Source organism: Mesorhizobium sp. WSM2561, assembly GCF_000513915.1.
GTDB classification, from domain to species: Bacteria; Pseudomonadota; Alphaproteobacteria; order Rhizobiales; family Rhizobiaceae; genus Mesorhizobium; species Mesorhizobium muleiense.
In genome coordinates, this window is sequence record NZ_AZUX01000027.1 from 1 (window position 1) to 57,671 (window position 57,671).

Genomic DNA, 57,671 nt, shown 5'->3' on the forward strand with positions numbered 1-57,671 from the left:
CCCTACTGCCCTACTGCCCTACTGCCCTACTGCCCTACTGCCCTACTGCCCTACTGCCCTACTGCCCTACTGCCCTACTGCCCTACTGACTACTGCCTTACCCAAACCACGGAGTGCCTTTATGACCACCATCGCCTTCATCGGCCTCGGCAATATGGGCAATCCGATGGCAGCCAACCTCGTCAAGGCTGGATATGCCGTCCACGGCTTCGACCTGATCCCGGAAAATCTCGCCAACGCCAAGGAGCATGGGGTCGTCGTCATGGCCAATGCCGTTGCCGCGGTGAAGGAGGCCGATGTGGTCATCACCATGCTGCCGGCCGGCAAACACGTCCTGTCGGTCTATGAAGACATCGTGCCAAAGGCGAAAAAAGGCGCGCTGTTCATCGATTCCTCGACCATCGACGTCGAATCGGCACGAAAAGCCCACGCCATTGCCGCCAGACACAAGCTGCTGTCGATCGACGCGCCGGTTTCCGGCGGCACCGGCGGCGCCGCCGCCGGCACGCTGACCTTCATGGCCGGCGGCGCGAAGGAAGCTTTTGCCAAGGCCGAACCAATCCTCAAGCCGATGGCCGGCCGTATCGTCCATTGTGGTGATGACGGCGCCGGACAGGCGGCAAAGATCTGCAACAACATGATCTTGGGCATTTCGATGATCGGCGTCGCCGAAGCCTTCGTTCTGGCGGAAAAGCTCGGCCTGTCGCACCAGGCGCTGTTCGACGTCGCCTCGAACTCGTCGGGCCAGTGCTGGTCGCTGACCACCTACTGCCCGGTCCCTGGTCCGGTGCCGACATCGCCGGCCAACAATGGCTACAGGCCGGGGTTTGCCGCGGCACTGATGCTGAAAGACCTGAAACTGTCGCAGGAGGCCGCGCAAAGCGCCGGTGCGGTGACGCCGCTCGGCGCCGAGGCCGCCCAGCTTTATGCGCTGTTCAACGCCCAGGGGCATGCCGCTGCCGACTTCTCCGGCATCATAAATTTCCTGCGCGGCACCCCGGCGTAATGCATGTCGCCCAAAAGCCTGCCCTTCAGACGCGACGCGCTTTCAGCCTCGAACTCGACCGGCTTTCGGTTTCCGGCAAGAAACATCGGAAATTTAGATTTGCTTAAACTATCGATAACCACCCGGTAACGATGTCCCTGTAGAACGGAGTGCGAGGCGGCCTATCGCAACCGCCCGGCGCTCCGGATCAGGTCTCGCGTCCCGGAGCCCGTAAGTTTCGCCAAGTGTTCAGTCAGCGAAGCGCCATGCGTATCTGGCAAAGCCGCGTTCCCGATGGAGCGCGGTTTTTGCATTTCGCATTCTTCAACGACAGTGAGACGATCGCCCTGGCGCATCTCCAGATGGTCGTCGGCCTCGTGCGGCGGTCCTGACCGACGTCGACCCACAGATGGTCGCTGCAATGCTCCCCAGCGCGAGGTTCGGTGAGCGATCTGAGATCTCCTGAAGCTCAACGGTCCCGTCGGCAAGATTGTCGACAGGCTCACGAAGTGGCAGCAGATCAAGGAAGACGCCAAGAAACGAAGCCGACCGCATCCGCGCCGACGTGGAGATCAAGCGGCTTGAGCGGACATCATTGAAACCTTCTGATTTCCAAGCCGTTATCGCCGGTATGTCCGGGGCTAAATCCAAGCCGAAATCGGTCTCCAAATCACGCGATGCCGAGAAGTCGCGCCAGGAGAAGCAGTCGACTGTCGAAGCCGAGTCTGAGATCGTCGGCGCGGCCCCGCCGCCGCTGGATTTCGTCGAACCCGATCCGGAGCTGACCCCTGAGGAGGCCGAGCAGGCGCGCAAGAGATACTTGCTGAGGCGTTTCTGGATCAGCGCGCGCGGTTACTGGGGCCGCGGAGGCGACAGGCGGGCTTGGCCGTACACGATCGGGTTATTGGTCCTGATCGTCATCAATGTCGGCTTCCAGTATGGCATCAATGTCTGGAATCGCGCAATTTTCGATGCCCTTGAGCAACGCAATGCGCGCACCGTCTATGTCCTGAGCGCCGTTTTCGTCCCGCTCGTGCTCGGAAGCGGAAGCCTTGTCGTTGCACAGGTGTTCCTTCGCATGACGATGCAGCGCCGCTGGCGTTCCTGGCTTACCAACGCGGTCATCGCGCGGTGGCTTGCAAGCGGCCGCTACTTTCAGTTGAACCTCGTCGGCGGCGACCACCAGAACCCTGAAGCACGCATCACGGAGGATTTGCGGATTGCCACCGAAGCCCCGGTCGACTTCATCGCCGGTGTCATCAACGCGTTTCTGTCGGCCTCGACCTTCATCGTGGTGCTCTGGACGATCGGCGGGGCCCTGACTCTGACGATCGCAGGTTCGACGGTGACCATTCCCGGCTTTCTCGTCATCACCGCGGTGCTCTATGCCGCGATCACATCCACCTCGATGGCGGTCATTGGCCGCCATTTCGTCCACCTCTCCGAGGAAAAAAATCAGGCTGAAGCCGAATTCCGCTACACGCTGACGCGCGTGCGGGAAAACGGCGAGAGTATCGCATTGCTCGGCGGCGAGGAGGAAGAGCGTAGCGGCATCGACAAGACGTTCGCCTATGTGCTCAGGCAATGGGCGCTCCTTACAGGTCAGCATATGCGCACAGCGCTGGTATCGCAGGGGGCGAGTCTGTTTGCGCCTGTCGTGCCGGTTTTGCTTTGCGCTCCAAAGTTTCTCGAAGGCGGCATGACACTTGGACAGGTCATGCAGGCTGCCTCTGCCTTTGCCATTGTGCAGGGCGCGTTCGGATGGCTGGTCGACAACTACCCCCGTCTCGCCAATTGGAACGCCTGTGCACGGCGCATCGCCTCGCTGATGATGTCGCTCGACGGGCTCGAGCGCGCCGAACAGAGCAACACGTTGGGACGCATAAAGCGCGGCGAAGCTGCAGGCGATGCGATGCTCAGCCTGAACAATCTCTCCGTGTCGCTCGACGACGGCACCGCCGTGGTCAAGGAAACCAAGGTCGTGATCGAATCAGGCGAGCGGGTGCTCGTCGCCGGCGAATCCGGCTCAGGCAAGAGTACGCTGGTGCGGGCCGTCGCAGGTCTGTGGCCGTGGGGCGGCGGCAGCGTCAACATCCACGCCGACAGACGGCTGTTCATGTTGCCGCAACGGCCTTATGTCCCCACCGGGACGCTTCGCCGCGCAGTCGCCTATCCAGGCGCCGCCGATCGCTGGACGCTGGATGAGATCAAGGCTGCCCTCGACAAGGTCGGGCTCGATTATCTGAACGACAAGATCGAGGACGACGCGCCATGGGACCAGACCCTGTCGGGTGGCGAAAAGCAGCGGCTCGCCTTCGCGCGTCTTCTGCTGCACAGCCCCGATATCATCGTGCTGGATGAAGCAACGTCAGCACTCGATGAAAAGAGCCAGGACAAGATGATGGAGATGATCGTTCACGAATTGCCGAAGGTCACCATCATAAGCGTGGCGCATCGCGCCGAGCTGGAAGCCTTTCATAGCCGCAAGATCACCTTGGAGCGGCGCGAGGGCGGCGCGAAGCTCGTCAGCGATATCGATCTTCTCCAGCGCAAGAGAAGACGGAACTTGCTTGAGCGATTTATACGGCGCCGGCGCGCCGTACCGAAGCGCAGCACTGCGTTGAGCAAAGCGGCGCTGCCCGAGACAAAAAAGTGAAATCCGCCGATCGGGCCTCGGCTCTTGGTGAGCGGCTTCTCCGGCTGGCAGAGTCCGATTCAAATGCCGGGCGTCCGGTTGCAGAACGCCCGGCGATCGTTTTATCTCACCGCTTGCGCAAATCCGCCTGCGCCAGGTCAAGCGCCTTGGCGATGCGGCCGCAGGCCATGTCGATCGTCTCGCGCGTCCAGATCAGCGGCGGCGACAGGATCATCGTATCGCCGGTGGCGCGCAGCATCATGCCCTGGGCAACTGCGTGGTCGCGGACGGTCACGGCCGCGCTCCCGGCCGGCAGGAAGCGCTCCTTGGTCGCCTTGTCGCTGACGATCTCGATCGCCGCCATCAGCCCGATCGAGCGCACCTCGCCGACCAGATTGTGCCCGCCGACGTGCTCCTGCAGCGCCTTGGCGAAATAGGGTCCGGTGTCGTTCTTGACCCGATCGACCAAACCTTCCCGCTCGATGATCTCGAGGTTCTTCAGCGCCACGGCGCAGGCCACGGGGTGGCCGGCATAAGTATAGCCGTGATTGAACTCGCCGCCCTTCTCGACCAGCGTCGCGGCGATGCGGTCACCGACCAGCAGTGCCGACAGCGGCTGATAACCGGAGGTCAGCGCCTTGGCGGTGGTGATGGTATCGGGCTCGATGTCGAAGGTCTGAGCTGCGAACCACTCGCCGGTGCGGCCATAGCCGGTGATGACCTCGTCCAGCATCAGCAGGATATCGTATTTGCGGCAGATGCGCTGCACTTCCGGCCAATAGCTCATCGGCGGTATCTTCACGCCGCCTGCTCCCATCACCGGCTCGCCGATGAAGGCGGCGACCTTGTCGGCGCCGGCTTCGAGGATGGCATCCTCGACGGCCTTGGCCGCGCGCAGGCCGAAATCATGGTCGCTTTCGCCGGGCAGAGCCAGCTCATAGGCATAAGGCATCATCACATGGACGATGTTGGGAACCGCGCCGTTGAGCTGCTTGTGCATCGGCTCCATGCCGCCCAGCGAAGTGCCGGCGATGGTCGAGCCGTGATAGGCGCTCTTGCGCGAGATGATGCGGTTCTTCTCCGGCTTGCCTTCCAATACCCAATAGTGGCGCACCAGGCGCAGCGCCGTGTCGTTGGCCTCCGAACCGGACGAGCCGAAGAACACCTGGTTGACATGCTTTGGCGCCAGTTCCGCCAGCTTTTTGGCCAGCAGCACCGGTGTCGGGGTCGAGCATTTGAAGAAGGAATTGTAGTAGGGCAGTTCCTTCATCTGGGCGTAAGCGGCGTCGGCCAGCTCATCGCGCCCGTAACCGATGTTGACACACCACAGCCCGGCCATGCCGTCGAGGATTTCCGTGCCTTCGGAATCGTAGATGAACGGCCCGTTGGCGTGGGTGATGATGCGTGAGCCGGCCTCGCGCATCTCCTTGTGGTCGGTAAACGGATGGAGGTGATGCGCAGCATCGATCTGCTGAAGCTGCTTCAGCGAATAATTCTGATAGGTCATGTCTGATCTTCCTCTTGAACCAATCCGGCAATTGCAGCCGGGGCGGATTCGTCAGAGGAAGGCGGGCGGCGAATAGCCGATGCGGGCGCAAAGCCGCAAAAGCTCGGCGCGAAGCGTGCGCGGCGACGGCGTCACGGCCACCCCAAACGCGCATGATGCCTTCATCCGACCCATGCAGCATCTTAGGCGGTCTGATGCGATCAGTTCAAGCCGTTCCGTTCAAGCCGTTCCGGCCAGCGCCCGTTGCAGGAAGACATACTTCATCGCCGCCTGTGCCGCTTGCGGCCGGCGATCGCCGCGCCCGCCATGGCCGCCCTCGGTCTCCTCGAAAAACAGCGTCTTCGCGTGGCCGGCAGCCTGCAGCCGTGCCGCCATCTTCCGCGCATGGCCGGGATGGACGCGGTCGTCGGCGGTCGATGTCGTCAGCAGCACCGGCGGATAGGCGGCATCGGTCTCGACATGCTGATAAGGCGAGTAAGCCGCCAGCGACGCGGCCTCTTCCGGCTTCGCCGGATCGCCATACTCGGCCATCCAGGATGCGCCGGGCGGCAGTTCGGTGTAGCGCAGCATGTCGAGCAGCGGCACGTCGATGATCACCGCGCCGAAAAGCTCCGGATGCTGGGTCAGCGAAACGCCGGTCAGCAAGCCGCCATTCGAGCCGCCCTGGATGCCAAGCGTCGCCGGCGTGGCGATGCCGCGTTCCACCAGGTCTTGCGCGACCGCGGCGAAATCGTCGAAGGCGTTCTGGCGATTGGCCTTGAGCGCGGCCTGATGCCAGTTCGGACCGAACTCGCCGCCGCCGCGGATATTGGCCTGCACATAGGCATTGCCCTTTTCCAGCCACAGCCGGCCGCGCACGCCGGCATAGCCGGGCAGCAGCGGCACTTCGAAGCCGCCATAGCCGTAAAGCAGCGTCGGCACCGGCCCGTCCTGGTCGCGCCGCCTGACGACGAAATAAGGGATTTTGGTGCCGTCCTTCGAGCGTGCCTCGAACTGTTCCGAGACCAGGGACGATGCATCGAAACGCGCCGGCTGCGATTTCACGGTTGTCAGCATCGCTGCATTGTCGTCCGACCAGATGATCGAGCTCGGCGTCAGGAAATCGGTGAAGGAGAAGGACACGCTGGAGCCGAAACGCTCGGCGTGGCTGATGCCGACACTGCCGTTTTCGGGCAGCGCCACCGGCTGCAGCGACCAGCCGCTGCCGCTGCGATCGCAGGCGACGACCTTGCCGCGCACATTGTCCATCAGATTGATGAACAATCGGTCCCGCGTGCGGGCAATGCCGGCAATCGAGACACGATCCGCCGGTTCGAGCACGGTCTCGACAGGTGCGAGCGCATTGGTCTCGATCCAGCGCGCGAAGTCCAGCGAATAGAGGCCATCAGGCTTGCACAGCGTGCCGTCCGGCGCCGTCCACGGGCTGCGTACTCCAAAGACGAACTGATCCCTGAACAGCACCGCGTCGGTCACGTCGTCCGGCAACGGGATGCGCCTGTTTTCACCGGAGGGCAGACGAAGAAAACTGTGCGAGGCAAAGAAATCGAGCGTCCGGGTCAGCAACAGATGACGCTTGTCGCCGTCGAATTCGAGGGAACCGCCGGCGGCGAGATCCTGCTTCTGCGCCTCGAAAATCGGCGTCGCATCCTCCAGCCTGGTGCCGCGCTGCCAAAGCTTGACCACGCGCGGATAACCGGACTGGGTTTTTTCGTCCTCTTCGAAGGCAGCCGATACGATGACCGTGTCCTTGTCCAGCCAGTTGAAGCCCGACTTCGAGGCAGGAGCACGAAAGCCGCCCTCGACAAAGGACTTGCTGTCGATGTCGAATTCGCGCATTTCGCTGGCGTCGCCGCCATCCGGCGACAGGCTGAGCAGGCAGCGGCTGAAATTGGGGTAAAGCCGGCTAGCGCCGCTGAACACCCATCTCACACCCTCTTTGGCTGACAGACTGTCGAAGTCGATGATCGTCTCCCATTCCGGCTTCTCGGTCTTGTAGGAAGCGACCGGAGTGCGCCGCCAGAGGCCGAGCACGTTGGTCTTGTCCTGCCAGAAATTATAGACGTGGCCGTTGAGCGCAGACCCGACGGCAATGTTGTCTTCGGCCGTCATCAGGTCCAGTGCGGTTTGGAAGCAGGTCTGGTAGGATGGATCGCCCTGCAACTCGGCGACCGTGATCTCGTTCTGACGGTGAACCCAGTCGAGCGTTTCCTTGCCCGTTCTGTCCTCCAGCCAGAGAAAGGGATCCTCAGTCGCCGAATTCGGCCGCGTCTTTGTGTTCGACTTGGTCATGTGGTCTCCGATAAATTCGTCAAGGCTCGGCAACGTCGTCTTGCCACTATCGGTATTCAACCTGGAACGCAAAAGGAGCCATTGCGCTGTTGGCCTCTAAGGTGGGGCCGCCTGCCGCCCGCAGGCCACGAGGGAATCCATGCAACATCTGTACATTGCCAAAGAGAAGTTCGGTCCTTTCAGCGGCACTGCGTGGACCATGTACATAAACTGGTCCGGCCTCACCCAATTAAGCGAGGTCGTCTCACTCGATGGAATGCTCGGGCCGGTCGCGCTGGGAGAGGTAAAGGACAGCTACTGGCCCCATATTGTCAACGAGGACTACATGCTCGATTTCTTTGTGGATCTGGACTTCCTCCTTTCGGAGTTGGCGGATCCGGGCGACTTGAATGTCCTTAATGTGATCCGAAGACCATCGCCTGACGTGCGTTCACTCGACTGGAACGGATTTACCTTCCTGGGCTACGACTTGTTGGATCAAGACGTCTCCATAAGCGCTCTGACCAACTGCGGAGGATTTCCTGACGTGTTTGCGAACACGGAACTGTCCGATGTTGGATTGATACCCGATTTTGATCGTGCCGTTGAAATTCGAGACCTTCTACGCAGGATGCATCCCTCTGAACACCATGCCGAATGTGATTTATGGGCGATTTCCAGATGGCAAGGAAATGAAGGCACCCCGCAATTGTATTAGACCGCTCGCCCCCGCAATACGGTTGTGACCGCCAACGCCAGACAAATGGCGCCAAGCGTGATCGGCAGGCCGTCCGCGCCGAGAATATCCATGGCGCCGCCCGCCAGCGGCGGCACGGCGATGCCCCCGACGCCCCACATTAGCGAGAAGGCGGCGTTGCCGGCGACCAGTGCCGAGCCGGTGAACCGCTCGCCAAGCTCGATGATCGACATCGTGTAGATGCCGTAGGAAACCGCACCCCAGACAAACACGCACGGCCAGATCAGAGGCGTCTCGATGAGAACAGGCAACAGCACGCATCCGAGCACCGTTAGCGATACACAGATAAATCGCACCAGACGCGCCGTCAGCCGTTCCGCCAGCAGGCCGAGCGGCACCTGCATGGCGATGTTGCCGGCGATCATCATCGACAGCAGCGCCGACATGCGCGCCTCCGCGATGCCATAATGCGCTCCGTAGACCGGCAGCAGTGCCAGCACCCCCTGTTCGAAACCGGCGGCCACCACGACCGCCGACAGCAGCAGCCATGCCATCGGCATGAACCCCATCACCGAAACCTGGTGCCCGGCTTCATCGACCTTTGGCAGCCGTCGCAGCACCAGCGCCAGGCAGGCGCCGCAAAAGACGAATGCGGCGATGCCGACGAGAAACGGCGGCCATCCTTCGGTGCCGACCGCAAGCAGGCACAGCGGGCCGGCCGCGAAACCTGCCGAAATGACTGTAGAATAGATTCCCATCACGCGACCGCGGCGCGCCGGAGGCGCCAGCGCGATCACCCAGATCTCGCTCAGCACATAGAGCGGATTGGTCACCACGCCGATCAGGAAGCGCAGTGGAAACCAGAGATAGACATTTTGCGTCCAGCCGATCAGCGCCAGCATGATCGCGGAAAGGGCCGCGCAGGTCAGCGCCGTGCGCCCTGCCCCGAACCGGCGCGCCAGCGCCGGGATAAGCGGCGACGAGACGATAAAGCCGACCGGCGTCATTGCCGCCGACAGGCCGATCATGGCCGGCGAGACGCCCTGGCGCTGCAGGATGAAGCTCAGCAGCGGGTAGCTCAGCCCTTGCGCGATGGCGAACACCGAAACGGTGGCGATCACGCCGGTGATCGCCGCCCACTGCATTTTCTCGTCGCTGTTCTGTTCCGCCCGGTCCATGATCCGCACCAACAGGAACCTGCACGATTAGCGTTTCGGCGGCGCCCCGGGAAGCACCGGCGGCAAGAACCGCTTGCGCCAGCCAGAGCATGGCTTGTTAAGGACTCCGCGGCACCATTCAGGCCACTACGGAAAATACCGGGCAATCGCCCCCTTCCTGCCCTCCGCGTAAGGCTTCAGCCACTTGTCGTCGATGGAGAGCCCGTCATTGTCCGACGGTCCTTCTCCAATCGTTCTGCGCCAGGCGCGGAACTTGTAGTGGTCGAACACGTCGAGCATATGCACCGCAAAGGCCGCAGCGAACGTCTTGTCGCCTTCGACGATCACCATGTTCTCGTCGTTTTCATAGGACGCCTTGTAGCCAAGGTTGTGGCTGCCGGCGATGACGGTCGCATTGTCGGCCATCGGATCGATGATCACGATCTTGTCGTGCACGATCGCATGGCCGACGGTCAGCACTTCCGCCTGGAAATCCCGCGCAACGGAGGCCCCCGTCAGGTTGGCCGCCCTGACGATGGAGACGTTCGGCGCCTCCCAGACCTTCTCCGGAAAGACGAATGGCGATTTGCCGTCCTTGTTTGATTTGTTCGTGACTGGATCCCGGGTCGGAGCAATATAGTTGGGCATGGCGGTGTGATCGCTGATTCCGCCTTGCACGATCAGCTTTGGATTCGCCGTCGCCGCCGCGACCGCCTGATCGATGACCGAATTGTTGCCAAGCCGCGACGGATTGAACACGAGAAAGAGCACCGCCTCCTTCGCCGCCTTGATTCGTGCGAAAACATCTTCGAGATCGACAGGCCGCACCGAGATGTCCTTTTTGCTGCGGTCGGGATCGTTTGGCGAGAACCAGATGGTGGTCCCATCGACATGGTTCGGTGTGCGATTCTTCAGGCGAAACGGCCTGCCTTGCTTCTGCGCCACACGTCCGGCGGCGCTATCGCTCGCCGGCGGCGGGAACACGTCGGCCTTCATCCGTTCCCAATAGGCATCGAACACTTCGGCCATGGCAGGGTCGTCGCGGATGAAGGCGTTGTTGGACTGTCCGCAAATGCCCGTCGACGTCCAATTGGTGCTGCCGGTCATGACCGCTTGCGGATTGCCCTGGGCGTCGCGGTAGACGGCAAACTTGTTGTGGCCGATATGGTTGTTGTTGAACAGACGATCGGTCAGCACGACGCCGGCGTCGCGCAGCCGCTTTCTGAACGGCGCGTTGCCCGCGTCCCACGCCTTGGTTTGTTCATCCCTGCCCGAATTCGAAAGAATGACGTCGACGACATCCTTGGCGTCGATGATCGCGTCGCACAACTCGTCATCGCCAAGCTCGTAGAGGGCAAGCCTGACAGTGCCGCCCTCGGCCTTGGCCCGTTTCATCAGGCTGGTGAGCACATCCGGAACCTCGCCGTGAAGATAGGCGCGGATCTTGCTGCCGGGACGCTGAAGCTCGGCCCTGATCTTATCGCGCTGCCCGACCTTGATGCCGGCATCTTCCAGCGCGCGCGACAGCCATTGCGTCGAGAGCACGCCGTTGGTGAAGGCGAGCCGCGCCTTCCCGAACATCGATCCCAGGAAGATGGTCGGGCTGACGGCACCTTGTCCGAGATAGCCGAGCGGCCGTGCCGCTCCGGTATAGGCTTTCTCGGGGCGCACCGGCACCGGATCGAGGCCGGGCCGCATGTCGCCGACTGGACGCACCCGGTAGGCGACCAATTCGCCATCCGGCCTGATTTCGACGCTGTCGCGGCGCCGCCGCACCGTAAGATCGCGCCAGAATGTCTTCTGCACCGGCCAGACGCCGGTATCCTGCGGAATCCAGTCCTTGTTGCGTTGCCCCCGGAAAGGCACCCAGGACGCCAGACAGCGTTCCTCGCCGGTGCCGGGATAGATGCGGACGATCTCGAAGCCGAGACAGCCGTCGATCATTCCGTCAATATCCCAGGCAATGAAAGCGACTTCGTTGTTGGTCGCTGCACGCACGCTGACAACATCCGACACGGAAATAGTCTCCCTCAGGACGGTTTGTATTCAATGTACTTACTCAATATGACGTGATCGCAACGTGACATGTTTCACAGTTCGGGCACAGATCTGGATTCGCCTTGGTGCGTCCGGCTGGCGAACGTCCATGTCGCTTCCCTCGTCCTAGTGGTCGCCGCCTCCGCAATGGCGGGACGGCGGTCGGTCCATTATGCCGCCGCACCATCGCAGCGTACGAGGACTATCATGACCGCCGCCCTTCATCCCGCCGAACCGGCATTGGCAAACGACCGCGCCCGTCGCGGCGGCCGCGCGGGCAAGCGCGCCGGCGCAGCGGCGGCGTTCGAGCAGCCGCCTTTCCGTCAGCTGAAAATCCCGCTGACGCCGACCAGGCTGGTCTCCGACGACGAGCTGGAATCGATCCACCTCGCCTCGCTGCGCGTTCTCAGGGAAATCGGCGTCGACGTGCTGCACGACGAGGCAAGGCGCATCATGAAGGCGCATGGCGCGGATGTCCGCGAAGGCAGCGAGCGGGTGCGCTTCGACAGCGACATGATCCTCGAGCTGGTTTCGCACTGCCCGTCGGAATTCACCATCCATGCCCGCAATCCGGCGCACAATGTCCGCTTCGGCGGCGACAATCTGATCATCTCGATGATGGCGTCGGCGCCCAATTGTTCCGACATCGACCGCGGCCGCCGGCCCGGCAACCAGCAGGACTACCGCAACTTCCTCAAGCTTGCGCAGATGCACAACATCCTCAACTGCACCGGCGGCTATCCGGTCGAGCCGATCGATATCCATCCGTCCGTCCGCCACCTCGAATGCATCCGCGATCTGAGCGTGCTCACCGACAAGGTGTTCCACATCTATTCGCTCGGCAAGGAACGCAATGTCGACGGCATCGAGATCACCAGGATCGCGCGCGGCATCAGCGACGAACAGCTTCTCGAACAGCCGTCGGTGTTCACCATCATCAACACCAATTCGCCGCTCAAGCTCGACGTGCCGATGATGGAAGGCATCATCCAGATGTCGAGCAAGGGCCAGGTCGTCATCGTGACGCCGTTCACCCTGTCGGGCGCCATGGCGCCGGTGACCATCGCCGGTGCGCTGGTGCAGCAGAATGCCGAGGCACTGTCCGGCATTGCCTTTGCCCAGATGGTGCGCAAGGGCGCGCCCGTCGGCTATGGCGGCTTCACCTCCAACGTCGACATGAAGTCCGGCGCGCCGGCCTTCGGCACGCCGGAATACATGAAGGCGCAATTGGTCGGCGGCCAGCTCGCCCGCCGCTACAACATTCCCTACCGCACTTCCAACACCTGCGCCGCCAACACGGTCGACGCACAGGCCGCCTATGAAAGCGTGTTCTCGCTGTGGGGCGCCATACAGGGCGGCGGCAATCTGATGATGCATGCGGCCGGCTGGCTGGAAGGCGGCCTGCGCTGCTCCTACGAGAAGACCATCCTGGACATCGATCTGCTGCAGATGGTGGCCGAATTTTTGACCCCGCTCGACCTTTCGGAGGAAGCACTGGCTATCGACGCCATCCGCGACGTCGGTCCCGGCGGCCATTTCTTCGGCACCCAGCATACCCAGGACCGCTACAAGACCGCCTTCTATTCGCCTATCATCTCCGACTGGCGCAATTTCGAGACCTGGGCGGAAGCCGGATCGCCGACAGCTATCGAAAAAGCCAATCGGGTATGGAAGGAGCGGCTGGCCTCCTATGAAGAGCCCTACACGGACCCGGCTATCCGCGAGGAGCTCGACGCCTTCGTCGACAAACGTCGGTCCGAAGGCGGCGCGCCGACTGATTTTTGATCATCTGTATTGATTTGATGAACAGGCGACTCCCACTCCGTCGATCTTCGCTCGACACCTCTCCCCCGATCGGCGGGGCAGAAGAAGGGCGTGAGATTATTCCAGCCGGAGCGCTTCTCCATTTTGTTTTCACGCCCCGCTCACCCGATTAAATCTCTTCAAAAACGGAACTATCTTCATGAAATCTCATGCAAAAGCGGTTGTCATCGGTGGCGGTGTCGTCGGCTGCTCGGTGCTTTACCATCTGGCCAAGGCCGGCTGGACCGACATCATGCTGATCGAGCGTTCGGAGCTCACCTCCGGTTCGTCCTGGCATGCGGCGGGCGGCTTCCATACGCTCAACGGCGATCCCAATGTCGCCAAGCTGCAGGCCTACACGGTGCAGCTCTACAGGGAGATCGAAGAGCTTTCCGGCCAGTCCTGCTCGCTGCACCTGACCGGCGGCGTGATGATGGCCGATACGCCGGAGCGCATGGACTTCCTGCGCCTTGCCCACGCCAAAGGCCGCTATCTCGGCATGGACACCGAGCTGATCACGCCGTCAGAGGCCAAGGCGATGTTCCCGCTGATGGACGAGACCAATTTCGTCGGTGCCATGTGGGATCCGGTCGAAGGCCATCTCGATCCTTCCGGCACCACCCACGCCTACGCCAAGGCCGCCAGGAAGCTCGGCGCCGAGATCGTGCTGCGCAACCGCGTCGTCGAGCTGACGCAGGAGGTCGACGGCACCTGGAACGTCGTTACCGAGCAAGGCACGGTCAAGGCCGAGCATGTCGTCAACTGCGGCGGCCTGTGGGCGCGCGAGATCGGCCGCATGGTCGGCGTCGAGCTGCCGCTGCTGGCCATGGAGCATATGTACCTTTTGACCGAGCCGATGCCGGAGGTCGAGGAATTCAACAAGTCGACCGGCCGCGAGATGATCGGCGTTATGGACTTCAAGGGCGAGATCTACACCCGCCAGGAACGCAACGGCATCCTGCTCGGCACCTATGAAAAAGCCTGCAAGCCGTGGTCTCCGGTCAACACGCCGTGGGATTTCGGCCACGAATTGCTGCAGCCCGACATCGACCGCATCGCGCCGTCGCTGGAAATCGGCTTCAAGCATTTTCCCGGCATCGAGAAGGCTGGTATAAAGCAGATCATCAACGGTCCCTTTACCTTCGCGCTCGACGGCAATCCGCTGGTCGGCCCGGTGCAGGGCCTGACCAATTTCTGGTGCGCCTGCGCCGTCATGGCCGGTTTCTCGCAAGGCGGCGGCGTCGGGCTGGCATTGTCGAACTGGATGGTCCATGGCGATCCCGGCTTCGACGTCTGGGGCATGGACGTCGCGCGCTTCGGCGAATGGGCGACGCTGCGCTATACCAATGCCAAGGTGCGCGAAAACTATTCGCGCCGTTTTTCCATCCGCTTTCCCAACGAGGAACTGCCGGCGGCACGCCCGGCCCAGACAACCCCGCTTTACGACACGATGCTGGCCAACAACGCCGTCATGGGCGATAGCTGGGGCCTCGAAACTCCGCTCTGGTTCGCACCGAAGGGCACCGAGCCGAAGGACATCGTTTCCTTCCATCGCTCCAACGATTTCGGACCGATCGGCGAGGAAGTGCGCGCCACCCGCGAGAAGGTCGGCGTCACCGAGATCGCCAACTTCGCCAAATACGAAGTCTCCGGGCTGGGATCGGAAGATTTCCTCAACCGGCTGATGACCAACCGCATGCCGAAGACCGGCCGCATTGTGCTGACCCCGATGCTGAACGAGTTCGGCAGGCTGATCGGCGATTTCACCATCGCCAAAGCGGGCGAAGAGCGCTTCATGATCTGGAGCTCGTCGGCGGCGCAGAAGTATCATATGCGCTGGTTCGAGAAGCACCTGCCGAAGGATGGTCCAACGGCGTCACAGGTCCGCATTCACCGCTTCGACCAGACGCTGGTCGGCTTGTCGATCGCCGGGCCGAAATCACGCGACCTTCTGCAGAAACTGGTTGATGTCGACATCTCGACCAAGGCCTTCCGCTTCATGGACTTCCGCGAGATGGCGGTCGGTGGCGCGCCCTGCATGGTCAATCGCATTACCTATACCGGCGATCTCGGTTACGAGATCTGGATGGCGCCGGCCTACCAGCGTCTCGTCTACAAGGCGATCAAGGATGCCGGCGAAGAGTTTGGCCTGGTCGATTTCGGCATGCGCGCCCTGCTCTCGATGCGCCTGGAGAAGAATTTTCCGACCTGGTTCCGCGAACTGCGCCCGATCTACGGGCCGTTCGAAGGGGCGATGGACCGCTTCGTCAAGCTGGAGAAGAACGACTTCATCGGCCGCGAATCGGCAGCCAGGGAGCAGGCAGAAGGGCCAAAACTGCGCCGTGTCTCCTTCATCGTCGATGCCGCCGACGCCGACGTCATGGGCGACGAACCGATCTGGGCCAAGGTCGGCGGCAAGGATTACGGCACGGTGGAGAAGCCGCATGGTTATGGCGCGCAGCGTTTCGACACGGACGGCAAGGAAGTGCGCGGCTCGAGGGCCGCGGAAGGCGCTTCGGCCGTGCGCGGCATCGTCGACGGCGACTGGCGCGTGGTCGGCTGGGTCACCTCCGGCGGCTATGCCCATTACGTCCAGGAATCGATGGCGCAAGGCTATGTGCCAGCGGCCTTGGCCGGGGACGAGAGCGCCGGACTGTTCGAGATCGAGATCCTCGGAAGCCGACGACCAGCCCGCATCAATGTCGAGCCGCCTTTCGACCCGAGCGGCGAAAAGATGCGAGCCTGAAAGCATTGGACCCAACGGCCCGCCCTTGGGCCTGACCCGCGCGGCCGATTGATATCGGGAGGACAGGAAAATGAGCGATCCGGGCGGCGAGCGACGGTTCGGTCGTCATCGCAGGATCGCGCCGTTCGAGCCGGACGAAGCAGGCTCAATCGATGCGTTGCGCCTGAAGTCGCGGCAGAAGGCCGCTGAACTCAACCAGCATGTGCTTGGCTACGGCGCACTGGCGGAAGCCGAGTGGCACGCCGCCGGCATTGCTGCTCCCGACCTGCCCGCCATGCGCCAATACCGGCTCGACCGCATCCGCGCCGAGCTGAAGCGCCGCGGCTATGGGGGAGCCTTGCTCTACGATCCGATCAACATCCGCTATGCGACCGACTCGACCAACATGCAGCTCTGGGTCGCACACAATCCGACAAGACATTGTTTCGTTGCCACCGAAGGTCCGGTGGTGCTGTTCGACTATTTTTCCTGCGAGCACCTTTCCGACCACTCCGGCGTCGTCGACGAGGTTCGGCCGGCAGTGTCGTGGATCTATCTCTACAGCGGCGACCTCACCGAGCAAAAAGTCCGCCGCTGGGCCGCCGGGATTGCCGATCTGGTTAAGCAGCATGGCGGCGGTGTCGGCCGCATCGCCGTCGATCACATCAATCCCGAGGGCGTCGAAGAACTCGCCCGCCTCGGCATCTCGATCGGCAATGGCGAAGCGCTGATGGAAAACGCACGCCTGATCAAATCGCCCGACGAAATCCTGGCCATGCGCCGGTCGATCGTCGCCTGCGAGGCGGCGATGGGCGAGATGGAAGCAGCATTGAGGCCAGGGATTTCCGAAAACGAATTGTGGGCCGAACTCCACCGCGGCAACATCGCGCGTGGCGGCGAATGGGTCGAAACCCGGCTCTTGACGTCTGGCCCGCGCACCAATCCCTGGTTCCAGGAATGCTCGTCGCGAACGATCGCAGCCGGCGATCTCGTCGCTTTCGATACCGATTTGATCGGCCCTTACGGTTTCTGCGCCGACCTGTCGCGCACCTGGCTCTGCGGCGACACAGAGCCGTCCAACGAGCAACGCGAGCTGTTTCGCATCGCCGCAGACCAGATCGCCCACAACATCGGCCTGATGCAGCCGGGCACATCATTCCGCGATCTTGTCGAACGCTCGGCGGTGCCGCCTGGAGATTGTTTCCCGACGCGTTACGGCGTGCTCTATCACGGCGTCGGCCTGGCAGACGAATACCCGACGCTGCCGCATGCGATCGACTGGACCGAAGACACGTCCGACGGCGTGCTTGTGTCGGGCATGGTGCTTTGCGTCGAGAGCTATATCGGCCGGCTTGGCGGGCGCGAGGGCGTCAAGATCGAGGAGCAGATCCTGATCACCGAAACCGGCAACGAGCAGCTTTCGACCTATCCGCTCGACGAGCGGCTGCTCGGCGACTGATTTTTTATGCGGTCGCCGCGACCGCCTCGCGCAGCGCCTCCACGACCGTTTCCGGTGTCGTTCTGGCAGTGATGAACGGCAGGCCCTTGCGCCGCCTTGTCCAGCCGACGACCGTGACCGCTTCCGCTGCCGGCTCGAAGCGCCGCGCATTGGCCCAGCTCTGGCAGTCGATCGCCGCGACATCGGCCTTGCCCTCGGCAATGGCGACGATCGAGGCGCGGTGGCCACCGCTTTCGCTGCGCTCGGAGAAGATGTCCAGGCTTTCGCCCAGCGCCTCCAGGTCACGCGTCGGCGCGATAATGCCCGACATGGAATCGAGGCTGTTGAAGGTAAAATGCTTGCCACGCAGGACATCGAGCGGGATGAGCGGGCTGCCGTCGGACGGTGAGCCAACCGTTGGCGCTTCACCTGCACGCATCACCAGCGCGCTCGAATAGAGTTCACCCTGCCCGCCCTCGAACGCGTCGTAACGCGGCTGGCCGACCAGTTGAACATGCGTCGCCAGCCCGAGTTCCATCGGACCCCAGCAGGTCTGTGCGAACAGCAGCGCCGGATGCAGCCAGAGGCCGAAAAAATCCAGTTCGTCCGGCGGCAGCGTCGCCGGATCGGGCGCGATGACCTTTCCGGCGGCGTCGCGGATGCCGCCTTCCACAGGCCGCAGATCGGCATTGACGCGAGCGATGGTCTGCGGCGCGTCGATGCCTTTTTGCCGGAAGGCATCACGCAGCCGCGCCCATTGGGCGTCGACCTCGCTCCGCATTTCAGACCAGTCGTACATCGGCAAGCCGGCAACGAAATCGCTCATGCCGGGACTTTGATCGTTACGCTGAGAAAAATTGACGAGGCCATTGACGCGCACCTGGGCATCGCTGCCGGCAATACCCAAAAATTCATTCTTTCGGCGGCTCGGCCGGTACCGGCGCGCTGCCAAGCCCATTGAGGCTGCGCGCCCTGACGCGCGGCTTGAACGCCCGGCCCGGTTCCGGCGTGCGCCGCAGCACCGGGTGGACGATCGGCTCCTTGGCCTTGAAGGCATATGCCCTAAGCAGCGCGAAATAGTTCGGATAGGCATAGCCATTGTTCATCCGCAGCCACTCGTCACGGCGCTCACGAAACAGCTTCGGCAGCCTGTACCAGGCCACCGTCGGGCTCTTGTGATGAACGAAATGCAGATTGTTGTTGAGAAACAGGAACGACAGCGGCGAACGCTCGACGATCACCGTACGGCCTTCCGGATGCTCCGACCACTGATGCTCGGCAAAGGTGCGGATCGAGATCAGCGACTGGCCCAGCCACACCGGCACCAGGATGTAGAGCCATAGCGGGATGCCGAAGCCGAACTGCACGACCGGCAGCACCACGGCGAGGCCGATGGCGTGCAGCAGCCATGCCTTGCGGATCACCTTGTCGCCGGCAAGCATCTGCCTGGCATCGTCGATGAAGAAGCCGGTGCACGACAGCCACGGGCCGAGAATGAGCCGGCCGATCATGGTGTTGTTGATCTTCAGCAGGAACTTCATCGCCGGCGGCAATTCGTCATGGTGCCACAGCGCCTTGTAGTAGCTTTCAGGATCGTCAAGCGGATCGGTCAGCCGTTCGTCGGCATGATGACGCAGATGAATGGTCTTGAACCGCCGGAAAGGCCAGACGAGACCAATCGGCAGGAAGACGAAAGCTTCGTTGATCTGCGCATTGCGGGTCGGATGGCCATGCAGGACTTCGTGCGCCAGCGAGGATTGCAGCGCCGCCATCAAGGCCAGGACGACGAGCGCCAGCAGCGGATAGGACGGCCACAGGAACAGGCCAGCTGCAAGCCAGGTGCCGTAGCAGAAAATCGCGAGGAAAACGGTCGGCCATTCGATGGCCGGTGCCTTGCGTCGTCTGTTATTCCTGCTTGTCATGGATCGACCACTGCCCTTCCAGTCGCCGGAACCGTTTTGATTCCTGACAGCATTGTGTCAGGAGCGTCGTGATGCTGCAACGCGACAAAGCGCACAAAATGTTGCGATTGCGCATTTTCAGCTGCATGTGTTATCTATTGTAAACAGGATTGAGGATTCATTTACGCCCAAAGTGCCAGGTTGGCGGGTTCGGCGAATTTTTTTTCTCCCAATGGCTGGAATGACGATATGGACAAACGCGACCTGTCGACGGTCTTTCGGGAGCGCCTGAAAATGCTCCTGACACGATCCGATCTGAACCAGTCCGCTTTCGCGACTGCGGTGGGCATCGACCGCTCGGCGCTTTCGCAGCTGCTGTCCGGCGCCTCGACACGCCTTCCCCGCGCCGAAACGCTGCTCAACATCGCCGCCGAATTCAAAGTGTCGCTCGACTGGCTGCTCGGCCTCAGCCAGGACGAAGGCCTCACCGGTGAAATCCGCGAGAGCCTGGAGATCGAGGAAGCGCCTGACGGCTTCGACCGCACGCTGCTGGCCAGATGGCATGCCGAGGCCGCGGGCACGAAAATCCGTTACGTGCCGGCCGGCATTCCCGATCTTCTGCGCACCGAAGCGCTCGTCGATTACGAGGCCGGTATCGCCAACAAGAGCCGTGAGGCCCAGGCCGGCGAGACGCAGTACCGCATCGACTACAACCGGCGGCCGGAAACCGACATGGAAGTCTGCATGCCGCGCCACACGCTGGAGATCTTTGCGCGCGGCCTGGGCGTCTGGGACCGTTTCCCTGAGGCCGCCCGCCACCAGCAGCTTCTTCATATGGCGACGCTGCTCGACGACCTTTATCCCACCTTCCGCCTGTTTCTCTATGACGGACGGATGCGTTATTCGATCCCCTACACCATCTTCGGGCCCTATCGCGCCGCCATCTATGTCGGCGACATGTATCTGGTGCTGAACGCGACCCAGCCGGTCCGCAAGCTGACCAGCCATTTCGACAATCTGATCCGCGCCGCCGACATCAATGCGCACGAAGCAGCCAGCTTCACCCAAAGGCTGGCGGAAATGCGATTTTGACGGCTTGCTTCCTGCACCGACATTGACGTCATATAAAGATTTCTTTATATCCCGGCAAAGAATCCCGGAAGGCGTGATTTCCAATGACGAATCCAATTGACGCTTTGCTTGCCGAAAAGGGCGTTCTGCTCGCCGATGGCGCCACCGGCACCAATCTGTTCGCCATGGGGCTGGAGGCCGGCGAGGCTCCAGAGTTGCTGAACGAGACAGCGCCGGACACCATCACCAGTCTGCACCAGAACTTCGTCGATGCCGGCGCCGACATCATCCTGACGAACTCCTTCGGCGGCACCCGCCACCGGCTGAAGCTGCACCATGCGCAGGACCGGGTTTACGCGCTGAACAAGCGCGCCGCCGAGATCGCCCGCGCCGTCGCCGATAAAGCCGGCCGCAAGGTCATCGTCGCCGGCTCGGTCGGCCCGACCGGCGAGTTGCTGGTGCCGCTCGGCGCCATGACCTACGACGAGGCGGTCGAAGCCTTTGCCGAACAGATCGAGGGCCTGAAGGCCGGCGGCGCCGACGTCGCCTGGATCGAGACCATGTCGGCGCCGGACGAAATCCGCGCCGCAGCCGAAGCCGCGATCCGCGTCGGCCTGCCCTATACCTACACCGGTTCCTTCGACACCGCCGGCCGCACCATGATGGGGCTGTTGCCGAAGGACATCCACGGCGTCGCCGATGGCTTGTCGCAGGCGCCGCTCGGTGTCGGCGCCAATTGCGGCGTCGGCGCCTCCGACATCCTCGCCTCGCTGCTCGACATGACCGAGGCGAAGCCGGAGGCGACGGTGATCGTCAAGGGCAATTGCGGCATTCCGGAATTTCGCGGCGCCGAGATCCACTATTCCGGCACGCCCGAATTGATGGCTGACTATGTCAGGCTCGCCGTCGATGCCGGCGCAAAGATCGTCGGCGGTTGCTGCGGCACCTCGTTCGCCCACCTCGCCGCCATGCGCAAGGCGCTCGATTCGCACACAAGGTCGGATCGCCCGACCGTCGAAAAAATCGTCGAGCGCATCGGCCCGATGCGCAACAAGCAGGCGACGGTCAACACCGTCGAGACCAGCGAAGCCCGCCGCGAGCGCCGGCGCAGCCGCGCCTGACGCAATTGCAAAGGCCGGCAAGGTTTCCCTGCCGGCCTGCCTCAGCGCCCATCGGCGGTTTTCCGTATCAGAACGACCCCATCTGAGGAAAACCGGCCGTCATCACCATTACCGGTTACCGCCGAGCGCCGAGGCAAGGCGCACCAGCGAGAGAAACTCGGACCGGTAGCCGAACGGGTCAGCTCCCCGGGCGGCAGTGGCAATCTCGATGATCTTGTCGTAGCCGAACCTCGCGGTCGCATCCTCATCGCGCAGCTTCTGGCCAAAAGCTGCGACGGCAACGGAGAAGCGCTGGTCGATGCTGGCCTGGTCGAAACCAGCAACTTCGTTGGCCGATGTCACCGGCGTGGTGATCAGCTTCGAGGCATCCTCGTTCGGCAGCTTGTAGCGGATCTTGACGAAGGCATATTCGTCGGCATTGGCGACGCCGCCATTGTTCACGGACGCCTGGCCATAGCGCAGCGGATCGATCTTCTCGCCGCCGCTGTCCTTCGGCGTGATCTCGTAGATCGCGGTAACCGAATGCCCCGAACCGATCTCGCCGGCGTCGATGCGGTCGTTGTTGAAATCCTCGCGGTTCAAGGCGCGGGTCTCGTAGCCGATCAGCCGGTATTCCGAGACTTTTTGCGGGTTGAACTCGACCTGGATCTTCACGTCCTTGGCGATTGTGAACAATGTCGAGGACGCATCTTCGACCAGCACCTTCTCGGCCTCGGCCAAAGTGTCGATGTAGGCGGCGGTGCCGTTGCCATTCTGGGCGATGGTCTGCATCATCTGATCGTTCAGGTTGCCGCGGCCGAAACCGAACACCGACAGGAACACCCCGGTCTTGCGCTCCTCTTCGATCAACCGCTTCAGATTGTCGTCGTCGGTCTGGCCGACATTGAAGTCGCCGTCCGTCGCGAGCATCACGCGATTGATGCCGTCGTTGACGAAGGATTTCTGCGCCAGCCGATAAGCTTCCTTGATACCCGCCTCGCCGGCCGTGCTGCCGCCGGGCGCCAACGTGTCGATGGCATTGAGGATCTTGTCCTTCTCCGAAACCTTCGTCGGCTCCAGGACAGTGCCGGCATCGCCCGCATAGGTGACGATCGAGACGGTGTCGTCGGGCTTCAATTTGTTGACCAGAAGCCGGAAGGCGGACTGCAGGAGCGGCAGCTTGTCCTGCTCGTTCATCGAGCCCGACACATCGATCAGGAAGACCAGATTGGCCTTGGGCTGCTCGGCCGGCTTGGCGTCGAAACCCTTGATGGCGACATGCATCAGCCTGGTGTGCTCGTTCCACGGCGTCGGCATGACGCTGACCGTCGAGTTGAACGGCGTCGAGGCAACGCCCGGCCCCTTCCAGTCATAGGGGAAGTAGTTGATCATCTCCTCGACGCGGACCGTGTCGGCCTGCGGCACGACACCTTCCCTGAGCGAACGCCGCACGAAGGAATAGGAGGCCGTGTCGACATCGATCGAAAAGGTCGAGACCGGGTCTTCGAGCGCGGCACGCACCGGATTGCTCTTGAAATCCTCGACGCGGTCGCGGTTTTGCTCCGGCAGCATCTGGTCGGCCGGCATGGCCTGCGGCTGTACCATCAGCTTGGATTCGGCGCCTGGCATGCGGCCAGCCTGCGTGGCTCCGTCGGCTTTCGGAGGAGATATAGACATCATCACTCTGCCAGACGGCGCAGCTCCACCATCCTTTGCGAACTCACCTTTCGGCGCAGGTGCCGGCTCGGGCGCCGCATTGCGGGCCAGAGCGTCCTGCTGCGCCAGGCCGCCGGCAGCCGATTGTGGCTTCGGCGGCGATGCCGGCGCGACAAGCGCCTCGGCTGCGACGCGGTTTTCGGCGTCGGCATCGGCTTTCTTCCGCTTGTCGGCTTCGGCTACGGTGAGCGGCCTCACCGTTGCCGGCGCTTTAGCCGCTGGTTTATCGGCCAGCGTTTCGGTGATCTTCTCGTCCCCACCGGAATAGAACGGCTGCTCCTGCAGCATATAGATGGTGGCGTATCCGGCGATCGGCAGGGCGACGAGCCCGGCAATGGCCGGGGTGGCGAAGAGTTTCTTTTGCATGATTTCGCTCCAGAGCTTTTGTGCTCGCTCTGTGAGACGAACGCCTTTCGCCGTTCCTTGGGCGGCAGGTGAAGTTTTTTCGCCCAGGTCGTAGGCACGCATGGCGGCCTCAAAGGCTCGCGCCTTCGCCGCGGTACGGGGCGGCGGTGCTGCGATGTCGCGCAGCCTGTTGAGTTCGTTGTCGTCGACCATGATCACACTTCCCCGGCTGAAAGCATGAGCGCCTTCAACCGTTTCTTCGCTTCATGAATGTGCCAGGAAACCGTCGTCTCCGAGATGCCCATCGCCTCGGAAGCGAGTGCGTGGCTCAGCCCTTCGCCATAGACGAGCAGCACCGCGTCGCGCTGCTTGTCCGGCAGCATCCGCACCGCCGCCCAAAGCGCCTCGGCTGGATCTTCGGGCTCGGCCGAGGCCTCTCCCGCGATCAGCTCGTAGGCCCCGTAGGCTTCGGTCTTGATCGCCTCGCGGACGGTCTTGCGCATCATATCGCGTGCCGCATTCAGCGTCATGGTGTAGAGCCAAGTGGTGAAGGCGCCGCTGCCATGATAGTCGCGGATCGCCCGGCCGAGCCGGACGCAGACTTCCTGGGCGATATCCTCGGCGTCGGCCTTTTTCCCGCACCAGCGATAGGCGGCGCGATAGACGAAGTGATAGTGCCTTTCGAGCAATTTGCCGAAAGCCCCCCTGTCACCGCCCTGCGCCCGACCGACCAGCTCGGCGTCGGAGGCTTCGCTTTCATCCAGCATCATCGCCATCATTTGCCTGTTGGACGAAGGGTAATGGCGATTCCTTGGGATGATGGAAAGATTTTTTGCAGGGCGGTCGGGGTCGCAATTACGGTGCTCAAGTTTCGTTCGGCATTCGGCGATGCTACAGGCCCGCGAACGCGGCCATGTGGAAGGCCTGAACCTGTGGCGGATAGCGATAGGCCGCGCCGTAGGGACAGGCATTGCGGTCGAGACAGCCGCCGGTTCGGCACGGCGCGCCGTTGTGCCCACACACATGCGCCAGACAGGTCTTGTGCGCAAAACCATCTGCAGAATACGCGTCGACCGGACAGGATTTCAGGCAAGGTTTGTCGACACATGCATCGCAAAGGTGAACCACTTCGCGAGTTTCCCCAAACGCAATCTCGTGCTCGAACAGCAGCGCGCCGCGATAGGCGTGCCACAGCCCGTATTGCGGATGCATGAGGATGCCGAGCGGTGACGGTTTCAGACCCTCCGCCTGCATCGCCCATTGCTGGAACGGCAGATAAGGCTTGTCAGACGGCGACACGGCACGCGCGCCGAATTTCTTCGCCACCGTGCCGATCACTTCGCGCGACCATGCATCGAGCGGATCCGCAAGAGTTTGCGATTGGCCTTCCCGCCAGCGCAGGAAATGCGGCCACGGCGCAGCGCCCGCCTGTCCCACAAGCAACACGGATCTGGCGGCAGCGCCGAAGAGACCGGAGGGTGTTTCCTCACCGGCTGCAAAATTGAAGCCGCCGCGCAGGATAAGGCCGTGGGCGGAAAGCGCCGCCGCTATATCTTCGACCATGCTGCGCTCAAGGATCATCCCTTCCTGTCCGGCTCGGAAAAGGCGCTCCGCCAGACTTCCTTGTGGATGATGTTGGCGACTTTAGCCCCGCCTGACTCGGGCTCCTTTCAGGTGAAGGCGTCGGCCATCGATGCCTTCTTCCTGGCGATGAACTCCTTCAGCCCGTCGTCGATACCCTGATCGAGATGCGGCGCCTCATAGCTTTCCAGCCAGCGGCGGGCGAGTTCGTTGGCGCGCTGCGGCGCGGTTTTTTCGCCTTCTGCCAGCCACTGCTCGTAGGAATTGTTATCGGCGATATTGGAACGGTAGAAGGCGGTCTGGAAATTGGCCTGGGTGTGATCACAGCCGAGATAGTGGCTGCCCGGGCCGACCTGGCGGATGGCGTCCATCGCCTGGCCGTTTTCCGACAGGTCGACGCCTTCCGAGAACTTCTGCGTCATGCCGAGTTGGTCGATGTCCATCATGAACTTTTCGTAGCAGGAAGCGAGCCCGCCCTCGAGCCAGCCGGCCGAATGCAGCACGAAATTGGTGCCGGCGAGGATCGTCGAGTTCAGCGTGTTGGCGCTCTCATAGGCCGCCTGCGCGTCCGGGATTTTCGAGGCGCACAGCGAGCCGCCGGTACGGAACGGCAGGCCAAGCCGACGCGCGAGCTGCGCCGCGCCATAAGAGACCAGCGACGGCTCCGGCGTGCCGAAGGTCGGCGCGCCCGACTGCATCGAGATCGACGAGGCGAAGGTGCCGAACAGCACCGGTGCGCCCGGCCGGATCAGCTGCGTGAACGACGCGCCGGCCAGCACTTCGGCCAGAACCTGGGTCAGCGTGCCGGCGACCGTCACCGGGCTCATCGCGCCGGCGAGGATGAACGGCGTGACGATGCAGGCCTGATTGTGGCGCGAATAGACCTTCAGCGCCCCCAGCATGGTCTCGTCGAACACCATCGGCGAATTGGCGTTGATCAGGCTGGTCAGCACCGTCTTGTTCTCGACGAAATCGTCGCCGAACACGATCTTTGCCATCGCCACCGTGTCCTCGGCGCGCTCCGGCGCGGTGACCGAGCCCATGAACGGCTTGTCCGAATATTTGATGTGGCTGTAGATCATGTCGAGATGGCGCTTGTTGACCGGCACGTCGACCGGCTCGCACACCGTGCCGCCCGAATGGTGGATCGACGGCGCCATATAGGCGAGCTTCACGAAATTCCGGAAATCCTCGATCGTCGCATAGCGCCTGACGCCATCGAGATCACGCACGAAGGGCGGGCCGTAGACCGGCGCGAACACCGTGGCGTTGCCACCGATCTGCACCGAACGTTCGGCGTTGCGGGCGTGCTGGGTATAGACGGACGGCGCGGTTTTCAAAAGTGAGCGGCAGAGCCCCTTGGGAAAGTGCACGCGCTCGCCCTTGACGTCGGCGCCGGCCTCTTTCCACAGCTGCAGCGCCTCGGCGTCGTCGCGAAAGATGATGCCGATCTCTTCGAGCACCGTGTCGGTGTTCTTCTCGATCAGCGCCAGCCCTTCCTCGTCCAGCACCTCATAGACGTTGATCTTGCGCTTGATGTAGGTGAGCTGGGTGCCGGGGCCGCCACCCGAGCGCGCCGCCCGTCGGGCAGCGGCACCACCACTGGCAGCGCGTCCGCGCCGCGCGTTTGACGCTTCCTGGTCGACCGGCGCGTTCTCACTCATGATCGTTCTTCCCTGACTTTTGTTCTGGCACAATCATTACGGCCGCATATCGCGGCTTCTGGCCGGATCGTAGTCATGCACCCTATTCGAAACGGCCCGCCAGCGCCAACGCCTGTCGCAAAATCGACAAGAATTCCAATAGATCTGCAGTCGCTTTCCTTTTGCGGGAAGTCGCAAATCAGCTATGGACGCAAGCCTGTAGCGGGTTAGGTATTGACGTGATATTTGAGGCCCCGCAATTGCATCTATGCGGCAAGGAGCTGGATTAAAAATGGCCGACGACGAGATCATCCTTTCCGAGCTTTCCGACGACGAGCTCGTGCAACAGATGCACGACGACCTTTATGACGGGCTGAAGGAAGAGATCGAGGAAGGCACCAACATCCTGCTCGAGCGCGGCTGGGCGCCTTACAAGGTGCTGACCGAGGCACTGGTCGAAGGCATGCGCATCGTCGGCGAGGATTTTCGCGATGGCATCCTGTTCGTGCCGGAAGTGCTGTTGTCGGCCAACGCAATGAAGGCGGGCATGTTCATCCTGCGTCCGCTGCTTGTCGCCACCGGCGCGCCGAAGCAGGGCAAGATGGTGATCGGCACNGTCAAGGGCGACATCCACGACATCGGCAAGAACCTTGTCGGCATGATGATGGAGGGCGCCGGCTTCGACGTCATCGACCTCGGCATCAACAATGCGGTAGAAAAATATCTCGACGCCATCGAACAGCACCAGCCTGACATCATCGGCATGTCGGCGCTNNTGACNACGACCATGCCCTACATGAAGGTCGTCATCGACANGATGAAGGAAAAGGGCATCCGCGACGACTACGTCGTGCTGGTCGGCGGCGCCCCGCTCAACGAGGAATTCGGCAAGGCCGTCGGCGCCGACGCCTATTGCCGCGACGCAGCCGTAGCAGTCGAGACAGCCAAGGACTTCATGAAGCGCAAGCACAACGTCCGCGCTTCGGCCTGAACTGACGAGGAGAACACAAGAGCATAAGTACGGAGCCCGTACTTATGCTCTTGCAGACGAGGCGCCGCGTAGCGCCGGTCAAGACTTCAACAAGCAACAGCGATCCGCGTAGCGGCTTGAATCGCCTATTCTGACTCTTTCGCCTCTTCCTTTTTCAGGATCGGCGTGTCGGCGGTTGTATTCGAGACGCTTGCGACTGTGGTTTGCTGATCTACGCTTGCAGCTTTGGTTTGCTGATCTACGGAAGCCGTCGTTTTGTTGTGGCCGACACATTCCGCTGCGGCGCCGGATACCGAAAGGCCCAGAGCGGCGACAACCAAGAGAGCGGTCTTCATTCTATGCTCCTAGCTTCGTTGTTGAGGTACAGGGAAAGACTACCGGCATGTCCCGCATTCGAAAAGTCAACTTTTTGTGCCTGCCGTGACGATAGGAAATTGCGGAGAGGTGGACACCAAGCCTGCGCTTCGGCCCATCTCCGCCAACTCGGCATGGACAACAGACCGAACCGCGCCTTGCGGCGCGGCTTAGTTGCTCCCATATATTACAAGGGTTTAACCTGCATCGCTTGAACTTTCTCGATAGCGATGCGCCTTGTTGATATCCGCGGGATCAGGGATTTTGGACCGTATCCTCGACCGCGTTGGCTGTCGATTTGACATCCCTGCCGACGCCGCGGACGGTGTTGGCGCAGGCCGAAAGAGCCAGGGCGCAAGCGAGGATGGCGATCGGCGCAATGCGTAGCGGTTTCATGAATGGTATCTCCCTCAACAGATAGATTCGTGGGACAGCAACGAAAATCGGTTAGACTGGTTCCATGAGCATTGCGCGAAAACTACAACCCGATCAAGGTGACAGGCTGCTTGTCATCGCCTGCGGGATGATTGCGCGCGAAGTTCTGGCCGTTAAGGAGCAGCTGGGGCTCGACCATCTCGACCTGACCTGCCTGCCGGCGGAGTTCCATTTCTACCCGGACCGCATCGCGCCGGCCATGGACAAGGCAATCGAGAAGGCCAAGGCGGACGGCTACACCAATATTTTCGTCGGCTATGCCGATTGCGGCACCGGCGGCCTGCTCGACCGCGTTTGCGAGAAGCATGGGGTCGAGCGCATGGCCGGTCCGCATTGCTTTGCCTTCTACCAGGGCATGGAAGCCTATGCGAAAATCGCCGACGACGACATGATGTCGTTCTACATGACCGATTTCCTGTGCCGGCAGTTCGATGCCTTCTTCATGAAGCCGCTCGGCCTCGACAGGCATCCGGAGCTGATCAAGGACTATTTCGGCAATTACGAGAAGCTGGTCTATATCGCCCAGACCGACGATCCGGAACTCGACAAGGTCGCCGAGAAAGCCGCGAAAATGCTCGGCCTCGCCTATGAGCGCCGTTCCACCGGCTATGGCGACCTGACGACGGAGCTGGCCAGCGCCGCGGCACACGGCTGACGTTCGATCAGGCGCGGTCTTCTTCCACTGCAAGCCCGGCAAGCACAGCGGCAAAGCGCGTCTTGCAGACGAAGCCCAGCCTGTCCCGCGCCCGCGACGCGTCGTAGACACGGTCGATCGAGGAAAACATCGTCCAGCCTTTTCGCGCATAAAGCGCCGGAAACTCCGGAAAATAACGCGCCACGACTGGCGGCGCGTCGGCGATCAATGCCTCGCAATCATCGGGCCGGAACGGCGTTGGCGCCGAGATGATGAAGACGTCGAAGCCTAGCTGTGAAGCCTTCTCCAGCGCCGCGACATGGGCCTCGGCGGCATCTTCCACGGTCAGACGACGGAACAACAGCTCATTGGCCTTGGTGTTGGCGTCCGACTGGTCGATCGCATGCGCCATGTCGTCTGCTTCGGGAAAGAACCGGGCGGTGCGCAGCACGATCGCCGGCAGTCCGGACTGGATGTGATAGAGGCGGCAAAGATGTTCGGCCGAGAGCTTGGTTACGCCGTAGATGTTGCGCGGCTCGGGCGACATGTCTTCCGTCAGCCAGGCGGCCTTGCGCGCACCGCCGGTGAGGCCGGCGCGTATGGCTTTCGAGATCATCAGCGAGGTCGTCGACGTGAAGACGAAGCGCTGAACGCCGTATAACACCGCCGCGTCGAGCAGGTTGAGCGTGCCGCGCACATTCGTCTCGATGAAATCCTCATTGCGGTGGTGTTCGATATCAGGCTTGTGCAGTGCGCCGCTGTGGACGATCGCCTCGATGCGGTTTTCCCCGACCGTCCGCATCACCAGATCACGGTCGGCGACCGAGCCGATCACCTGCGTTGGCGCCGACGGGACCGGATCCAGCCCGATGACGTCATGGCCAAGCGCCCGCAGGCGCAGCGCGAGCGCGCTGCCCAGCCAGCCTGACGACCCCGTAAGCAAGATCCGCATCGGTGAAACCACGAGTTTTAAGCTGACTGCTGTTAAGCACGGATGACAGGCCGCCGCGAACGGGTAAGTTGTATGCCAAACGAGAAAACAGGCTGTTCCAGCCGTCGCTAGGAACGCACCGATGATCGCTCGCCTCTTGATTGCCGCAGGCGTTTTCTGCTTCGCCCTGCCCGCGCTCGCCGAAGGCGAGGTGCAGAAGCTGATCACGCCCGCCGACAAGGTGCGGCTCGACAAATATGACGAGACGCGCAAGGCAGCCCTTGATGAAGCCAGGGCCGGCGAAGCCGCCGAGGTCAAGCAACTCGACGCCTTGCTGGCAAAGCCGCTGGTCGCGTTTTCCGGCAAGGACCTGACCGGCAACTGGCAATGCCGCACCATCAAGGCCGGCGGGCTGAGCCCGCTCGTCATCTATGGCTGGTTCAAGTGCAAGGTGAGCGACGATGGTTCGGGCTGGATACTGGAAAAACTCACCGGTTCGCAGCGCACCAAGGGCCGCTTCTTCGACGACGGCGAAAAGCGCGCGATCTATCTCGGCTCCATCTTTGTCAACAACGATCCCGCAAAACCCTATGGCAGCGGCCCGCAAAGCGACCAGGTCGGCTATGCCTTTCGCAACAGCGCCAACGAATGGCGCATCGAATTCCCGGCCCCCTATTACGAATCGAAGCTCGACATCCTTGAATTCAAGCGCTGAGCCCGCTGTCCTGAGGCCGATCATCAGGGTTAACCCGGCGATCTAAAGCGAACCCACGCGCTAGTGGTGAAGACCTGACGCTTGGTACACACGTAGAAGGACGCGAGACGACCCCTTGCGGACCATCCCTGATGAGAGGTCAAGGGAACGTCGTGACCCTTTCGCGACCTTGGCGCGGGCGTGGTTTAAGGACAGCTGTGGGGATCTGCCGTTCGTTCCAGCGATCTGAAATTCGGCAGGGTTCAAAGACCGGACGGTTGATCCGCCTACCTCGCTAACACGCCGGCCGCTAGAAGCCCGTCGGCCACAACTTCCATGACGTTGCATAGGACCCCAGTTGTGTAAGACTGCCGGACTGTTGCCGAAGGAGCCCTCCGGCGTCTCCACCGCGGAAGTGGGACATGGACATTGAGGAGTGGCTGCGCAGCTTAGGGCTGCAGCAATACGGCACGGCCTTTCCCGAGGAGATGAGTGAGATCATCCGAGGCTACCAGAATTGTTGCGCAGGCGAGATTACCCGCTTCGAGGGACACATTGCGAAATTCATGGGCGATGGTGTGCTGGCATATTTCGGCTGGCCACGAGCGCATGAAGATGATGCCGAGCGGGCGGTGCGCGCAGGCTTGGCGGTTGCCAGTTCAGTGGCGCAACTGCGGGCGCCGGATGGCAAGCCGCTTGCGGGCCGGGTGGGGATCGCGACGGGTCTCGTGGTGGTCGGTGAGCTTGTCGGCGACAAGGAAGCGCGCGAGCGGGCGGTGGTCGGCGAGACGCCGACCTTGGCCTCGCGACTGCAGGACTTGGCCCGGCCGGGCAGCGTAATTGTCGCCGAGAGCACAAGACATCTGCTGGGCGATCTGTTCGAGTTGGAGGATCTGGGACCACAGGTTCTGAAGGGCTTCGAGACGGCCTTGAAAGCCTATTCCGTCAGAGGCGAGGGCCGGGCCGAAAGCCGCTTCGAGGCATTCCACACCGGCGCGCTGACGAAGCTCGTTGGCCGCGAGCAGGAGCTGGCTCTGCTTCTGGAACGCTGGTCGCGGGCGGAGGAAGGTGAAGGACAGGTGATCCTCCTCTCCGGGGAGCCGGGGATTGGCAAGTCGCGCATTGTGCGCGCCTTGCGCGAGCACTTGGCCAACGAATCGTACATCCCGCTCAGCAATTACTGCTCGCCGTACCACACCAACAGTGCGCTTTATCCGGTGGTCGGACTTTTGGAGCGGGCGGCGCATTTCGACCGTGATGACACCGCCGAGATGAAGCTCGATAAACTTGAAACTCTGCTCGCTCGGGGCGGCGAGCAGGACCGGGAGGCGGCGCAAGTACTGGCCGCTCTGCTTGCGATCCCAACCGAAACACGCTACCCGCCAATCGATCTGCCGCCACAGCGCATCAAGCAACGCACGCTGGAAATCTTGGTCGAGCAGCTCGCCGGCCTAGCCAAGCAGAAGCCTGTGTTGGCCGTATACGAGGATGTGCATTGGATCGACCCTTCGACACTAGAGCTGCTGGGCCTGGTAATTGAGCGGGTCCAGCGTCTGCCGGCACTGGTTCTGATCACCTTCCGGCCGGAATTCAGCCCACCCTGGACCAGCCATGCCCATGTGACCCAGCTCTCGCTTTCTCGTCTCACGCGACGGCACGGCGCAGCCGTGGCTCTCCGCGTCACCGGCGGCAAGGCGCTACCGCGCGAGGTTCTGGACCAGATCATGGCGCGAACTGACGGGGTTCCGCTATTCGTTGAGGAACTGACCAAGACAGTCCTGGAGTCAGGCCTTTTGCGGGACGTCGGCAATCATTTCGAGTTGACCGGAACTCTCCCGCCGCTGGCGATCCCGGCTACGCTGCACGACTCGCTAATGGCTCGCCTCGATCACCTGGCGCCGGTCAAGGAGGTGGCGCAGATCGGGGCTGTAATCGGCCGCGAATTCTCGCACGATCTGCTGGCCGCCGTGGCGCCGCACGACGAAGTCAAACTGCAGGACGCTTTGGCCCAGCTCTGCAGGTCCGAGCTGATCTATTGCCGCGGTGCGCCGCCGGAAGCGACCTACAGCTTCAAGCATGCGCTTGTGCAGGATGCGGCGTATTCCAGCCTTCTTAAAACTCGGCGGCAGCAGATGCACGCGCGCATCGCCGCGGCTCTCGAAGAGCGTGTGGCAGCGGGTTCCGAGGCTTTGCCGGAGATCATTGCCCATCACTGCACCGAGGCAGGCCTTATCGAGCGGGCAGTCAGCTACTGGTGGCAAGCCGCGCAATCGGCGATCCAGCGCTCTGCAATTTTGGAGTCGATCGCGCACCTGGAAAATGGGCTAAGACTTGTCCGCACGCTACCTGACACTCAGGAGCGCGTCCGCCTGGAGCTGGATATGCAGGTGGCGTTGGGCACCGCCTTTATGGCGGCCAAAGGTTGGTCGTCGCCGGCCACCGCAGCGGCGTTCGCGCGAGCCGAGGAGTTGTGCGAGCGAGTGGACGACATCACTCTGCGCAGCGTGGCCGATTACGGCCGGTATCTCGTCTACCTCCTGCGTGGTCAACTCGATGCTGCGCTGGCAACGACGACATCGATGCTGCGCAGGGCCGAATGCGACTGCGATCGGGCCACAATCATGATCGCACACCGGTGCGTCGGCATCACGTCGGTGCACCGGGGAGATTTTGATGCCGGACGCAAGCATATGGAGGCGTCGTTGGCGCTGTACGATCCGAACGAGCACGCTGCGCTTGCCTATCGATTCGCCTATGATCCCCGTATCGCAAACCTTTGCTATATCGCCCACGCGCTGCTGCACCTCGGTTATCCCGATCAAGCATTCGAGAAATACACCGAGTTGTTACAGGCTATAAGACACCACCGGCACAGCCCATCCGCGGCGTTCGGCCTGTTCCAATCGGCCCTGTTTTGCACTTATTCGAGAGATCTCGGCGCGTATAAGCGCGACAGCAACTTTGGTGCGGATGAGGCCATTGTCGATGAACTGATCTCAATCAGTACGGAGCACGGTTTCTCACTTTGGCGTACAGCAGGGGTCATTCTCAAGGGTTGGGTTCTGATCCAGGCGGGTGAGTCGGATAGCGGTCTTGCTCAAATGCGTGACGGCATAGTCGAATGGCGTGGGCACGACGCTAAGCTTTTTGTGCCACGCTGGCTGCTCATGCTCGCCAGCGCCCTCAGCAGGCTTGGCAACCCACGCGCGGCACTCGACAGGATCGAGGAAGGGCTCGCATTGATCACCGAGACCAACGAGCGGTGGAACGAGACTGAGTTGCACCTCCGCAAGGGCGAACTGCTCCTGGACTTGAAGGCGGACGAGAAGGCCGAGGCTTCCTTCCTGCACGCGCTTACCGTGGCCCAACATCAACGCGCCAAGCTTTGGGAGCTGCGAGCCGCCACATCTCTTGCCCGACTCTGGGTCCAGGGAAACGAGCGGCAAAGGGCCCACGACCTTCTCGCACCGGTTTGCGGCTGGTTCACAGAGGGCTTCGCGACGCCGGACATCAAGGAAGCGAGGACGTTCCTCGATCTAGTAGAATCCTGATCTGCCGTTCTGGACAATCTGCTGCAGTCAACAATCTCAGGGAGGAGATGATGACGTTCCATTCACTCAGGACACGGGAAAAATTACACCCAGCTCGGATTTCGGCGGCGGTGCTGATCGCAATCACCTTGTCTGCCTTCGCGGTCGCTGCGGCGGAAGCGGCAAATGCAGCGGAAGCGGCAAAGAAATTCTTCGACGCTTACCGCGATCGGAAGGTAGACGCCATGACCACTCTTTTTACCGAGAATGCCACGTTCGTCTACGTGCCTTTCGGTGACGCTGGTTCCGGCAATGTCCTCAAAGATGGCGTGCCGGTCTGGCGGACGCTGATCGATGCTTTCCCTGACCTGCGCAACGAGGTTAGCACAATCTGGGAGGACAAGAGCGGTGACGTTGCCTTCGTGGATGTTCACATCGGCGGAAAGCAGACTAAGGACGCGTTTGGAATCACGAACAAAGGCAAGGAGTATTGGTTGCGCCATCTGTTCATTCTGGAAACTAACGAGGAAGGCCGGATCATCAAGATCACGAGCTTTTGGGACAACGCTACTTGGTACACTCAGCTCGGCAAGACCCGCCTAGAGTGATCGCGAGTCGCGCTCTATTGCGCTCGAATGAGCCACATAACGACCCCGGCCGAAACGGCGCGATTCATCCAACCCCAGGAAGCCGCGCCGGGTCGCTCGTCCCGAAGTAGCGCGTCAAGTCCAATCACTAGATGTCTGGATTGAGTGCGGATCACGATTTCGCAAGTGAGACCACGAAGGTCTTGATATGGCGCTGCCTGTGCGTTCCAATCGGCGACACGGAAGGCAGTTAACCGCCCATCGATGCAATTCGATTTGGGTATCAACCGTCAGATTTTCACGACTAGCACTATGTCTTTGCGGGCGCCGCGCCGCGGCCTGCCTTGGAAACAATGGTACCATCCGACGATCTGGGTCTATTTCTGGACCGGCGCAAAAACCGGCGTCTGGCAACGAGCGCCGATTTACCGGACGGCGCCCTGGCGATAAGCTTGCGCCGTTATGAGCGAAATCGACCACCGCACCATCATCGCCAGCCTTTCGGTCCATGATCGTCGCGACCTCACCGCCAAACTGGACAGGCCTGGCATTGTCCGGCTGGCCGTTCACGGCGGGCTGGTTGTCGTGCTGGGTGCGCTGATCGCCGCCCGCATCCCGTTCTGGCCGGTTCTCGTGCTGCCGCAGGGGATCCTGATCGTCTTTTTCTTCACGCTGTTGCACGAGACGATCCACGAAACGGCCTTCAGGACGCCGTGGCTCAATCGCGCCATCGCCGCCGTGACCGGCTTCCTGATCCTGCTGCCGCCGGCATGGTTCCGTTATTTCCATTTCGCGCACCATCGCCACACGCACGATCCGGACAACGACCCCGAACTGATGGCTCCGAAACCGGAGACCATCGGCCAGTATGTGCGCTATCTCTCCGGGATCCCCTATTGGAGCGGCATGGCGCGCGTGATCGTCGTCAACGCCGCCGGCCGCAACCGCGACGGCTTCGTGCCGGAAAAAGGCCGCGACAAGGTGACGTCGCAAGCGCGTTGGTTCCTGTTCGTCTATGCAGTGCTGCTGGCGGCCTCGCTGGCCGTGCAGTCGGCGCTTCTGCTGTGGGTGTGGATCGTGCCGGTGCTCGTCGGCCAGCCCTTCTTGCGGGCCTATCTGTTGGCCGAGCACGCGCTCTGCCCGCATGTCGCCAACATGCTCGAAAACACCCGCACCACCTTTACCACAAGGCTGGTACGCTTCGTGGCGTGGAACATGCCTTACCACTCCGAGCACCATTCTTATCCGGCCGTTCCCTTTCACCGCCTGCCGCGTTTCCACCAAATTGTCGCCGAACATCTGCGCACGACCGAGCGAGGCTATATCCGCTTCCACAGGAAGCTTGTCGGCAGCTTCGATCGTCGCGCCGGCTGATCAAAACCAGGCCAAGCATCGAATATCTTCGCGTTTCCGTTGCGGCTGCCAATTGCGTCGCTTTTGAATGCGCGCGCGTCGTCCCATAACAAGCAGCCCGACAGCGCTTCCGGCAATGCTCGCACTCACTACAGCGCCGCGCGTCCTATTGGACGCGCAATGGACGCTGTAGCACTTTATGTCGGCGCATGATCCTTTCCAAATTCGATGCCGATTTTCGGGGTCATGCGCGAGGAGTAGGAAATTCATGGCCGATCTGATCGTCGTCTACTGGCGCGACATCCCCGCCCAGGTCATCGTCAAGAAGGGCCGGCAGAACGCCAAGCGCGAACTGCCGCTGCGCTTTACCGAGGCGATCGACATGTGCGCGATGCGCACCGGCGCCGGCGGCACCGACGACTACCTTGCCGAATGGCGCAAGGCCGACCCCGTGTCGGTCAGCGACGATCTTGAAGGCGAGGTGGAAAAAGCCTTTCAGGACATCGACGCGAAATACGACCGCGAGCGGCTGGTCGCTCTGGTCAAGGCGGGCGGAAAAGAAGATGTCTGAAACCACCCCGGCGATTACCCAGGCCACTCTGGTCAAGAAGGCAGCGCCGAAATCCGACTACAAGCCGGCCGACGTGTCGCCGCAGCGGCGCGTGCAGCGCTCCTTCGCTGTCAGGCTGTGGTCCGTCCGCCACTCGCGACTGCTCGAATGGTTCTACGCCAGGTTCTCCGACATGTTTTTGCTCCTCCATCCGCTGTGGAAGCGCATCGGTTACGGCCGCGTCGAAGGTCCGATCAAATTCGTCGAAAAACGCGTCAAGGGTTTTATGTTCGACTGCCGCATGTGCGGCCAGTGCGTCCTTTCTTCTACCGGCATGTCGTGCCCGATGAATTGCCCCAAGCAATTGCGCAACGGCCCTTGCGGCGGTGTGCGTGCCAACGGAAATTGCGAGGTCGAGCCTGACATGCCGTGCGTCTGGGTCAAGGCCTGGGAAGGTTCACGCAATATGGTGCATGGCGACAAGATCCTCGACGTGCAGAAGCCGGTCGACCAGTCGCTGCGCGAGACCTCGGCATGGCTGCGGGTGACCGCACAGGCCGCCGCCGCCCGCGAAGCCGCGCGCAACGTTCCAAAACCTGGGGCACCGGCATGATCGGCCGCCAGCCCGACGAGAACCCGGCCGGCATCCATCTGCCGCTCGACCCCCTGCCCGGCCACACCTCGCGCGGCCGGCTGGAGCGCGTCCTGAGGCGCGGCGAATTCGCGGTGACCACCGAGCTCAACCCGCCCGACAGCGCCGATCCGGAAGACGTCTACAACCGCGCCAAAATCTTCGACGGCTGGGTCGACGCCATCAACGCCGTCGACGCCTCGGGCGCCAACTGCCACATGTCGTCGGTCGGCATCTGTGCGCTGCTGACCCGCATGGGTTATGCCCCGATCATGCAGATCGCCTGCCGCGACAGGAACCGCATCGCCATCCAGGGCGACGTGCTGGGCGGGGCGGCGATGGGCGTCGCCAACATGCTGTGCCTGACCGGCGACGGCGTGCAGGCCGGCGACCAGCCAGGCGCCAAGCCGGTATTCGATCTCGACTGCATGTCACTGCTGGAAACCTGCCGCATCATGCGCGACAACGGCAAGTTCCTGTCCGGCCGCAAGCTGACGACGCCGCCGCAGCTTTTCCTCGGCGCGGCGATCAACCCTTTCGCGCCGCCGATCGATTTCCGCCCCTACCGGCTGGGCAAGAAAATCGCCGCCGGCGCGCAATTCGTGCAGAGCCAGTACTGCTTCGACGTGCCGATGTTCCGCACCTACATGCAGCAGGTCCGCGATCTCGGTTTTACGGAAAAATGCTTCATCCTGTGCGGCGTCGGACCGCTGGCCTCGGCCAAGACCGCCAAATGGATCCGCTCAAACGTGCCGGGCATTCATATCCCCGATTCGATCGTCAAGCGGCTGGAAGGCGCCCAGGACCAGAAGAAGGAAGGCAAGCAGCTCTGCATCGATATCATCAACGAGGTGAAAGAAATTCCCGGCGTCTGCGGCGTCCATGTGATGGCCTATCGCCAGGAGGAATATGTCGCCGAGATCGTCGATGAATCGGGCGTGCTGAAGGGGCGCCAGCCCTGGAAACGCGAAATCCGCCGCGACGATCAGCTCGTCGCCGACCGGCTCGACCACATTTTGCACGACGAGATCACCGAAACGCAGGTCGACATGGTCAAGACCGCGCATTGATGGCGCGGACGCCACCATTCGCTTGATCGAAAACAGAAACGATATAAAGAAGTCTTTATATCACGAGGGAGAGATTGCATGACCCGGACGATCGTCGCCTCGGCGACACGAGAAATCATCATCGGCTTCGACCAGCCCTTCTGCGTGATCGGTGAGCGCATCAATCCAACCGGGCGCAAGAAGCTCGCGGCCGAGATGATCGCAGGCAATTTCGATACCGTCATCAGGGACGCGCTGGAACAGGCCGCCTGCGGCGCGACCATGCTCGACGTCAATGCCGGCGTCACCTCGGTCAACCCGAACGAGACAGAACCCGGCCTGCTGGTGCAGACGCTGGAGATCGTGCAGGGGCTGGTCGACCTGCCGCTGTCGATCGACAGTTCGGTGACCGCGGCGATCGAGGCGGCGCTCAGGGTCGCCAAGGGCCGGCCGCTGGTCAACTCCGTCACCGGCGAGGAAGAAAAGCTCGAAGCCATCCTGCCGCTGGTCAAGAAATACAATGTCCCGGTGGTTGCCATCTCCAACGACGAGACAGGCATTTCGATGGATCCGGATGTGCGCTTTGCCGTCGCCAAGAAGATCGTCGAGCGCTGCGCCGATTTCGGCATTCCGGCGCATGACGTGGTCGTCGACCCGCTGGTCATGCCGATCGGCGCGCTCGGCGACGCCGGCCGCCAGGTCTTTGCCCTGCTGCGCCGGCTGCGTGAAGAGCTCAAGGTCAACACCACCTGCGGCCTGTCAAACATCTCGTTCGGCCTGCCGCACCGCCACGGCATCAACGCCGCCTTCATCCCGATGGTGATCGGCGCTGGCATGACCTCGGCGATCATGAACCCGGTGCGGCCGCAGGAGATGGAAGCGGTGCGCGGCGCCAATGTGCTGAACGGCACCGACGAGAACTGCACCAACTGGATCAGGACCTACAAGGACTACAAGCCGGCCGAAGGCGGCCAGGCGATCGCGGCGCCCACGCAGGTCAATGCGCCGGGCGAAGGCAATGGCAATGGCGGTCGCCGGCGCGGGGGTCGTGAAGCCCGTATGGCCCGAGGATAAGCGCGCAATCGTGAACTCTCCTGCCAACATCACCGATCCACTCGTGCTGTTCATGCCGTCCGGCAAGCGCGGGCGGTTTCCGGTCGGCACGCCGGTGCTCGATGCCGCACGCCAGCTCGGCGTCTATGTCGAGAGCGTGTGCGGTGGACGCGCCACCTGCGGGCGCTGCCAGGTCGAGGTGCAGGAAGGCAATTTCGCCAAGCACAAGATCGTCTCTTCCAACGACCACATCTCGCCCAAGGGCGCCAAGGAGGAACGCTACGAACGCGTGCGCGGCCTTCCCGAACGGCGCCGCCTGTCCTGCTCGGCGCAGATCCTCGGCGATCTCGTCGTGGATGTGCCGCAGGACACGGTCATCAACGCCCAGACCATTCGCAAGGATGCCGACACCAGGGTCATTGCCCGCGATTCGGCAATCCACATGTGCTATGTCGAGATCGAAGAGCCCGACATGCACAATCCATCAGGCGATCTCGATCGCCTGAAGATCGCGCTGATGAAGGACTGGGGGCTCAACAGCCTCGATTTCGATTTCCATCTGCTGCCGCAGGTGCAAGGCATCCTGCGCAAAGGCAACTGGACCGCGACCGCCGCCATCCACAAGGATGCCGAAAGCGAGACCGCGCGGGTCATCTCGTTGTGGCCCGGCCTCAAGAACGAGGCCTACGGGCTTGCCTGCGATATCGGCTCGACCACCATCGCCATGCATCTGGTGTCGCTGCTGTCGGGCCGCGTCGCCGCCTCGTCAGGCACGTCGAACCCGCAGATCCGCTTCGGCGAGGATCTGATGAGCCGCGTTTCCTATGTGATGATGAACCCGGACGGCCGCGAAGGCATGACGGTCGCGGTGCGCGAGGCGATCTCGGGTCTCGTCGACAAGGTTTGCGCGGAAGGCAACGTCCAGCGCAACGACATCCTGGATTGCGTCTTCGTCGGCAATCCGATCATGCACCATCTGTTCCTCGGCATCGATCCGACCGAACTCGGCGGCGCGCCCTTCGCGCTGGCCGTCTCGGGCGCCGTGCACATCAAGGCGTCGGATATCGGCCTGAAGCTCAACCAGGGCGCCAGGCTCTACATGCTGCCGTGCATCGCCGGCCATGTCGGCGCCGACGCGGCTGCGGTGACGCTGTCGGAAGGCCCGCACCGCCAGGACGAGATGATGTTGATCGTCGACGTCGGCACCAATGCCGAGATCGTGCTCGGCAATCGCCAGCGGGTAGTAGCAGCCTCCTCACCCACCGGTCCGGCCTTCGAGGGCGCGGAAATCTCCGGCGGCCAGCGCGCCGCGCCCGGCGCCATCGAGCGCGTCCGCATCGATGCCGACACGCTGGAGCCGAAATACCGCGTCATCGGCTCGGAACTGTGGTCCGACGAGCCCGGCTTCCTCGACAGCGTGCAGGCAACCGGCGTCACCGGCATCTGCGGCTCCGGCATCATCGAGGTGGTCGCCGAGATGTACCTGGCCGGCATCATCTCCGAGGACGGCGTCGTCGACGGTGGGCTCTGCGCCCGCTCGCCGCGCGTGACCGCCAGTGGCCGCACCTTCTCCTACGTGCTGAAGGAGGGTGAGCCGAGGATCACCATCACCCAGACCGACGTGCGCGCCATCCAGCTCGCCAAGGCAGCACTCTATGCCGGCACCAAGCTGTTGATGGAAAAGCAGCACACCGATCATGTCGACCGCATCCACTTCGCCGGCGCCTTCGGCTCCTTCATCGATCCGAAATACGCCATGGTGCTGGGACTGATCCCCGACTGCGATCTCGACAAGGTCTCGGCCGTCGGCAACGCCGCCGGTGCCGGTGCGCGCATGGCGCTGCTCAATCGCGGCTATCGCCGCGAGATCGAGGAAACGGTGAGCCGGATCGAGAAGATCGAGACTGCGCTGGAGCCGAGATTCCAGGAGCATTTCGTCTATGCCATGGCGCTGCCGAACAAGATCGACCCGTTCCCGAAACTATCGGCGGCGGTGAAGCTGCCGCCGCGCAAGACTGTCAGCGAGGACGGCATTGCCGGCGATGCCGCGCCACGGCGTCGTTCGCGCGAAGGCCACGCCGCCCGGCGCGGCCGGGGTTAGCCCCCCGCGGCTAAAAAGCTGCACTTCGCCCTCATTCTCGTTGGCATGCCCATGTTTCCGGATCAGCCCGAACTGAAACAAGGCGCTGTTATCAGTGAAATCCACCAGATACACACGCGGCGCATTTATCCGGCATCGAACGGCAGGCAGGAAATAACTTTCAGCCGCCGCAGCACTCTAAGGGAGATGAAGATGTCGATGTTCGAAAGTCTCGGCCGCTTTGGTACGGCCATCAAGCACGCGCACAGCAGGAACAGGTCGGTCCGGGCCATGAACAGCCTGCCGCCCGAAATTCAGAAGGACATCGGCTGGCCCGTGTCGCCGCGCAACGACCCGCAGGTCAGCTTCTCGGCCCTGCTTCTGGGTTCGGCGCGCTGATGACCTTCGCCGACAAATGCAAGCTGCTGGCCAAGCGCCGGAGCCGTCATCCGGCTCCGGCAGCAATCGACCGTCGGCTGCGCGCCGTACTGCTGCCCAGGCGCTGAGCGATGCTGCGCTGGCCTTGATTGCCAGCCAGATCACAGGGCCGTGTTGAGACCGCGCAAATCTTGACATTCTGGGCGAAGGCACGATCTTCGATTGCGAGGGGTTCTCTTAGTCGGCTCAGCCGAAGTCCGTGTGTCCGCATGCCCAGTATCAAAAGCCACGTCGTTTCCTTCGTGCTCAGGTATAGCCGCAAGAAAGCCTTTTCCAGCCCGGAAAACCTGCAGCGCTGGATCGCCTACGCTCGCAAGACGGAGAACCATCAGCCGCCCGCATCGCTGCATCAGCGTTTCGAGATCGCGACGCGCAGCGTCGACGGCTTTCCCGTGTACGAGATCGCACCAAAGACCGGCGAGCGAAAGCGGATCCTCTACCTGCATGGCGGCGCCTATGTCTTTCAAATCTCGTCTTATCACTGGGGACTGATCGCCGATATGGCCGACCGGCTGGGCTTCGGCATCACCGTGCCGATCTACCCCATTGCTCCCGAACACGATTTCCATGCCATGTTCGGCATGGTCGGCGAGGTCTACCGTCAGATGCTCGACGAAACGGAAGCGCAGGACATCGTCTTCATGGGCGATTCCGCCGGCGGCAACATGGCCGTGGTGCTGACCATGATGGCCGCGGAGGAAGCCCTGCCCTTGCCGTCGCGCCATGTGCTGATTTCGCCAGGCCTCGACATGTCGCTGGCCAACCCCGAAGTGTTCGAGGCGGAACGCAATGATCCGTGGCTGGGCATTCCTGGTGGCCTCGAGGCGATCCGGCTTTACAGTGCCGGCATCGATCCCAGCGACTGGCGCATCAGCCCGCTTTACGGCGACCTCTCGGTGTTGCCGAAAACGCTGCTTCTGACCGGTTCGCGCGACATGCTGACCCCCGACAATCTGATCTTCGCGCAAAAGGCCGGTGCCGCCGGTGTCGAGATAGAGGTCGTCTACGAGGAAGGCATGTTCCACGTCTGGCCGCTGATCGACATGCCAGAGGCGCGGCGCGCGCGAGACAGCATCGCGACGTTTTTAACCAGCGAAACCGAGAGCTATCACGCCAAGGCCGGCGAATTGGCGCTGCAAAGAACAGGTCGTGAAGTCCCCACTCACAACCTGTTTGCGCCATTGAGGTCCTGAGTCAAAATTTCCCGGTTTCTCTGAACACTTCGAACGTCGCCCGGATGTGATCGGCAACGGCTTTCACCGGCGCGCTGGCGTCCGGCGCCACGACCATGGCCAGATTGTAGGTGCCGATGTCCGGCATGCCGTCCTTCGGGCAAAGCTCGACCATGTCGCTGCCGAGGAACGATTTCGGCAGCGGCGCCACCGCGAGGTCGGACATGATTGCGGCCCGCTGGCCGGCGGTGTGCGCGCTCATATAGGCGACCCGATAGTTGCGGCCCTCACGCCCGAGCGCCTCGAGGGCGCCTGCCCGCCAGGCACAGCCCTCTTCCCACAATGACACCGGCAGCGGTTCGCGCAGATGCGCGCAGCCGCCCTTGGCGCCGGCCCAGACGATCGGTTCGGTGAGCAGCACTTCGGCGCCGAGCGCGCTGGTCTTGTAGGAATTGGTGAGAAGCGTGATGTCGAGCGCCCGGTCGTCCATGCGCCGGCGCAGATTGATGCTCTGGTCGATGGTCACGTCGACAGCGATCGAAGGATGCGACTGTGCAAAACGCTTCAGCACATGCGGCAGCACGCGCTCGCCATAGTCGTCCGGCGAGCCGAGCCGCACCACCCCGACAATGTCGGGGATGATGAACTTTGACACCACCTCGCGGTTGATCGACAACAGCCGGCGGGCGTAGCCGAGCAGCATCTCGCCATCCGTGGTCAGTGTCACCGAGCGGGCGTCGCGAGCGAACACGGAGCGGCCTAGAATGTCCTCAAGCTTCTTGATCTGCATGGAGACGGCCGACGGCGTGCGGAAGACGGCACTGGCAGCGGTGGTGAAACTGCCGGTCTCGGCGATCGCCACGAAGGTGCGCAAGACGTCCAGATCGAGCAGCGGCAACGGATGATTGAGTGGGGCGTTCATCGGGATCGACCTTCAATTTTTCTGATGCAAACTATCATTCCATTTCGTTTGATTGAACATCACTTTGGGAGGATAGTCAACTCCATCGAAGGCAGACTCATCGTTGAAACGACTGCGACACTGATCTGCAATCGACACGAAATGAAGCTGAAACAAACCGGATGTAGCGCTTGGTCCGCCGAGCGACCGGCACCCGACCCAACCCTAAAGGAGAATTAATATGTCTATCCTGTCATCCATCGGCCGCATCGCGACCGAATTCAGCGCGGCCCGCACCCGCTACCAGACCGAACGCGCCATCCGCTCTCTGCCGATCGAACTGCAGAAGGATATCGGTTGGCCTGAAGCCGCCGACACCAAGACCGGCACTCGCCACGGCGTTGGATCCTGGGCTGGCGGAGCAAAATAGATCGTGTGTATCAAAAGCTGAAGGCCTGCCGCACAGACCATGTCCGGCAGGCCTTTTTATTTGTTGATCAAATGTTCTTTTATAGCCATGTCGCCGCAGCATAACGCATATGAATACGCTGCATAGCAGCGGGATTCCTGCCTAACGCCTTGTACATATTCACAAATCTTGGGCAGACTGCCCAAACTTGTCGCATTCCATGTCGCTTTTCATGTCAAGTGCTTCGCTTTTGTGATTTAGTTTCCCTTCACGTAAGCCTATATCAGCGCCAGCCAACGAGCTGCCCCACTCCATCACGCGAAGGCGACCCGTCTGAGCAACCGAATGGAGATGATGATGAAGCTTTTTGCCCGCCTTTTTGCTCGCCGTGAAATGAGCCTGACGACCGCGCTCGAGCGCCAGCGCCTTGCCAACACCATGCCGGGCCAGACCGGCGCCGTGGCCGCCGCACGCCTCGGCTTCGTCGCCTGATCTGCCAAGCTCGCAAGCGGCGCTCGCTGCTGCTGCTGCTTCGAAGTTGATCACAGCGCCGCTTCGGTTTGCCGAGGCGGCGTGCTTGGTCATGCCCCGACCACGTGCGGCAAATGCTTAATCCGGCAGCATGTCGGGTCCGTCATCGCATAGCGATTGCCCATTTGCGACCGATGTCGCAAATAAAGTCTTTCTGTTGCCGCCTAGCCGATTGACAAGAAAAGTTTTTCCTGATGTCGCTATGCTGATCGCGACATCCTGTTCGCGCCATTGCAGCGTGAGGGTTACCCTGTGAACGTCGTAAATCATCCGATCAGGCGATCGTTTGTATTCTTCCTGGTCCCCGATTTCACCATGATCGCCTTTGCAACGGCGCTCGATCCGTTGCGCTCGGCCAACCGGATGCTCGGCTACGAGGCCTACCGCTGGCGGCTCGCCAGCATCGACGGCAAGCCGGTGCGCGCCTCGAACGGCGTCGAATGCGCCGTCGACACCTCGCTGGAGGACGAACGCAAGAAGATGTCCGGCTCCGAACGGCCGAATATGGCGGTCGTTTGCAGCGGCATCAATGTCGAGCGCTACCAGAACAAATCGGCCTTCGCCTGGTTGCGCGAGGAATACAATCGCGGCGTCGCCATCGGCGGCTTGTGCACTGGCGCTCATATACTGGCCGCCGCGGGCCTGCTGTCCAACAAGCGCTGCGCCATTCATTGGGAGAACCTGCCGGGCTTTTCCGAAGCGTTCCCGAAGGCCAATGTCTTTGCCGACCTCTTCGAGATCGACCAGAACATCTACACCTGCGCCGGCGGCACCGCGGCGCTCGATATGATGCTGAAGCTGATCGGCGACGATTTCGACGACAATCTGGTTAACCGGGTCTGCGAGCAGGTCTTGACCGACCGCGTGCGCAGCCCAACCGATCGCCAGCGCCTGCCGCTGCGCGCACGCCTTGGCGTGCAGAACTCCAAGGTGCTGACCATCATCGAATTGATGGAAGCAAACCTGTCCGAGCCGCTGTCGCTGATCGAGATCGCCGACCATGTCGACCTGTCACGCCGGCAGATCGAGCGCCTGTTCCGCACCGAGATGGGACGATCCCCTGCCCGCTACTATCTGGAGATCCGCCTCGACCGGGCCCGGCACTTGCTGATCCAATCATCGCTGCCGGTGGTCGAAGTGGCGGTCGCTTGCGGCTTCGTCTCCGCCTCGCATTTCTCCAAATGCTACCGCGAGCTCTATGCGCGCTCGCCGCAGCAGGAGCGCGTCGATCGCAAGCAGTTGCTGGCCGCGTAGACAAGACAAGGCAATATTTTGCACGCGTACCTCTGGCGGATGGCGATTGAAGTCTAGCGGGTGTCGAACATCCAGCTTCGGTCGCGCCACATTTTCTCGCCGACCTGGCAGTCGGTGGCCGGCTTGTCCTGCGCCAGCACCACCGGCGGATGCGCCGCTTCTTCCGCCGCCCATTGCGGTGAGGCAGGCCCGGCAAGCTCAAGCACCAGCTTGCGGCGGATCGCTTCGGGAAACTGCGTCCACTCGTTGACCGGGATCATGAACGCGCCGGGCCCGCCGATGACGCAGTCTGTGTAATAGCGGTCGAGATAGTTGACGTCGTAGACGCTAGTGAAGCCGCCCCGGGTCATCAGCGGCAGGCCGTTGATGGTAATGCCTTGCCTGACCAGTTCGTCACGGATGATGTCGACGGGGGCACCTTGATTGTTGGGGCCATCGCCTGAAATGTCGATGACGCGCTTGACGCCCTGAAAGCCGCTCTCGGCGAAGAGATCGCTGCTGAATTGCAAGGCACCGGAAATCGAGGTGCGCCGCGCGCTGTTGGGCGCATGGGCGGAGAGTTGCTCGACCACCCGCTCGGCGTCGGCACGATTGGCGATCACCGTCCACGGCACGATGATGTGCTGCCAGGTCGTGCCGGCCCATTCGACATAGGTGACGGCAATCTTGCCGTAGGCGCCGTCGGCGATGGCCTGCAGTACCGTGTCATGCGTCAGTGCCGCGACATAGCCGCGACGCTGGATTTCGAGTTCGGCCGGCGACATCGACAGCGAAACGTCGACCGCCAGCACCAGTTCGACGTCGACGGGATCGGCAGCGCGGGATTCCGGCGCCTGGACGAACGTCAGCGCCAGCGCGGCGGCGCCTGAGAGGAGATGTCCTGCGCGGGGAAAAGCAGACATGCCGCAAGGTAAGCGAAAATCGTCGCGCCACAAAGCGAAAAGCCTAGCCACCGGGCTAATGCATGTCGCCCAAAAGGCGCAGCGGAGTTGGGTAGCGACATGCATAACAACAAGAGCTTAAAGCACGTCGCATGACTTCCCTCAGACGCAACGCGCCTTAGGTCCTTGCATTCACGTTTTTGCGAGTCCGCCTTCACCTTCTATTGTGGGAGGCTCAGCTGCGTGGCTTGAGGTTCTCCGGGTCGTAGAGCGGCCTGTACCCGACGGCGGCCACTTCGACCGGGTATTTCTCGCCGAAATACTCGACATCCAGCTTGCGGCCCTCCTGGCAATACGCCCACGGCAGATAGGCGAGCGCAATGTTCTTGCCGATGGTCGGGCCGTAGGCGACCGAGGTCGTGAACGATCGGCGACCGAGTTCGTCGACCAGCGTCTCACCAGTTTGCGGGTCCATCACCGGCATCGTGCTGACGGGATAGCGGGCCACGCCCCTGGAATCGACATTGTCCGTCATGACAAGCGTGCAGAGCATGGCCGGCTGATGCGCGCGGGCGCGATAGTCCAGATGCTTTGCCTTGCCGCTGAAATCGGCCTCCTTGACCTTCGGGCGGGCAAGATCGGCCTCCAGCAGATTGTACTCGGTCAAAAGATCCGCATTCTGCAGGCGCAGGCTCTTCTCCATGCGGCGGCTGTTGGCATAGGTCTCGACGCCAAAAGCCATCACGCCGGTCGAACGCAAAGCATCCCATACGGCCAGGCCGTCTTCGTATCGCATATGCAGTTCCCAGCCCTGCTCGCCGACATAGGAGATGCGAAAAGCGGTCACGTCCTTGCCGGCGATCCTGACAGGCTTGATTGCGGCAAAGGCAAAGTTCTCCGGCGTCAGGCCATCGGGGTCCTCGACGACCTTCTGCAAGGTCGAGCGCGCGTTCGGACCCCAGATACCGACGGTCACGTATTTTTCGGTCACGTCGGTGATGGCGACATCGAACCCTTTGTCTGCTGCCGTCCGCCGCATGTAGTGGAAGTCGCGCGGGCCGGCATCTGCGCCGTCGATGACGCGGCAGCGGTCGGCCATGCGGATGACGGTCAGGTCGGCGCGCACCATGCCCTCGCCGTCGAGGAAGTGGGTATAGATGCCTTTGCCGATGTTAGCATCGCCGCCGATCCTGGCCGCGCACAGCCATTCCATCAGCGCGACATGATCCGGGCCTTCCACGTCGTACATCGCGAAATGCGACAGGTTGACGATGCCGCAATCCTCGCTCATGGCGAGATGCTCGGCATTGGAGACGCGCCAGAAATGGCGGTTGTCCCACTCGTTTTCGCGCACCGGCACCCGGTTGCCGTATTTCTCGAGCAGGTGCTCGTTGGCGGCATAGCCATGGACGCGCTCCCAGCCGCCGAGTTCCATGAAATAGCCGCCGAGTTCCTTCTCGCGCTCCCAGAAGGGCGAGCGGCGCACGTCGCGAGCCTTGGAGAAGGGCTCGCGCGGATGGACGGCCGGATTGTAGACTTTCCCCGCCGTTTCGGTGCAGCGGTCCCAGATGAACTGCTCTTGCGTCTGGTGCGGATAGAAGCGCGCATAGTCGATGGCGTGGTGGTCGATCGACGTCCGGCCGTCCGTCATCCAGTCGGCGATGAGCTTGCCCATGCCGGGGCCGTCCTTGACCCAGATCGCCACGGCATACCAGAGGCCGCGCACCTTCTGGCTCTCGCCCATGGAGGGGCCGCCGTCTGCCGTCACCTGCAGAAGCCCGTTGAAGGAATGGCTCTCATTGTAGCCCAATTCGCCCAGGATCGGCGTCAGTTCCATGGCGCGCTCGAGCGGCGCCAGGATCTGTTCCATGTCGAGGTCGCGCTGCGAGGGCGAAAGACGGGCTTGGTCCTTCTCCAGAAGGTCGCGCGGATGGCAAAGGCGCGGATTGGTCTCTTCGTAATAGCCCCACTCGATCTGCCCGCCTTCGGCGGTCTTGGGATCGCCGGTATCGCGCATGTAAGCCGAGTTGCCCTGGTCGCGCAGCAGCGGCCAGCCGATCTCCTTGCCGGTGCCGGCGAACTCGGTATAGGGCCCGAAGAAGGTGAGCGGATGATCGATCGGCATGACCGGCAGGTCCTCGCCCACCATTTCCGCGATCAGCCGGCCCCAGATACCGGCGCAAACGATCACGTAGTCGGCTTCGATGGTGCCGCGATCGGTCACCACGCCCTTGATGCGACCGTTCTCGACGATAAGCGACCTGGCCGGCGTGTTGGCGAAGGATTTGAGTTTGCCGGAGGCTTCCGCCTGGTCGACCAGCTTGCCGGCGACCGTTTGCGAGCGCGGGATGACGAGGCCGGCATCGGGATCCCACAGGCCGCCCTGCACCATCTCTTCTTCGATCAGCGGGAATTTCTGCTTGATCTCGGCCGGCTCGATCAGGCGGGCACGCGTGCCGAAAGCCTTAGCGGAGGCGATCTTGCGCTTGATCTCCGCCATGCGGGCGTCATCGCCGACACGAGCGACCTCGAGGCCACCGATGCGGGCGTAATGACCCATCTTTTCGTAAAAATCGATGGAGTAGAGCGTCGTCCAGCAGGACAGGAAATCATGGCTGGTGGTGTAGCAGAAGTCGGAGGCGTGCGCTGTCGAGCCGATATCGGTCGGGATCCCCGACTTGTCGATGCCGACGATGTCGTCCCATCCGCGCTCGATCAGGTGATTGGCGATCGATGCGCCGACAATACCGCCCAGCCCGACGATGACGACCTTCGCCTTTTCCGGAAACCCTGCCATTGCCCGCGACTCCAAAGTGGTAAAGCGGGCACCGGCGCCCGTTGATCGGCGCACAATATGCAGGCGGCAGCCGCCATGCTACCGCCTGTTTGCGACACGCTGCAGGTGCGACGCGACCCGAAAAGATCAGCTGCTTTCGGGCCAAGGGCTACCCCTCAGGCGAAAGCCCAGATGTCCTCTGCCTGGAAACCGACCTGGTAGCCGGCGGTCTTCAACTTGACCACGACCTGGCCGATCTCGGCCGCCGGCAACGCACCGACCTCGACCTTGATCATGCCGGGACGGTAGCGCTCGAGGTCGAGCTGCTCGAAGACGATCCAGTCGGCGCCTTCGCAATCGACAAGGAAGGCGTCGATATGGGTGATGCTGTTGCGGTCGAGCAGCGTCTGCAATGTCTCCGACGGCACTTCGATATCCCTGAGGTGCGGCGCGAATTTGTTGAAGTTGGCATCGGCCTGGCCCCAGGCATTCTTGCCCGACATCAGATTGGTGTCGGTCACCGACGAGCAGCCGATGAACTCGATCGGCAGCGTGCCAGCCTCGAGTGCGGCGGCATCGAAGGTGTGGACCGTGATCGTTCCCTTGGTCTTCGTCACCGCGACCGGCTCGATGATGAAGCGGCTCGTATCGGTATAGTTGGCGCGCAACCGCTTCTGGTTGTGCGGGATCGGCTCGACCAGTACGGCGCGAGCGTGTGGGATGCGGTGCAGCCACGGCGTCACATCGTCGAACAACACGCCATCGCAGGCGCCGATATTGACCATCTGGAACCGCCTTTTTGCCCCACTGAGGCGCGCCTTCAGCGCCGCCTTCGCCAGGAACTTCGTACCGCGCAGCGACGGCCCGCGATCGAGGATGCCAGCGGGGAGGCCGAGCGACAGCGCGATGCGCGCCAGGCTGGAAACGGAACTCATGACTTGTCTCCAGGAATGACGTGCAATGGCGCGGCGTCGCGCTCTTTGGTGCTCGCTGCCCACAACGCCATGAAGGGGCCGGCGAGCAGCAGGAACGGCGGGATCAAATTGGGAAAGTAGATGCGGGTGTCGTGGATCGGGAAGACGGTGAACTTCGCCAACACCCCAAGCACCAACGCCGCAAACAGGATGCCGGCGCGGCGGTCGAGCTTGAAGCCGGCGCGGCTTGCCGCATAGCAGCCCGCCAGCGCCAGCACCGAAATGCCGACCCAGCTGTTCAGGCTGACGGCACGGATCAGAGAGGCGGCTAAAGCCCGGAGATAGGCGACAGCCGAGAACGGCGGATCGAAGCCGTTCATGTTGTAATGCTGCTCGATGCTGGAGAACCACAGATGCGGCCACCAGCCTGGGTGCTGCGCCCAATGCGAGATGGCGAAATAGGCGACGAGCGAGGCGGCAAAGCCGGCCAGCGCGCCCCACGCCTTCTGCCGGAAGGCCAACAGCAGCACGGCAAAAATAGCAAGGAAAACAATATTGTCGGGCCGAGCCATGAAAGCGAGGAAGAGCAGGATCGCGGTGGCCACTTCACGACCGCGCCTATAGGCAAAGAGCCCGCCGAGGAACAGCGCCGAGCACAGCAGATCAGGCGTCAACGCCCGCGCCGCGTCACCGAAATCGGCCATGATCAGCACCGCGCCGAGAACCGGCGCCAGCGCCAGCGCGCCCTCAGAGCGCAGCCAGAGCAGCGCGATCGCGCCGAACAGCAGCACCGAGAACACCTGCAGTAGCAGCATCGCCTCGACCGGCGACATCGCCGAGCTCATCGTCGACAGGATCTCGGCGTAAAGGAACTTGATCCGGTACATGCCGAGCAGCGAATGGAAATCGGCGGCATTCCCGGCCATATGACTGCGGAAGCCGCCGGCATCATCGGTCAGCGCCTTGTAGTCGCTCGCCGACAGGCCGTCCCTGACCGTGCCATAGGCATAATCGTGCAGCGCCCGCACATCGCGATAGGTGCCCTCCTCGGCGATCGCAAGGTAGGGCAGCATGTCCCAATTGGCGTCAGGCATGAACCATGCCGTCGCCGCGGTCAGCAGGACGTAGAGCGCGAAGGCAGCCGCCCCGATCGGTGCGGCAAGACGCGCATAGGTGCCCTCGCCCCATGCCAGACCGGCCTTGGTCAGCCGGTCGAGCAGGTTTGTCGGAGCCGGAGACTTGCTCAGCATGGTCTCGCTCGGCGCACCTGGCTAACGGACCTGGCTTTTGACGAAATCCTTCACGATCGACACGATGCCGCGCGACAACAGGCTGTCGAGCGCCTCGACGAAGCGGTCGACATGCTCGCGCTGGCAGATCAGCGGCGGTTCGAGACGGATGACGTTGCGGTTGTATTCGGTGAAGGCAACGAGCACATCGTAATCGCGCAGCAGTAAAGCACCAACAAAGCCGGACAAGGACCCCTTCAGCTTGTCGTCAAGCACGCTGACCACAGGCCGCAGCACCATCGGCAAGGTCTGCGAAAAGTCGTGGAATTCCAGCCCGACCATAAGGCCTTTGCCGCGGACCTCCTTGATGATCTTCGGGTATTTTTCCTTCAACGCCTGAAGGTGTTGCAGCAGATAGTCGCCGGTGACCGCGGCGTTGTCGATCAGACCCTCGTCGTAAAGCACGTTGAGCGCCTCGATCGAGGTGACGCAGGCCTCGCCCATGCCGCCGAAAGTGGCCATGGCGTGGATCATCGCCGTCTTCGGCGTGCCATAGGCCTTCATATAGACCTCGCGCCTGGCGATCATCGCGCCGACCGCCGCCTTGCCGCCACCGAGCGACTTTGCCAGCGCCGTGACGTCCGGAACGACGCCGTAGTGCTCGAAGGCATAGAAGCGGCCGGAGCGGCCATAGCCGCACTGCACCTCGTCGGCGACCCACAGAACACCGTATTGGTCGCATAGCGCACGCAGCTTCTGCCAGTATTCGGCAGGCGCCTGGATGATGCCGCCACCGCCCTGGATGGTTTCGAGCACGATGACGCCGACCTCGGGATCGGAGCGGAACGTGCGCTCGACCGCTTCGATGTCGGCGAACGGAATGCGCACGACATTGTCGGCCATCTTGAAGTCGGCGCGATAGAGCGAGCCGTCGGTGATCGCCAGCACGCCCTTGGTCTTGCCGTGGAAGGAATTCTCGGCATAGACGATTTTCGGCCGCTTCGGGCCGGCAGCGCGCTCTGCGAGCTTCACCGCCGCCTCCATGGCTTCCGAGCCGGACGAGCCCAGGAACACCATGTCGAGGTCGCCGGGCGAGCATTTGGCGAGATTGTGCGCCAGCGCTGCCGCGTATTGCGACATGAAGGCGATGGCGATCTCCTGCCGCTTCTCCTCCTGGAACTTTTTGCGCGCCTCGAGAAGGCGCGGATGATTGTGGCCAAAAGCCAGCGAGCCGAAGCCGCCGAAGAAATCCAGGATCTTGCGGCCGTTCTGATCGATGTAGAACATGCCTTCGGCGCGCTCGATCTTGATCTTGTGGAAGCCGAGCAGTTTCATGAAATGCAGCTGGCCGGGGTTGAGATGCGCCTTGAACAGGTCGGTCATGCGCGCGACGTCCATCGACTTGGCCTGCTCGACGCTGATCAGATCGGGCTTGGCGGGGATGGCGGGCGAAAGCGCCGGCACGCTGACCGTGGCGCGCGCAGTCGTGTGGTCTGGCTTGGTCATGACGGTCATCTCAAGAATCTCCTGCTGGCCCTTCACTCGGCGGGCACGTGTTTGGCGGCGACGGCATGGCCGTCTTTCTTGGCGCGATATTCGCTGTAGGCGGCGATCAGCATGTCCTCGTCGCGATATTGCGGCACCCAGCCGAGATGGCGTTCGGCCTTGGACACGTCGAGCACGCAATCCTCGTCGGCGATCAGATACTGCTCCGGATCCATGATCGGCATGTTCAAGAGGTCGAGCAGGTCGAGCGTGCGCTTGACCGCCCAGCCCGGGGTCGGGATCAGGATCGATTTCGAGCCGGCATGCCTGATCAGGTCGCCGAGCAGTTTACGGACCGGCGGCGGATTGAGCGAGCCGAGATTATAGGCCTCATCAGGCACGCCGGCCTTCCACGCGGCGCGCGCCGCCTCGGCGCAATCGAACACCGAGATGAACTGATACGGATTCTTGCCCGAGCCGATCATCGGCACCGGAAGGTTCCAGTCGATCAGCTTGAACAGTTTTTCGAGGATGCCGAGGCGGCCGGGGCCGATGATCAGGCGCGGCCGAAACAGCGAGATCGACATGCCGCGCTTGCGCCATTCGACGGCCAGCTCCTCAGTCTTCTGCTTCGACCATCCATATTCGCCGAGCGGCGCGACAGGGTGCTCCTCGGTCATCGGTTGCGTGACCGTGTGGCCGTAGATCATGTCGGTCGTGTAATGGACGAGCTTGGGCGCGCCGGCTCTGTCCATCGCCTGCATGATGTGCTCGGTGCCGTGGAAATTCACCGGAAAGAAGAATTCGTGGCGCTTGGCGCGCACCTGGATCGGCGATAGCATTTTCGCCGACAGATTGTAGACCATGTCGTCGGCCTTCAGCCCGACCGAAGCGACCGAGGCCGGATCGGTGACGTCGCACCCGACATATAGGACCGAGCGGTAATGCGGCAGGTCGCTTTTGGCGATATCGGCGACGACCACCTCCTCGCCATCGGCCAGAAGTTTCGGGGTAAGGTGGCGGCCGACGAAACCGTCGCCGCCGAAGATCACATGTCTCATCGAACGATCCCACTGTGAATCTTGTCGGACGAAAGGGAGGCCGTTTCCTCGTCATGCCCGCGACCACCCAAATCCCGGCCACTTTGGGCGATCAGCACCGTGCCGACGCAGATGAAAGCGATGCCGGCGATGCGCCAGCCATTGAGGTCTTCGCGGAAGATGAAATAGGCGAAGATCGCAACGGCGACATAGGCGAGACTGAGGAACGGATAGGCGAAGCTGAGCTCTACCTTGGACAGCACATAGAGGTGCGACGCCATCGAGATGACGAAGGTGCACAGGCCGAGGAAAACCCATGGGGTGAAGACGATCTGCAACAGCTTCAGCAACGGATTGGCGCCCTCGAAGGAAATCGAACCGAGTGACATCATGCCCTGCTTCAGCATGAGTTGCGCGGCGGCATTGGTCATGACCGTGAACAGAATGAAGACGATGTATTTCATGTTTTTCCCATCAAGCCTTCCCCGTTCTATTGAAAACTTCCAAACATTTCGTGACGCACAAAAAGTCTTGAGGAAAGCTTGAGTTTTCGACGCATTAACCACGAACTATTCGAATGTTATCTATTCCGCGGCTTCGGCGGTTCCGTGTCGCGCCTCGAGCTTTTTCGCCGTTCGCGCCCAGAAACTCGACATGAAGGCGGGATCGCGGATCGCTTCGAGGCGTTGCCATTCCGGAAAGGAGGTTGCGAAAACGTCGTCGCCCATGCGGGCGTCCTTGTAGGGATTGACCGCCCCACCGGCCTCGACTGTGATTTGGTCGAGTTCCTTCAGCAGCGCCAGCGTCGCCCGGCCACGGTTGGGGAAATCCAGCGTCAACGTGAAACCCGGCCGCGGGAACGACAGCAGTGCCGGCGAGCGGACCCCGCCGAAGCGCTTCAGGACGGTGAGGAACGAGCCCTGCCCGGCCCGTTTTGCCGCCGCAAGCAACGCCGGCACCACTCGGCGCGCGACGTCTTGCGGCATCACGCTCTGGTGCTGGAAAAGCCCATTCGGTCCATAGAGCCGGTTCCAGTTGCCGACGCCGTCGAGCGGAAAGAAGAAACCCTGGTAGCCGACTTGGCGCGGCGCCGTCGACCGGCCTTTTTTCCACCGGTAGGCGGCATTGAAGACAGTCAGGAACGGCCGGTTGAGCACGTTGAACGGCGGCTGGAACGGCACCGAAAGATTTCCACTGGCACGCAAGGCCAGATGGGAGCCATGCTCGGCGTGATTGCCGGTGAACAGCAGCCCGCGGCCGCGACTGTGGCCGCCGGCAAGCTGGTCGATCCAGGCGACGACGTATTCGTTGGCCTGATCGGCCGCTTCCGCAAGTTCGAAGAACTCGCCGAGATCACGGAACGGCGTCACCTTCTCGACGATGTCGAGCGATGACACCCGCATCAGCCGGATCGATGCGGACAGTATCAGCCCAGTCAGCCCCATGCCGCCGATCGTCGCCGCGAACTGGCGTTCATTCTCGGTGGCCGAGCAGTAATGGGCCTGCCCGTCCGATCTGAGCAGCGTCAAGGATTCGACGTGGCAGCCGAAGGTGCCGCGCCGGTGATGGTTCTTGCCGTGAACGTCGTTGGCGATGGCGCCGCCGAGCGTGACGAACTGCGTGCCCGGAACGACGGCGGGAAAGAAGCCGTATGGCGCTGCATGGGCGATGATGTCGGACAGAAGCACGCCGGCCTCGGCCTCGATCACGCCGGTCTCGGCATTGAAGGCGCGGATACTGTTCAGCGGCCGCATATCGATGATCGTGCCGGCCCCATTCTGGCAGGAATCGCCATAGGAGCGGCCGTTGCCGTAGGCGAGCAAAGCGTTTCTTGTCGCCTTGCCGCTCTTCAGCAACGCAACAGCGTCGTCCGCCGGGATCACATTGAGTGCCGGTGGCGTGGCAAGACCGAAGCTCTGGAACCGCTCCTGCCCCACGCCTACCAGCCTCCGACGACCAGAAATACAGCGCCGATGAGCACGACGATCTGGCTGCGCCAGTCGCGGATGATGAAGACGACCGGATCGTCATGCATCTGGTCGCGGCGGGCGAGAATCCAGACGCGCATGGTCAGGTAAAGCACGATCGGCGCCAGCGGCCAGACCAGCCAAGGATGCGGATAAAGTTCGCGCACCGCAGCGCTGTCCATATAGAGCGCCAGCACCAGCGCCGAGGAAAAGGCCGACGCCATGCCCGCCTGGGCGACGATCTCCTGGTCTTCGGTGCGGTAGCCGCGGCCGGCAATGCGCTCGCCGGCCGGAATGGCAGTCGTGCGCAGCTCGACAAACCGCTTCACCAGCGCCAGCGACAGGAAAAAGAAGATCGAGAAGGCCAGCAGCCAGAACGAGACGTCGACGCCGGTCGCCGCGGCGCCAGCCAGAACGCGGATGGTGTAGAGACCGGCCAATATCAGCACGTCGATCAGAAGCATGCGCTTGAACGACAGCGAATAGCCGGTGGTGATGACCATGTAGCCGCCGAGCACGCCGAGGAATTCGATCGGCAGCAGAAGCCCTGCAGCAACGCCTGTTGCGAGCAGCACCATCATTGAACCGAGGCCGAACGGGATCGACAGCGCGCCGCTGGCGAATGGCCGGTTGCGCTTGGTCAGGTGTTTGCGGTCGAGCGCGAGATCGAAGAAATCATTGAGGATGTAGATGGCGGAAGCGACTGCGCTGAACGAGACGAATGCCAGCAGGCATTCCCAGATCATGTCGGCGTTGAAGTATTCGTGCGACAGCACCATCGGCACTGCGATCAGCGAGTTTTTCAGCCACTGATGAACGCGCAGCATCTTGACGATGGTCCTGAATGTCGGTTTCGGCGCCGGCATGATTTCAGCACTGTGCGCGGCCTGCCAGCGCGCGGCATGACGGTCGGGCGCGACGACGATTGCCGTGCGCGCGGCGTCGAATACCCTAAGGTCGTGCCGGCTGTTGCCGGCATAGTCGAAGCCGCCATCGCCATAGGCGGCGACAAGCGAGGCGCGCTTTCTGCCTGACGTCATGTTGTGGGGGCCGTTAGTCGCCAGGACGCGATCGAATATCCCGAGATGTGCGGCGATCGCCTCGGCGAATTTACGCGGCGTCCCGGTCGCCAGCACGATCTTGCGGCCTTCGCCATGTTCGGTGCGAAGGCGCTGAAGCAGCGCCTCGCGGTA

General features: G+C 62.2%; 48 protein-coding genes (1 of these 48 running past the window's edge). 24 read left to right on the forward strand and 24 right to left on the reverse strand.

Annotated elements, in window-relative coordinates; genetic code table 11:
- Positions 1-121 precede the first annotated feature (121 nt).
- The 3 genes from mmsB to M727_RS0122070 all read left to right on the forward strand — a co-directional run bounded on the left by mmsB (position 122) and on the right by M727_RS0122070 (position 3,641).
- Entirely contained in the window at positions 122-1,006 is an 885-nt protein-coding gene (mmsB, locus tag M727_RS0122055; protein WP_027154477.1) for a 3-hydroxyisobutyrate dehydrogenase, read from the forward strand.
- A gap of 245 nt (positions 1,007-1,251) precedes the next feature.
- Positions 1,252-1,377, forward strand: a complete 126-nt coding sequence (locus M727_RS43825; RefSeq protein WP_268931692.1) for a hypothetical protein — start codon at positions 1,252-1,254, stop codon at positions 1,375-1,377.
- Positions 1,378-1,616: 239 nt separating this feature from the next.
- A complete protein-coding gene (locus tag M727_RS0122070) occupies positions 1,617-3,641 on the forward strand; it encodes an ABC transporter ATP-binding protein/permease (RefSeq protein WP_027154478.1) in 2,025 nt (674 codons plus the stop codon).
- Between the two features lie 106 nt (positions 3,642-3,747).
- Here the strand turns inward: M727_RS0122070 and M727_RS0122075 are convergent, their stop codons facing one another.
- Together M727_RS0122075 and M727_RS0122085 are read right to left on the reverse strand one after the other, a co-directional pair.
- Complete coding sequence (locus tag M727_RS0122075; protein ID WP_027154479.1) at positions 3,748-5,127, reverse strand: aspartate aminotransferase family protein; 1,380 nt, start codon at positions 5,125-5,127, stop codon at positions 3,748-3,750.
- 219 nt (positions 5,128-5,346) lie between these two features.
- Complete coding sequence (locus M727_RS0122085) at positions 5,347-7,416, reverse strand: prolyl oligopeptidase family protein (protein WP_027154481.1); 2,070 nt, start codon at positions 7,414-7,416, stop codon at positions 5,347-5,349.
- Between the two features lie 139 nt (positions 7,417-7,555).
- Between M727_RS0122085 and M727_RS0122090 the strand changes: the two genes are divergently transcribed.
- A complete protein-coding gene (locus M727_RS0122090) occupies positions 7,556-8,113 on the forward strand; it encodes a hypothetical protein (protein WP_027154482.1) in 558 nt (185 codons plus the stop codon).
- Here M727_RS0122090 and M727_RS0122095 read toward each other — a convergent pair.
- Both M727_RS0122095 and M727_RS0122100 read right to left on the reverse strand, forming a co-directional pair.
- Positions 8,110-9,270, reverse strand: coding sequence for an MFS transporter (locus tag M727_RS0122095; RefSeq protein ID WP_027154483.1), 1,161 nt, complete (start codon positions 9,268-9,270; stop codon positions 8,110-8,112). The two genes, M727_RS0122090 and M727_RS0122095, sit on opposite strands and share 4 nt — an antisense overlap.
- A gap of 126 nt (positions 9,271-9,396) precedes the next feature.
- Entirely contained in the window at positions 9,397-11,265 is a 1,869-nt protein-coding gene (locus tag M727_RS0122100; RefSeq protein ID WP_027154484.1) for a phospholipase D-like domain-containing protein, read from the reverse strand.
- Between the two features lie 228 nt (positions 11,266-11,493).
- Between M727_RS0122100 and M727_RS0122105 the strand changes: the two genes are divergently transcribed.
- From M727_RS0122105 to M727_RS0122115, 3 genes are all read left to right on the forward strand, one after another.
- Entirely contained in the window at positions 11,494-13,071 is a 1,578-nt protein-coding gene (locus M727_RS0122105) for a trimethylamine methyltransferase family protein (RefSeq protein ID WP_027154485.1), read from the forward strand.
- A 178-nt stretch (positions 13,072-13,249) separates the two neighbouring features.
- Positions 13,250-15,835, forward strand: a complete 2,586-nt coding sequence (locus M727_RS0122110) for an FAD-dependent oxidoreductase (RefSeq protein ID WP_027154486.1) — start codon at positions 13,250-13,252, stop codon at positions 15,833-15,835.
- A gap of 70 nt (positions 15,836-15,905) precedes the next feature.
- Complete coding sequence (locus tag M727_RS0122115) at positions 15,906-17,273, forward strand: Xaa-Pro peptidase family protein (protein ID WP_027154487.1); 1,368 nt, start codon at positions 15,906-15,908, stop codon at positions 17,271-17,273.
- A 4-nt stretch (positions 17,274-17,277) separates the two neighbouring features.
- Here M727_RS0122115 and M727_RS37055 read toward each other — a convergent pair whose 3' ends face one another.
- Complete coding sequence (locus M727_RS37055; RefSeq protein WP_036263008.1) at positions 17,278-18,078, reverse strand: PhnD/SsuA/transferrin family substrate-binding protein; 801 nt, start codon at positions 18,076-18,078, stop codon at positions 17,278-17,280.
- Between the two features lie 85 nt (positions 18,079-18,163).
- Positions 18,164-19,174, reverse strand: a complete 1,011-nt coding sequence (locus tag M727_RS0122125) for a fatty acid desaturase (protein WP_027154488.1) — start codon at positions 19,172-19,174, stop codon at positions 18,164-18,166.
- Between the two features lie 228 nt (positions 19,175-19,402).
- Between M727_RS0122125 and M727_RS0122130 the strand changes: the two genes are divergently transcribed.
- Both M727_RS0122130 and bmt read left to right on the forward strand, forming a co-directional pair.
- On the forward strand, positions 19,403-20,245 hold the full coding sequence (locus tag M727_RS0122130; RefSeq protein ID WP_027154489.1) for a helix-turn-helix transcriptional regulator: 843 nt from the start codon (positions 19,403-19,405) through the stop codon (positions 20,243-20,245).
- An 83-nt stretch (positions 20,246-20,328) separates the two neighbouring features.
- Positions 20,329-21,345, forward strand: a complete 1,017-nt coding sequence (gene bmt, locus M727_RS0122135) for a betaine--homocysteine S-methyltransferase (RefSeq protein WP_027154490.1) — start codon at positions 20,329-20,331, stop codon at positions 21,343-21,345.
- Positions 21,346-21,453: 108 nt separating this feature from the next.
- On the opposite strand, the gene M727_RS0122140 is transcribed toward bmt, so the two are convergent.
- The 4 genes from M727_RS0122140 to M727_RS0122155 all read right to left on the reverse strand — a co-directional run bounded on the left by M727_RS0122140 (position 21,454) and on the right by M727_RS0122155 (position 26,630).
- Positions 21,454-23,598, reverse strand: coding sequence for a VWA domain-containing protein (locus tag M727_RS0122140; protein ID WP_027154491.1), 2,145 nt, complete (start codon positions 23,596-23,598; stop codon positions 21,454-21,456).
- Positions 23,599-23,600: 2 nt separating this feature from the next.
- Positions 23,601-24,161, reverse strand: coding sequence for an RNA polymerase sigma factor (locus tag M727_RS0122145; RefSeq protein ID WP_027154492.1), 561 nt, complete (start codon positions 24,159-24,161; stop codon positions 23,601-23,603).
- 115 nt (positions 24,162-24,276) lie between these two features.
- Positions 24,277-24,966, reverse strand: a complete 690-nt coding sequence (locus M727_RS0122150; RefSeq protein ID WP_036263010.1) for a hypothetical protein — start codon at positions 24,964-24,966, stop codon at positions 24,277-24,279.
- 89 nt (positions 24,967-25,055) lie between these two features.
- Positions 25,056-26,630 carry a trimethylamine methyltransferase family protein gene (locus M727_RS0122155; protein WP_027154494.1) on the reverse strand — a complete coding sequence of 525 codons (1,575 nt, stop codon included), beginning with the start codon at positions 26,628-26,630 and terminating at the stop codon, positions 25,056-25,058.
- Between the two features lie 271 nt (positions 26,631-26,901).
- Between M727_RS0122155 and M727_RS0122160 the strand changes: the two genes are divergently transcribed.
- A complete protein-coding gene (locus M727_RS0122160; RefSeq protein ID WP_027154495.1) occupies positions 26,902-27,600 on the forward strand; it encodes a B12-binding domain-containing protein in 699 nt (232 codons plus the stop codon).
- Between the two features lie 125 nt (positions 27,601-27,725).
- Here M727_RS0122160 and M727_RS0122165 read toward each other — a convergent pair whose 3' ends face one another.
- Both M727_RS0122165 and M727_RS37060 read right to left on the reverse strand, forming a co-directional pair.
- Entirely contained in the window at positions 27,726-27,935 is a 210-nt protein-coding gene (locus M727_RS0122165) for a hypothetical protein (protein WP_023798938.1), read from the reverse strand.
- 274 nt (positions 27,936-28,209) lie between these two features.
- Positions 28,210-28,350: an entericidin A/B family lipoprotein gene (locus M727_RS37060; protein ID WP_036263015.1), complete on the reverse strand. Its 141-nt coding sequence runs from the start codon at positions 28,348-28,350 to the stop codon at positions 28,210-28,212.
- Between the two features lie 64 nt (positions 28,351-28,414).
- On the opposite strand from M727_RS37060, the gene M727_RS0122175 reads away from it, so the two are divergent.
- Positions 28,415-29,044 carry a DUF1638 domain-containing protein gene (locus tag M727_RS0122175; protein ID WP_027154496.1) on the forward strand — a complete coding sequence of 210 codons (630 nt, stop codon included), beginning with the start codon at positions 28,415-28,417 and terminating at the stop codon, positions 29,042-29,044.
- 7 nt (positions 29,045-29,051) lie between these two features.
- On the opposite strand, the gene M727_RS0122180 is transcribed toward M727_RS0122175, so the two are convergent.
- Positions 29,052-29,975 (reverse strand): NAD(P)-dependent oxidoreductase, encoded by a 924-nt coding sequence (locus M727_RS0122180; RefSeq protein WP_027154497.1) that lies wholly within the window; start codon positions 29,973-29,975, stop codon positions 29,052-29,054.
- Positions 29,976-30,096: 121 nt separating this feature from the next.
- On the opposite strand from M727_RS0122180, the gene M727_RS0122185 reads away from it, so the two are divergent.
- From M727_RS0122185 to M727_RS37075, 11 genes are all read left to right on the forward strand, one after another.
- Positions 30,097-30,669: a DUF4893 domain-containing protein gene (locus M727_RS0122185; protein ID WP_027154498.1), complete on the forward strand. Its 573-nt coding sequence runs from the start codon at positions 30,097-30,099 to the stop codon at positions 30,667-30,669.
- Between the two features lie 401 nt (positions 30,670-31,070).
- Complete coding sequence (locus M727_RS37065) at positions 31,071-34,199, forward strand: AAA family ATPase (RefSeq protein WP_051505684.1); 3,129 nt, start codon at positions 31,071-31,073, stop codon at positions 34,197-34,199.
- A 50-nt stretch (positions 34,200-34,249) separates the two neighbouring features.
- A complete protein-coding gene (locus M727_RS37070) occupies positions 34,250-34,786 on the forward strand; it encodes a nuclear transport factor 2 family protein (protein ID WP_198032678.1) in 537 nt (178 codons plus the stop codon).
- Between the two features lie 441 nt (positions 34,787-35,227).
- Entirely contained in the window at positions 35,228-36,139 is a 912-nt protein-coding gene (locus tag M727_RS0122205) for a fatty acid desaturase (protein ID WP_245268808.1), read from the forward strand.
- Between the two features lie 247 nt (positions 36,140-36,386).
- Positions 36,387-36,689 carry a virulence factor gene (locus tag M727_RS0122210; protein WP_023798930.1) on the forward strand — a complete coding sequence of 101 codons (303 nt, stop codon included), beginning with the start codon at positions 36,387-36,389 and terminating at the stop codon, positions 36,687-36,689.
- Positions 36,682-37,281 carry a methylenetetrahydrofolate reductase C-terminal domain-containing protein gene (locus M727_RS0122215; protein ID WP_027154500.1) on the forward strand — a complete coding sequence of 200 codons (600 nt, stop codon included), beginning with the start codon at positions 36,682-36,684 and terminating at the stop codon, positions 37,279-37,281. The genes M727_RS0122210 and M727_RS0122215 overlap by 8 nt, the downstream gene beginning before the upstream one ends.
- Positions 37,278-38,369: a methylenetetrahydrofolate reductase gene (locus M727_RS0122220; protein ID WP_027154501.1), complete on the forward strand. Its 1,092-nt coding sequence runs from the start codon at positions 37,278-37,280 to the stop codon at positions 38,367-38,369. The genes M727_RS0122215 and M727_RS0122220 overlap by 4 nt, the downstream gene beginning before the upstream one ends.
- A 78-nt stretch (positions 38,370-38,447) precedes the next feature.
- Positions 38,448-39,422 carry a methyltetrahydrofolate cobalamin methyltransferase gene (locus M727_RS0122225; protein WP_023798928.1) on the forward strand — a complete coding sequence of 325 codons (975 nt, stop codon included), beginning with the start codon at positions 38,448-38,450 and terminating at the stop codon, positions 39,420-39,422.
- Complete coding sequence (locus M727_RS0122230) at positions 39,373-41,502, forward strand: ASKHA domain-containing protein (protein ID WP_036263028.1); 2,130 nt, start codon at positions 39,373-39,375, stop codon at positions 41,500-41,502. The genes M727_RS0122225 and M727_RS0122230 overlap by 50 nt, the downstream gene beginning before the upstream one ends.
- 51 nt (positions 41,503-41,553) lie before the next feature.
- Positions 41,554-41,880 carry a hypothetical protein gene (locus tag M727_RS44025; RefSeq protein WP_348627178.1) on the forward strand — a complete coding sequence of 109 codons (327 nt, stop codon included), beginning with the start codon at positions 41,554-41,556 and terminating at the stop codon, positions 41,878-41,880.
- 248 nt (positions 41,881-42,128) lie between these two features.
- Positions 42,129-43,112: an alpha/beta hydrolase gene (locus M727_RS37075; RefSeq protein WP_051505686.1), complete on the forward strand. Its 984-nt coding sequence runs from the start codon at positions 42,129-42,131 to the stop codon at positions 43,110-43,112.
- Position 43,113: 1 nt separating this feature from the next.
- On the opposite strand, the gene M727_RS0122250 is transcribed toward M727_RS37075, so the two are convergent.
- Complete coding sequence (locus M727_RS0122250; protein WP_027154504.1) at positions 43,114-44,013, reverse strand: LysR substrate-binding domain-containing protein; 900 nt, start codon at positions 44,011-44,013, stop codon at positions 43,114-43,116.
- Between the two features lie 220 nt (positions 44,014-44,233).
- On the opposite strand from M727_RS0122250, the gene M727_RS0122255 reads away from it, so the two are divergent.
- The gene (locus tag M727_RS0122255; RefSeq protein WP_027154505.1) at positions 44,234-44,422 is read left to right on the forward strand and encodes a hypothetical protein; all 189 of its coding nucleotides are present in this window, start codon (positions 44,234-44,236) and stop codon (positions 44,420-44,422) included.
- A 159-nt stretch (positions 44,423-44,581) separates the two neighbouring features.
- Here M727_RS0122255 and M727_RS42435 read toward each other — a convergent pair whose 3' ends face one another.
- Entirely contained in the window at positions 44,582-44,986 is a 405-nt protein-coding gene (locus M727_RS42435) for a hypothetical protein (protein WP_198032679.1), read from the reverse strand.
- A 261-nt stretch (positions 44,987-45,247) separates the two neighbouring features.
- Between M727_RS42435 and M727_RS0122270 the strand changes: the two genes are divergently transcribed.
- Positions 45,248-46,186 carry a GlxA family transcriptional regulator gene (locus tag M727_RS0122270; protein ID WP_268931722.1) on the forward strand — a complete coding sequence of 313 codons (939 nt, stop codon included), beginning with the start codon at positions 45,248-45,250 and terminating at the stop codon, positions 46,184-46,186.
- A 53-nt stretch (positions 46,187-46,239) separates the two neighbouring features.
- Here M727_RS0122270 and M727_RS0122275 read toward each other — a convergent pair whose 3' ends face one another.
- From M727_RS0122275 to M727_RS0122315, 9 genes are all read right to left on the reverse strand, one after another.
- Positions 46,240-47,088 carry a DUF1194 domain-containing protein gene (locus M727_RS0122275; protein WP_027154506.1) on the reverse strand — a complete coding sequence of 283 codons (849 nt, stop codon included), beginning with the start codon at positions 47,086-47,088 and terminating at the stop codon, positions 46,240-46,242.
- A gap of 214 nt (positions 47,089-47,302) precedes the next feature.
- Positions 47,303-49,864, reverse strand: coding sequence for an FAD-dependent oxidoreductase (locus M727_RS0122280; protein ID WP_027154507.1), 2,562 nt, complete (start codon positions 49,862-49,864; stop codon positions 47,303-47,305).
- A gap of 155 nt (positions 49,865-50,019) precedes the next feature.
- Entirely contained in the window at positions 50,020-50,778 is a 759-nt protein-coding gene (locus M727_RS0122285) for an FkbM family methyltransferase (protein ID WP_027154508.1), read from the reverse strand.
- Positions 50,775-52,007 carry a hypothetical protein gene (locus M727_RS0122290; RefSeq protein ID WP_027154509.1) on the reverse strand — a complete coding sequence of 411 codons (1,233 nt, stop codon included), beginning with the start codon at positions 52,005-52,007 and terminating at the stop codon, positions 50,775-50,777. Before M727_RS0122290 ends, M727_RS0122285 begins: the two co-directional genes overlap by 4 nt.
- Before the next feature lie 21 nt (positions 52,008-52,028).
- The gene (locus tag M727_RS0122295; protein WP_036263034.1) at positions 52,029-53,501 is read right to left on the reverse strand and encodes an aspartate aminotransferase family protein; all 1,473 of its coding nucleotides are present in this window, start codon (positions 53,499-53,501) and stop codon (positions 52,029-52,031) included.
- A gap of 23 nt (positions 53,502-53,524) precedes the next feature.
- Complete coding sequence (locus M727_RS0122300; RefSeq protein WP_027154511.1) at positions 53,525-54,532, reverse strand: NAD(P)-dependent oxidoreductase; 1,008 nt, start codon at positions 54,530-54,532, stop codon at positions 53,525-53,527.
- Positions 54,529-54,975, reverse strand: a complete 447-nt coding sequence (locus M727_RS0122305) for an EamA family transporter (protein WP_027154512.1) — start codon at positions 54,973-54,975, stop codon at positions 54,529-54,531. The genes M727_RS0122300 and M727_RS0122305 overlap by 4 nt, the downstream gene beginning before the upstream one ends.
- 120 nt (positions 54,976-55,095) lie before the next feature.
- A complete protein-coding gene (locus tag M727_RS0122310) occupies positions 55,096-56,448 on the reverse strand; it encodes an FAD-binding oxidoreductase (protein ID WP_036263019.1) in 1,353 nt (450 codons plus the stop codon).
- Positions 56,449-56,450: 2 nt separating this feature from the next.
- Positions 56,451-57,671, reverse strand: partial view of a UbiA family prenyltransferase gene (locus M727_RS0122315; protein ID WP_027154514.1) — the 3' portion only. 213 nt of this gene lie beyond the right edge of the window; only the last 1,221 of its 1,434 coding nucleotides appear in the window; its start codon lies off the right edge, out of view — the gene reads right to left on this strand; its stop codon occupies positions 56,451-56,453.

What these genes read in the sequence shown, in the direction of transcription:
- M727_RS0122095 (WP_027154483.1), bottom strand. Translation starts at nt 9,270, where the DNA reads ATGGACCGGGCGGAACAGAACAGCGACGAGAAAATGCAGTGGGCGGCG.
- M727_RS0122115 (WP_027154487.1), top strand. Translation starts at nt 15,906, where the DNA reads ATGAGCGATCCGGGCGGCGAGCGACGGTTCGGTCGTCATCGCAGGATC.
- M727_RS43825 (WP_268931692.1), top strand. Translation starts at nt 1,252, where the DNA reads ATGCGTATCTGGCAAAGCCGCGTTCCCGATGGAGCGCGGTTTTTGCAT.
- M727_RS37070 (WP_198032678.1), top strand. Translation starts at nt 34,250, where the DNA reads ATGACGTTCCATTCACTCAGGACACGGGAAAAATTACACCCAGCTCGG.
- M727_RS0122270 (WP_268931722.1), top strand. Translation starts at nt 45,248, where the DNA reads ATGATCGCCTTTGCAACGGCGCTCGATCCGTTGCGCTCGGCCAACCGG.
- M727_RS0122075 (WP_027154479.1), bottom strand. Translation starts at nt 5,127, where the DNA reads ATGACCTATCAGAATTATTCGCTGAAGCAGCTTCAGCAGATCGATGCT.
- M727_RS0122295 (WP_036263034.1), bottom strand. Translation starts at nt 53,501, where the DNA reads ATGACCGTCATGACCAAGCCAGACCACACGACTGCGCGCGCCACGGTC.
- M727_RS0122285 (WP_027154508.1), bottom strand. Translation starts at nt 50,778, where the DNA reads ATGAGTTCCGTTTCCAGCCTGGCGCGCATCGCGCTGTCGCTCGGCCTC.
- M727_RS0122280 (WP_027154507.1), bottom strand. Translation starts at nt 49,864, where the DNA reads ATGGCAGGGTTTCCGGAAAAGGCGAAGGTCGTCATCGTCGGGCTGGGC.
- M727_RS42435 (WP_198032679.1), bottom strand. Translation starts at nt 44,986, where the DNA reads ATGACCAAGCACGCCGCCTCGGCAAACCGAAGCGGCGCTGTGATCAAC.
- M727_RS0122290 (WP_027154509.1), bottom strand. Translation starts at nt 52,007, where the DNA reads ATGCTGAGCAAGTCTCCGGCTCCGACAAACCTGCTCGACCGGCTGACC.
- M727_RS0122185 (WP_027154498.1), top strand. Translation starts at nt 30,097, where the DNA reads ATGATCGCTCGCCTCTTGATTGCCGCAGGCGTTTTCTGCTTCGCCCTG.
- M727_RS37055 (WP_036263008.1), bottom strand. Translation starts at nt 18,078, where the DNA reads ATGAGCGATTTCGTTGCCGGCTTGCCGATGTACGACTGGTCTGAAATG.
- M727_RS0122225 (WP_023798928.1), top strand. Translation starts at nt 38,448, where the DNA reads ATGACCCGGACGATCGTCGCCTCGGCGACACGAGAAATCATCATCGGC.
- M727_RS0122070 (WP_027154478.1), top strand. Translation starts at nt 1,617, where the DNA reads ATGTCCGGGGCTAAATCCAAGCCGAAATCGGTCTCCAAATCACGCGAT.
- M727_RS37060 (WP_036263015.1), bottom strand. Translation starts at nt 28,350, where the DNA reads ATGAAACCGCTACGCATTGCGCCGATCGCCATCCTCGCTTGCGCCCTG.
- M727_RS0122180 (WP_027154497.1), bottom strand. Translation starts at nt 29,975, where the DNA reads ATGCGGATCTTGCTTACGGGGTCGTCAGGCTGGCTGGGCAGCGCGCTC.
- bmt (WP_027154490.1), top strand. Translation starts at nt 20,329, where the DNA reads ATGACGAATCCAATTGACGCTTTGCTTGCCGAAAAGGGCGTTCTGCTC.
- M727_RS0122250 (WP_027154504.1), bottom strand. Translation starts at nt 44,013, where the DNA reads ATGAACGCCCCACTCAATCATCCGTTGCCGCTGCTCGATCTGGACGTC.
- M727_RS44025 (WP_348627178.1), top strand. Translation starts at nt 41,554, where the DNA reads ATGTTTCCGGATCAGCCCGAACTGAAACAAGGCGCTGTTATCAGTGAA.
- M727_RS0122125 (WP_027154488.1), bottom strand. Translation starts at nt 19,174, where the DNA reads ATGACAAGCAGGAATAACAGACGACGCAAGGCACCGGCCATCGAATGG.
- M727_RS37065 (WP_051505684.1), top strand. Translation starts at nt 31,071, where the DNA reads ATGGACATTGAGGAGTGGCTGCGCAGCTTAGGGCTGCAGCAATACGGC.
- M727_RS0122175 (WP_027154496.1), top strand. Translation starts at nt 28,415, where the DNA reads ATGAGCATTGCGCGAAAACTACAACCCGATCAAGGTGACAGGCTGCTT.
- M727_RS0122140 (WP_027154491.1), bottom strand. Translation starts at nt 23,598, where the DNA reads ATGGTCGACGACAACGAACTCAACAGGCTGCGCGACATCGCAGCACCG.
- M727_RS0122150 (WP_036263010.1), bottom strand. Translation starts at nt 24,966, where the DNA reads ATGATCCTTGAGCGCAGCATGGTCGAAGATATAGCGGCGGCGCTTTCC.
- M727_RS37075 (WP_051505686.1), top strand. Translation starts at nt 42,129, where the DNA reads ATGCCCAGTATCAAAAGCCACGTCGTTTCCTTCGTGCTCAGGTATAGC.
- M727_RS0122130 (WP_027154489.1), top strand. Translation starts at nt 19,403, where the DNA reads ATGGACAAACGCGACCTGTCGACGGTCTTTCGGGAGCGCCTGAAAATG.
- M727_RS0122110 (WP_027154486.1), top strand. Translation starts at nt 13,250, where the DNA reads ATGAAATCTCATGCAAAAGCGGTTGTCATCGGTGGCGGTGTCGTCGGC.
- mmsB (WP_027154477.1), top strand. Translation starts at nt 122, where the DNA reads ATGACCACCATCGCCTTCATCGGCCTCGGCAATATGGGCAATCCGATG.
- M727_RS0122165 (WP_023798938.1), bottom strand. Translation starts at nt 27,935, where the DNA reads ATGAAGACCGCTCTCTTGGTTGTCGCCGCTCTGGGCCTTTCGGTATCC.
- M727_RS0122145 (WP_027154492.1), bottom strand. Translation starts at nt 24,161, where the DNA reads ATGGCGATGATGCTGGATGAAAGCGAAGCCTCCGACGCCGAGCTGGTC.
- M727_RS0122205 (WP_245268808.1), top strand. Translation starts at nt 35,228, where the DNA reads ATGAGCGAAATCGACCACCGCACCATCATCGCCAGCCTTTCGGTCCAT.
- M727_RS0122090 (WP_027154482.1), top strand. Translation starts at nt 7,556, where the DNA reads ATGCAACATCTGTACATTGCCAAAGAGAAGTTCGGTCCTTTCAGCGGC.
- M727_RS0122220 (WP_027154501.1), top strand. Translation starts at nt 37,278, where the DNA reads ATGATCGGCCGCCAGCCCGACGAGAACCCGGCCGGCATCCATCTGCCG.
- M727_RS0122255 (WP_027154505.1), top strand. Translation starts at nt 44,234, where the DNA reads ATGTCTATCCTGTCATCCATCGGCCGCATCGCGACCGAATTCAGCGCG.
- M727_RS0122085 (WP_027154481.1), bottom strand. Translation starts at nt 7,416, where the DNA reads ATGACCAAGTCGAACACAAAGACGCGGCCGAATTCGGCGACTGAGGAT.
- M727_RS0122300 (WP_027154511.1), bottom strand. Translation starts at nt 54,532, where the DNA reads ATGAGACATGTGATCTTCGGCGGCGACGGTTTCGTCGGCCGCCACCTT.
- M727_RS0122215 (WP_027154500.1), top strand. Translation starts at nt 36,682, where the DNA reads ATGTCTGAAACCACCCCGGCGATTACCCAGGCCACTCTGGTCAAGAAG.
- M727_RS0122230 (WP_036263028.1), top strand. Translation starts at nt 39,373, where the DNA reads ATGGCGGTCGCCGGCGCGGGGGTCGTGAAGCCCGTATGGCCCGAGGAT.
- M727_RS0122155 (WP_027154494.1), bottom strand. Translation starts at nt 26,630, where the DNA reads ATGAGTGAGAACGCGCCGGTCGACCAGGAAGCGTCAAACGCGCGGCGC.
- M727_RS0122305 (WP_027154512.1), bottom strand. Translation starts at nt 54,975, where the DNA reads ATGAAATACATCGTCTTCATTCTGTTCACGGTCATGACCAATGCCGCC.
- M727_RS0122210 (WP_023798930.1), top strand. Translation starts at nt 36,387, where the DNA reads ATGGCCGATCTGATCGTCGTCTACTGGCGCGACATCCCCGCCCAGGTC.
- M727_RS0122105 (WP_027154485.1), top strand. Translation starts at nt 11,494, where the DNA reads ATGACCGCCGCCCTTCATCCCGCCGAACCGGCATTGGCAAACGACCGC.
- M727_RS0122275 (WP_027154506.1), bottom strand. Translation starts at nt 47,088, where the DNA reads ATGTCTGCTTTTCCCCGCGCAGGACATCTCCTCTCAGGCGCCGCCGCG.